This is a genomic window from Vibrio mangrovi, assembly GCF_024346955.1.
Classification (GTDB): Bacteria; Pseudomonadota; Gammaproteobacteria; order Enterobacterales; family Vibrionaceae; genus Vibrio; species Vibrio mangrovi.
Map to the genome: position 1 here is coordinate 2,018,502 of NZ_AP024883.1, position 57,671 is coordinate 2,076,172.

56 protein-coding genes (2 of these 56 cut by a window edge) are annotated in these 57,671 nt (G+C 45.9%); 37 read left to right on the forward strand and 19 right to left on the reverse strand.

The genetic code is table 11. The features are described from left to right. The 7 genes from sapA to OCU74_RS09060 form a co-directional block, all read left to right on the forward strand. On the forward strand, window positions 1-165 hold the end of the coding sequence (gene sapA / locus OCU74_RS09030; protein WP_087479413.1) for an ABC transporter substrate-binding protein SapA. It extends 1,458 nt beyond the left edge of the window; the window shows 165 of its 1,623 coding nt (coding positions 1,459-1,623); its start codon lies off the left edge, out of view; its stop codon occupies window positions 163-165. Then, complete coding sequence (locus OCU74_RS09035) at window positions 165-1,127, forward strand: ABC transporter permease (RefSeq protein ID WP_087479414.1); 963 nt, start codon at window positions 165-167, stop codon at window positions 1,125-1,127. The genes sapA and OCU74_RS09035 overlap by 1 nt, the downstream gene beginning before the upstream one ends. Then, complete coding sequence (locus OCU74_RS09040) at window positions 1,114-2,001, forward strand: ABC transporter permease subunit (protein WP_087479415.1); 888 nt, start codon at window positions 1,114-1,116, stop codon at window positions 1,999-2,001. Before OCU74_RS09035 ends, OCU74_RS09040 begins: the two co-directional genes overlap by 14 nt. Continuing rightward, window positions 2,001-2,996, forward strand: a complete 996-nt coding sequence (locus OCU74_RS09045) for a peptide ABC transporter ATP-binding protein (RefSeq protein ID WP_087479416.1) — start codon at window positions 2,001-2,003, stop codon at window positions 2,994-2,996. The genes OCU74_RS09040 and OCU74_RS09045 overlap by 1 nt, the downstream gene beginning before the upstream one ends. Beyond that, the gene (locus tag OCU74_RS09050; RefSeq protein WP_234993521.1) at window positions 2,993-3,790 is read left to right on the forward strand and encodes a peptide ABC transporter ATP-binding protein; all 798 of its coding nucleotides are present in this window, start codon (window positions 2,993-2,995) and stop codon (window positions 3,788-3,790) included. Before OCU74_RS09045 ends, OCU74_RS09050 begins: the two co-directional genes overlap by 4 nt. A gap of 1 nt (window position 3,791) precedes the next feature. Beyond that, window positions 3,792-4,580 carry a DUF2927 domain-containing protein gene (locus tag OCU74_RS09055; RefSeq protein ID WP_087479417.1) on the forward strand — a complete coding sequence of 263 codons (789 nt, stop codon included), beginning with the start codon at window positions 3,792-3,794 and terminating at the stop codon, window positions 4,578-4,580. 154 nt (window positions 4,581-4,734) lie between these two features. Further along, on the forward strand, window positions 4,735-5,535 hold the full coding sequence (locus OCU74_RS09060) for an ABC transporter permease (protein WP_087479418.1): 801 nt from the start codon (window positions 4,735-4,737) through the stop codon (window positions 5,533-5,535). Window positions 5,536-5,861: 326 nt separating this feature from the next. On the opposite strand, the gene pgsA is transcribed toward OCU74_RS09060, so the two are convergent. From pgsA to OCU74_RS09080, 4 genes are all read right to left on the reverse strand, one after another. Continuing rightward, the gene (gene pgsA / locus OCU74_RS09065; protein ID WP_087479419.1) at window positions 5,862-6,419 is read right to left on the reverse strand and encodes a CDP-diacylglycerol--glycerol-3-phosphate 3-phosphatidyltransferase; all 558 of its coding nucleotides are present in this window, start codon (window positions 6,417-6,419) and stop codon (window positions 5,862-5,864) included. 45 nt (window positions 6,420-6,464) lie between these two features. After that, window positions 6,465-8,297 carry an excinuclease ABC subunit UvrC gene (gene uvrC / locus OCU74_RS09070; RefSeq protein ID WP_087479420.1) on the reverse strand — a complete coding sequence of 611 codons (1,833 nt, stop codon included), beginning with the start codon at window positions 8,295-8,297 and terminating at the stop codon, window positions 6,465-6,467. Beyond that, window positions 8,297-8,941 (reverse strand): UvrY/SirA/GacA family response regulator transcription factor, encoded by a 645-nt coding sequence (gene uvrY / locus OCU74_RS09075; protein ID WP_087479421.1) that lies wholly within the window; start codon window positions 8,939-8,941, stop codon window positions 8,297-8,299. Before uvrY ends, uvrC begins: the two co-directional genes overlap by 1 nt. A gap of 547 nt (window positions 8,942-9,488) precedes the next feature. Then, the gene (locus tag OCU74_RS09080) at window positions 9,489-9,785 is read right to left on the reverse strand and encodes a hypothetical protein (protein WP_087479422.1); all 297 of its coding nucleotides are present in this window, start codon (window positions 9,783-9,785) and stop codon (window positions 9,489-9,491) included. Between the two features lie 150 nt (window positions 9,786-9,935). Between OCU74_RS09080 and OCU74_RS09085 the strand changes: the two genes are divergently transcribed. Next, a complete protein-coding gene (locus OCU74_RS09085; protein WP_087479423.1) occupies window positions 9,936-12,311 on the forward strand; it encodes a DNA polymerase II in 2,376 nt (791 codons plus the stop codon). 18 nt (window positions 12,312-12,329) lie between these two features. On the opposite strand, the gene OCU74_RS09090 is transcribed toward OCU74_RS09085, so the two are convergent. Next, window positions 12,330-13,100 carry a nucleotidyltransferase domain-containing protein gene (locus OCU74_RS09090; protein WP_087479424.1) on the reverse strand — a complete coding sequence of 257 codons (771 nt, stop codon included), beginning with the start codon at window positions 13,098-13,100 and terminating at the stop codon, window positions 12,330-12,332. 295 nt (window positions 13,101-13,395) lie between these two features. On the opposite strand from OCU74_RS09090, the gene efpL reads away from it, so the two are divergent. The 3 genes from efpL to OCU74_RS09105 all read left to right on the forward strand — a co-directional run bounded on the left by efpL (window position 13,396) and on the right by OCU74_RS09105 (window position 15,378). Then, the gene (gene efpL / locus OCU74_RS09095) at window positions 13,396-13,962 is read left to right on the forward strand and encodes an elongation factor P-like protein EfpL (RefSeq protein ID WP_087479425.1); all 567 of its coding nucleotides are present in this window, start codon (window positions 13,396-13,398) and stop codon (window positions 13,960-13,962) included. Window positions 13,963-13,967: 5 nt separating this feature from the next. Continuing rightward, window positions 13,968-14,288, forward strand: a complete 321-nt coding sequence (locus tag OCU74_RS09100) for an HI1450 family dsDNA-mimic protein (protein ID WP_087479426.1) — start codon at window positions 13,968-13,970, stop codon at window positions 14,286-14,288. A gap of 361 nt (window positions 14,289-14,649) precedes the next feature. Beyond that, a complete protein-coding gene (locus tag OCU74_RS09105; protein WP_087479427.1) occupies window positions 14,650-15,378 on the forward strand; it encodes a DUF3581 domain-containing protein in 729 nt (242 codons plus the stop codon). Window positions 15,379-15,472: 94 nt separating this feature from the next. Here the strand turns inward: OCU74_RS09105 and OCU74_RS09110 are convergent, their stop codons facing one another. Together OCU74_RS09110 and ydiJ are read right to left on the reverse strand one after the other, a co-directional pair. Then, window positions 15,473-15,937, reverse strand: coding sequence for a methyltransferase family protein (locus tag OCU74_RS09110; protein ID WP_087479428.1), 465 nt, complete (start codon window positions 15,935-15,937; stop codon window positions 15,473-15,475). A gap of 61 nt (window positions 15,938-15,998) precedes the next feature. After that, on the reverse strand, window positions 15,999-19,052 hold the full coding sequence (gene ydiJ, locus OCU74_RS09115) for a D-2-hydroxyglutarate dehydrogenase YdiJ (protein WP_087479429.1): 3,054 nt from the start codon (window positions 19,050-19,052) through the stop codon (window positions 15,999-16,001). A gap of 183 nt (window positions 19,053-19,235) precedes the next feature. On the opposite strand from ydiJ, the gene OCU74_RS09120 reads away from it, so the two are divergent. From OCU74_RS09120 to OCU74_RS09150, 7 genes are all read left to right on the forward strand, one after another. Continuing rightward, window positions 19,236-19,958: a DUF3334 family protein gene (locus tag OCU74_RS09120; protein WP_200807651.1), complete on the forward strand. Its 723-nt coding sequence runs from the start codon at window positions 19,236-19,238 to the stop codon at window positions 19,956-19,958. Window positions 19,959-20,135: 177 nt separating this feature from the next. After that, window positions 20,136-20,819, forward strand: coding sequence for a DUF2786 domain-containing protein (locus OCU74_RS09125; RefSeq protein ID WP_087479431.1), 684 nt, complete (start codon window positions 20,136-20,138; stop codon window positions 20,817-20,819). A gap of 96 nt (window positions 20,820-20,915) precedes the next feature. Next, window positions 20,916-21,566, forward strand: a complete 651-nt coding sequence (locus OCU74_RS09130; protein WP_087479432.1) for an OmpA family protein — start codon at window positions 20,916-20,918, stop codon at window positions 21,564-21,566. 70 nt (window positions 21,567-21,636) lie between these two features. After that, the gene (locus OCU74_RS09135) at window positions 21,637-22,701 is read left to right on the forward strand and encodes a J domain-containing protein (protein ID WP_087479433.1); all 1,065 of its coding nucleotides are present in this window, start codon (window positions 21,637-21,639) and stop codon (window positions 22,699-22,701) included. Window positions 22,702-22,827: 126 nt separating this feature from the next. Further along, window positions 22,828-23,055, forward strand: a complete 228-nt coding sequence (locus tag OCU74_RS09140) for a hypothetical protein (RefSeq protein WP_390623626.1) — start codon at window positions 22,828-22,830, stop codon at window positions 23,053-23,055. 295 nt (window positions 23,056-23,350) lie between these two features. Then, the gene (locus OCU74_RS09145) at window positions 23,351-23,749 is read left to right on the forward strand and encodes a SulA-like leucine-rich domain-containing protein (protein ID WP_087479434.1); all 399 of its coding nucleotides are present in this window, start codon (window positions 23,351-23,353) and stop codon (window positions 23,747-23,749) included. Window positions 23,750-23,999: 250 nt separating this feature from the next. Beyond that, window positions 24,000-25,109: a phosphoribosylaminoimidazolesuccinocarboxamide synthase gene (locus OCU74_RS09150; protein ID WP_087479435.1), complete on the forward strand. Its 1,110-nt coding sequence runs from the start codon at window positions 24,000-24,002 to the stop codon at window positions 25,107-25,109. A gap of 63 nt (window positions 25,110-25,172) precedes the next feature. Here the strand turns inward: OCU74_RS09150 and OCU74_RS09155 are convergent, their stop codons facing one another. Further along, window positions 25,173-25,550 carry a hypothetical protein gene (locus OCU74_RS09155; protein WP_087479436.1) on the reverse strand — a complete coding sequence of 126 codons (378 nt, stop codon included), beginning with the start codon at window positions 25,548-25,550 and terminating at the stop codon, window positions 25,173-25,175. Between the two features lie 367 nt (window positions 25,551-25,917). Here OCU74_RS09155 and OCU74_RS09160 point away from each other — a divergent pair, with 367 nt between their 5' ends. The 4 genes from OCU74_RS09160 (at window position 25,918) to OCU74_RS09175 (ending at window position 29,760) form a co-directional block, all read left to right on the forward strand. After that, a complete protein-coding gene (locus OCU74_RS09160) occupies window positions 25,918-27,606 on the forward strand; it encodes an NAD-dependent malic enzyme (RefSeq protein WP_087479437.1) in 1,689 nt (562 codons plus the stop codon). Window positions 27,607-27,682: 76 nt separating this feature from the next. Further along, a complete protein-coding gene (locus tag OCU74_RS09165) occupies window positions 27,683-28,006 on the forward strand; it encodes a DUF3392 domain-containing protein (RefSeq protein WP_087479438.1) in 324 nt (107 codons plus the stop codon). Window positions 28,007-28,116: 110 nt separating this feature from the next. Next, a complete protein-coding gene (locus tag OCU74_RS09170; protein ID WP_087479439.1) occupies window positions 28,117-28,797 on the forward strand; it encodes a SanA/YdcF family protein in 681 nt (226 codons plus the stop codon). A gap of 135 nt (window positions 28,798-28,932) precedes the next feature. After that, window positions 28,933-29,760: a DUF2797 domain-containing protein gene (locus OCU74_RS09175; protein WP_087479440.1), complete on the forward strand. Its 828-nt coding sequence runs from the start codon at window positions 28,933-28,935 to the stop codon at window positions 29,758-29,760. 77 nt (window positions 29,761-29,837) lie between these two features. On the opposite strand, the gene OCU74_RS09180 is transcribed toward OCU74_RS09175, so the two are convergent. After that, window positions 29,838-31,067: a cysteine desulfurase-like protein gene (locus OCU74_RS09180; RefSeq protein ID WP_200807653.1), complete on the reverse strand. Its 1,230-nt coding sequence runs from the start codon at window positions 31,065-31,067 to the stop codon at window positions 29,838-29,840. Continuing rightward, entirely contained in the window at window positions 31,051-31,707 is a 657-nt protein-coding gene (locus OCU74_RS09185; protein ID WP_087479442.1) for a 2OG-Fe dioxygenase family protein, read from the reverse strand. The genes OCU74_RS09180 and OCU74_RS09185 overlap by 17 nt, the downstream gene beginning before the upstream one ends. A gap of 469 nt (window positions 31,708-32,176) precedes the next feature. On the opposite strand from OCU74_RS09185, the gene trxB reads away from it, so the two are divergent. The 3 genes from trxB (at window position 32,177) to cydC (ending at window position 36,770) form a co-directional block, all read left to right on the forward strand. Then, on the forward strand, window positions 32,177-33,133 hold the full coding sequence (gene trxB, locus OCU74_RS09190; RefSeq protein ID WP_087479443.1) for a thioredoxin-disulfide reductase: 957 nt from the start codon (window positions 32,177-32,179) through the stop codon (window positions 33,131-33,133). A 132-nt stretch (window positions 33,134-33,265) separates the two neighbouring features. Continuing rightward, a complete protein-coding gene (gene cydD / locus OCU74_RS09195; RefSeq protein WP_087479444.1) occupies window positions 33,266-35,056 on the forward strand; it encodes a heme ABC transporter permease/ATP-binding protein CydD in 1,791 nt (596 codons plus the stop codon). Continuing rightward, window positions 35,049-36,770 carry a heme ABC transporter ATP-binding protein/permease CydC gene (gene cydC, locus OCU74_RS09200; protein WP_087479445.1) on the forward strand — a complete coding sequence of 574 codons (1,722 nt, stop codon included), beginning with the start codon at window positions 35,049-35,051 and terminating at the stop codon, window positions 36,768-36,770. Before cydD ends, cydC begins: the two co-directional genes overlap by 8 nt. A 71-nt stretch (window positions 36,771-36,841) precedes the next feature. Here cydC and rluB read toward each other — a convergent pair whose 3' ends face one another. From rluB to rnm, 3 genes are all read right to left on the reverse strand, one after another. After that, window positions 36,842-37,762: a 23S rRNA pseudouridine(2605) synthase RluB gene (rluB, locus tag OCU74_RS09205; protein ID WP_087479446.1), complete on the reverse strand. Its 921-nt coding sequence runs from the start codon at window positions 37,760-37,762 to the stop codon at window positions 36,842-36,844. A gap of 120 nt (window positions 37,763-37,882) precedes the next feature. After that, window positions 37,883-38,503, reverse strand: coding sequence for an L-threonylcarbamoyladenylate synthase (locus OCU74_RS09210; protein ID WP_087479447.1), 621 nt, complete (start codon window positions 38,501-38,503; stop codon window positions 37,883-37,885). A 31-nt stretch (window positions 38,504-38,534) separates the two neighbouring features. After that, entirely contained in the window at window positions 38,535-39,377 is an 843-nt protein-coding gene (gene rnm / locus OCU74_RS09215) for an RNase RNM (protein ID WP_087479448.1), read from the reverse strand. A 384-nt stretch (window positions 39,378-39,761) separates the two neighbouring features. Here rnm and OCU74_RS09220 point away from each other — a divergent pair, with 384 nt between their 5' ends. From OCU74_RS09220 to OCU74_RS09250, 7 genes are all read left to right on the forward strand, one after another. Next, window positions 39,762-41,336 carry an anthranilate synthase component 1 gene (locus OCU74_RS09220; protein WP_087479449.1) on the forward strand — a complete coding sequence of 525 codons (1,575 nt, stop codon included), beginning with the start codon at window positions 39,762-39,764 and terminating at the stop codon, window positions 41,334-41,336. A gap of 17 nt (window positions 41,337-41,353) precedes the next feature. After that, window positions 41,354-41,932, forward strand: coding sequence for an aminodeoxychorismate/anthranilate synthase component II (locus OCU74_RS09225; protein ID WP_087479450.1), 579 nt, complete (start codon window positions 41,354-41,356; stop codon window positions 41,930-41,932). A 105-nt stretch (window positions 41,933-42,037) separates the two neighbouring features. Continuing rightward, the gene (gene trpD, locus OCU74_RS09230) at window positions 42,038-43,036 is read left to right on the forward strand and encodes an anthranilate phosphoribosyltransferase (RefSeq protein WP_087479451.1); all 999 of its coding nucleotides are present in this window, start codon (window positions 42,038-42,040) and stop codon (window positions 43,034-43,036) included. 3 nt (window positions 43,037-43,039) lie between these two features. Then, window positions 43,040-44,500 carry a bifunctional indole-3-glycerol-phosphate synthase TrpC/phosphoribosylanthranilate isomerase TrpF gene (gene trpCF, locus OCU74_RS09235; RefSeq protein ID WP_087479452.1) on the forward strand — a complete coding sequence of 487 codons (1,461 nt, stop codon included), beginning with the start codon at window positions 43,040-43,042 and terminating at the stop codon, window positions 44,498-44,500. A 44-nt stretch (window positions 44,501-44,544) separates the two neighbouring features. Next, a complete protein-coding gene (trpB, locus tag OCU74_RS09240) occupies window positions 44,545-45,735 on the forward strand; it encodes a tryptophan synthase subunit beta (protein ID WP_087479453.1) in 1,191 nt (396 codons plus the stop codon). Beyond that, complete coding sequence (gene trpA, locus OCU74_RS09245; RefSeq protein ID WP_087479454.1) at window positions 45,735-46,541, forward strand: tryptophan synthase subunit alpha; 807 nt, start codon at window positions 45,735-45,737, stop codon at window positions 46,539-46,541. Before trpB ends, trpA begins: the two co-directional genes overlap by 1 nt. A gap of 238 nt (window positions 46,542-46,779) precedes the next feature. Then, window positions 46,780-48,096 carry a dicarboxylate/amino acid:cation symporter gene (locus OCU74_RS09250; protein ID WP_200807654.1) on the forward strand — a complete coding sequence of 439 codons (1,317 nt, stop codon included), beginning with the start codon at window positions 46,780-46,782 and terminating at the stop codon, window positions 48,094-48,096. Between the two features lie 189 nt (window positions 48,097-48,285). Here OCU74_RS09250 and OCU74_RS09255 read toward each other — a convergent pair whose 3' ends face one another. Further along, complete coding sequence (locus OCU74_RS09255) at window positions 48,286-48,744, reverse strand: DUF2846 domain-containing protein (protein ID WP_087479455.1); 459 nt, start codon at window positions 48,742-48,744, stop codon at window positions 48,286-48,288. A 464-nt stretch (window positions 48,745-49,208) separates the two neighbouring features. Here OCU74_RS09255 and OCU74_RS09260 point away from each other — a divergent pair, with 464 nt between their 5' ends. The 4 genes from OCU74_RS09260 to OCU74_RS09275 all read left to right on the forward strand — a co-directional run bounded on the left by OCU74_RS09260 (window position 49,209) and on the right by OCU74_RS09275 (window position 51,105). Next, window positions 49,209-49,754: a septation protein A gene (locus OCU74_RS09260; RefSeq protein ID WP_087479457.1), complete on the forward strand. Its 546-nt coding sequence runs from the start codon at window positions 49,209-49,211 to the stop codon at window positions 49,752-49,754. A 147-nt stretch (window positions 49,755-49,901) separates the two neighbouring features. Beyond that, complete coding sequence (gene yciA, locus OCU74_RS09265) at window positions 49,902-50,303, forward strand: acyl-CoA thioester hydrolase YciA (protein WP_087480089.1); 402 nt, start codon at window positions 49,902-49,904, stop codon at window positions 50,301-50,303. Between the two features lie 95 nt (window positions 50,304-50,398). Then, a complete protein-coding gene (locus OCU74_RS09270) occupies window positions 50,399-50,695 on the forward strand; it encodes a YciI family protein (RefSeq protein WP_087479458.1) in 297 nt (98 codons plus the stop codon). A gap of 20 nt (window positions 50,696-50,715) precedes the next feature. Further along, on the forward strand, window positions 50,716-51,105 hold the full coding sequence (locus OCU74_RS09275; protein ID WP_087479459.1) for a GspS/AspS pilotin family protein: 390 nt from the start codon (window positions 50,716-50,718) through the stop codon (window positions 51,103-51,105). Window positions 51,106-51,157: 52 nt separating this feature from the next. Here OCU74_RS09275 and metE read toward each other — a convergent pair whose 3' ends face one another. Then, a complete protein-coding gene (gene metE / locus OCU74_RS09280) occupies window positions 51,158-53,452 on the reverse strand; it encodes a 5-methyltetrahydropteroyltriglutamate--homocysteine S-methyltransferase (RefSeq protein WP_087479460.1) in 2,295 nt (764 codons plus the stop codon). 275 nt (window positions 53,453-53,727) lie between these two features. On the opposite strand from metE, the gene metR reads away from it, so the two are divergent. Beyond that, window positions 53,728-54,639, forward strand: a complete 912-nt coding sequence (gene metR, locus OCU74_RS09285) for an HTH-type transcriptional regulator MetR (RefSeq protein WP_087479461.1) — start codon at window positions 53,728-53,730, stop codon at window positions 54,637-54,639. 58 nt (window positions 54,640-54,697) lie between these two features. Here the strand turns inward: metR and OCU74_RS09290 are convergent, their stop codons facing one another. From OCU74_RS09290 to OCU74_RS09305, 4 genes are all read right to left on the reverse strand, one after another. Next, window positions 54,698-55,423, reverse strand: a complete 726-nt coding sequence (locus tag OCU74_RS09290; protein WP_087480091.1) for an amino acid ABC transporter ATP-binding protein — start codon at window positions 55,421-55,423, stop codon at window positions 54,698-54,700. 19 nt (window positions 55,424-55,442) lie between these two features. Next, window positions 55,443-56,387, reverse strand: a complete 945-nt coding sequence (locus tag OCU74_RS09295) for an amino acid ABC transporter permease (protein WP_087480090.1) — start codon at window positions 56,385-56,387, stop codon at window positions 55,443-55,445. A 101-nt stretch (window positions 56,388-56,488) separates the two neighbouring features. Then, the gene (locus tag OCU74_RS09300; protein ID WP_087479462.1) at window positions 56,489-57,298 is read right to left on the reverse strand and encodes a transporter substrate-binding domain-containing protein; all 810 of its coding nucleotides are present in this window, start codon (window positions 57,296-57,298) and stop codon (window positions 56,489-56,491) included. Between the two features lie 272 nt (window positions 57,299-57,570). Beyond that, window positions 57,571-57,671: the 3' portion of a trans-sulfuration enzyme family protein gene (locus OCU74_RS09305; protein ID WP_087479463.1), read on the reverse strand. Its footprint extends 1,111 nt past the window's final position; 101 of the gene's 1,212 nt are visible here — the last part of the coding sequence; its start codon lies off the right edge, out of view; the stop codon is at window positions 57,571-57,573.

Sequence of the window (57,671 nt, forward strand, 5' to 3'; positions counted from 1 at the left end):
CGTCTGAATCTTTATAAACAGGCACAGAATATTGTTAATCAAGAGTTTCCCGTGATTCCTATCGCCCATGGCATGCAATTTAAGGCTTATAATGACTCATTGACCGGCTTTCAGCTTAGCCCGTTCAACGTCCTGCCTTTTAATATGGTTGAGAGGATAAAATAATGCTTCTCTATGCAACCCGAAAATTTAATCTGTTTATGATCACTCTGCTGATTCTGACGCTGGTCGGGTACAGCATTCTCAGGTTTGATCCCTACTCTCACTGGGCACTGGAAAGCTTTTGGCAGGGATGGTTCACCTATGTTTCCGAAATCAGCCAACTCAACTTTGGTATCAATAAATCAGGAACTCCGGTCATAGATGAACTCGCTGTTGTATTTCCTGCAACACTGGAACTCTGCTTGTTTGCTTTTCTGATTTCATTAATTATCGGCATACCTATCGGGACTCTTGCAGGAATGAAACAAGGGAAATGGATTGATACAGTGATCTCTTTCTCTTCGATGTGCGGCTATTCTGCTCCTATTTATTGGATTGCCCTGATTCTGCTGTTAATTTTTTCTCTGAATTACGAAATTTTTCCGGTATCCGGACGATATGACCTTCTTTATAATATTCAGCATGTAACTGGTTTTGCACTGATTGATGCTTTCCTGTCTAAGAGTGTCTACCGTCCTCAAATCCTGCAAAGTGTTATCTCACATTTGATTTTGCCATGTACCGTTCTCGCTCTGGCGCCAACAACTCAGGTCATTCGTTTAATGCGGACATCTGTCGCAGATGTCATGAACCAGAACTATATCCGGGTTGCCAGAATCCGGGGATTATCACAGTACCAAATTATCAGAGAACATGTCCTGCGTAACGCTATTCCACCGATTATCCCAAAGTTCGGCGTACAATTATCAACTATGCTGACATTTGCCATTATCACCGAGTCCATCTTTAACTGGCCGGGTATTGGCCGATGGCTTCTGGATGCTTTAGCCAATGAAGACCTTGTTTCCATTCAGGCGGGTGTAATTGCTGTCTCGACTCTGGTTCTTACCGCAAACGTGTTATCTGACTTGCTCGGAGCACTAGTGAATCCGTTCGTAAGGAAAGCTTGGTATGCTAACAAATAATATCTATCAGGAAGAGCATATCCCGACACAGTTCGAACGGTTCTGGCGTAGTTTCCGTAACAATAATCTGGCGATGTTCGGACTCTGGTGTCTTCTGGCACTACTTATCATTACGCTTGTTTCTCCCTGGCTGGCACCGCATGACGCGCAGGAACATACCAGCCACTTACTGGCACCACCTTCCTGGGATCCGGCTGGTTCTGTCGAGTATTTCTTTGGTACCGACGATCTGGGACGGGATATTCTGTCCCGTTTGATTGAAGGCTCCCGGCACTCTTTCGGTAACGCTCTGCTAATTACTTTGCTGGCGACGTTTACAGGTTGTTCAATCGGCATTGCAGCAGGTATGACTTCAGGTCTGCTATCCAGTATTCTGAATCACCTGATGGATACAATTATGTCGATTCCGTCATTACTGCTGGCCATCATATTTGTTGCAGTGCTTGGTATCGGTGAATTCAATATCCTGCTGGCAATCGGTCTGGCACTGGTTCCCCGGTTTATCCGTGCTGCCTATACAGCGGTTCACAATGAAGTTGAGAAAGACTACATCATGGCCGCCAGACTCGACGGAGCCAAAGATATTTATCTGCTTTGGTACTCGATTCTGCCCAATATCCTCTCTACGATTGTGTCAGAGATAAACTTTGCCATGACAGTTGCCATCTTAGATATCACTTCTCTGGGCTTTCTGGGACTGGGAGCACAATCATCGACTTCCGAATGGGGAGCGATTCTGGGAGATTCCGTCGAGCTGCTTTATCTGGCTCCGTGGACCGTTGTTCTGCCCGGCCTGACAATTATGTTTACCATCATCATTGTTAACCTTGTCGGTGAAGGTGCACGTCAGTCACTCAATGAGGGAATCGAATAATGCCAATGCTGGATATTCGTCATCTGACGATTGAAATCGATACACCACAGGGATTAGTGAAAGCCGTTGATCGAATCAGCCTGACCATGAATGAAGGTGAAATCCGCGGTCTGGTTGGAGAATCAGGCTCAGGAAAAAGTCTGGTCGCCAAGGCCATTGTCGGCGTCTGTAAAGAGAACTGGCGTATTACGGCTGACCGGATGCGACTGGGCAATATCGATCTACTTCAACTCACTCCAAGAGAACGTCGCCGGGTCATTGCCCGGGATATTGCGATGATATTTCAGGAGCCTTCAACCTGCCTCGACCCATCGGATGAAGTAGGAAAGCAACTGATCGAAGCAATTCCTGCTCATGCTTTTAAAGGATCCTGGTGGCAGCGTTTCTCATGGCGAAAAAAACAAGCTATCGCTTTACTACATAAAGTCGGTATCAAAGACCACCAGCGTATTTTAAAAAGTTATCCATATGAAATTACAGATGGTGAATGTCAGAAAGTCATGATAGCGATGGCAATTGCTACCAAACCAAAATTGCTGATAGCTGATGAGCCAACCAATGACCTCGACCCGATTACACAATCGCAGATACTCCGGCTGCTGAGCCGGATGAATCAGGTCAATAATACAACCATTCTGCTCATCGGGCATGATCTGACGACCATCACCCAATGGGCACACCGTATCACCGTCATGTACTGCGGTCAGTCTATTGAGTCCGCAATGACAGAAAGCATCTTAGCCACACCAAAACACCCTTATACGGTTGCTTTGCTGACCGCAATGCCGGATTTCAGTTCATCCATTCCACATAAGCAGAAATTACACTCGCTGCCAGGTTCCATTCCACCGCTTCAGCATCTGCCAATTGGCTGCCGGCTTGGTCCAAGATGTCCTTATGCTCAGCGTCAGTGTGTTGAAATGCCCAAAAGCCGTTGGATCAAGAACCACAAATACTCATGTCACTATCCGCTGAATATGGAGGAAACGCAGTGAACATTCCTCTTCTGGAAGTTTCTGATTTATCAAAAACTTTTATTACCCGCTCCAATTTATTCAAAAAGAAAATCCATCACGCTGTGGAGTCGGTAAACTTTACTCTGGAAGTCGGTCAGACTATCGGTTTCATCGGACAGAATGGTTCGGGTAAATCTACACTTGCCCGTATGCTGTCAGGTATGATTGAACCAACGACCGGAGAAATCCGTGTGAATGGCGAGCGGCTGGCGCACAAAGATTACGCCACCCGATGCAAATTAATCCGGATGATTTTTCAGGATCCAAACACTTCCCTGAATCCCAGAATTCAGATTGGCCGTATTCTGGAAGGCCCCCTGAAAAGAAATACCGAGATGTCTCCGGAAGATAGACAGAAACGGGTCAAAGATACTTTACTGCGCGTCGGTCTTCTGCCTGAACATGCTTACTTTTATCCTCAAATGCTGGCAACTGGTCAAAAACAGCGGGTATGTCTTGCCAGGGCACTGATTTTGCAGCCTTCAATCATTGTTGCCGATGAAGCATTGAATGGTTTAGACATGGCAATGCGTTCACAAATCATCAACCTGCTTATGGAATTACAGGATGAAATGGGGGTTTCCTTCGTCTATGTTTCCCAGCATTTAGGTGTCATCAGACACATTACCGACAAAATCATCGTGATGCATGAAGGCCGGGTTGTCGAATCCGGTTATACCGAAGAAGTTCTTTGCAATCCTCAGCATATTGTGACTCAACGAATGATTGAGAGTCACTTCAGCAGAATTCCGGAATTCGGTTCGGAAGACTGAAATGTACCGGTGGCAGCAATTGTGCTTGATATTCATGACGGTGTTCTTCAGCCAGAAAACCATCGCAGAGCTGCCAACCTGGGAAAATCCCCGCTTTATTCAGAATGCTTTCTTTCATGTCGCCCTCAACCATGAGTTTGCATCTCACGGCAAGCATCGTTTAGCAAAATGGAATCAACCTCTCCGGATATGGTTTCAGCATGATGTCGGAGAGCAACCACTACACGAAAAGCTGGCCCGTCTCCATCTGACCCAGCTGGAACAGTTAACACATCTGCCATTCCACATCGTTTCCCAACGGGCAGATGCCAACTTCATTTGGTATTTCACACGTCAGTCACTATGGCAAAAGATTGTCCGTGAAGAATTAGGCGCTACCGCGCTAAAAAATACCCACGGTTCCGTCTGTATGTTTGGTGTGTCCGTCAATGCTGCCACTCAAGAGATTACCCATGCAACAGTGATTATTCCTGTCGATCAGGCCAGAGAACACGGTAAGCTACTTAGTTGTATTATTGAGGAATCGACACAGGCACTCGGATTGTTTAATGATTCGGAACAGGCTTATCCTTCAGTATTCAATGATCGGACCCCGGATGATTTCTTATCGCCGCTGGACATCATTCTGCTGGAATTACTCTATGAGCCATCTTTGCGTCCGGGAATGAATCAAAAGTCTCTCGAACCTTTGCTAAAACAGTTATTAGAGCAATATCAGCAGCAGGGAAAACTCAAACAAGCTTTATATCAGTCCAGACATGCACCTCTTGTCGAACAATTTGGAAATTAACGGCAAATATGCTTCAGTGGTTTCAAAATCCTGTCATCAGAGTGAATTGAGATTATGTGAATATATTATCTCCACAAACACAAGATTCCGGTTGTTGCAGTCCTGGGAATTCCGCTAGAGTAATCATGTCGATAACGAGAAACAGATAAATGTAATGAATAGTGTAATAGATGTTTCCTGGCTGCAGTTGGCGATGTTTAGCCTGACGCTGCTGATTCCTGTCGCAATGAGTGTTCAATACCGGCTCATGATTGGAAAAGATATTTTCATTTCCGTTCTTCGCATGGGAATCCAGCTTGGGTTGGTCGGTATCTATCTGGAGTATCTGTTTGCATTGAACAGCCTTGTGATTAATACCTGCTGGTTACTGGTTATTATCAGCGTCGGTGCCAGTTCAATCTTATCCAAGGCTAAGCTGCCGAAGACCCGTTTGCTTATTCCGCTCATGGCTGGTCTGACAATCGGTTTACTTCCTATATTGGTTATTCTGTGCGTTTTCATTGTCCAGCCTGTCCCCTTTTACAACACCCAGTATATGATTCCTCTGGCTGGAATGCTGATGGGAAATACACTCAGCGGTAACATTGTCGCACTACAAAATCTGTTTACCGCGTATCAGGAACGTAAAAGTGAGTATGAAGCAGCATTGTCTTTAGGAGCTTCACCACGCTATGCATCCAGGCCATTCATTCAGAATGCAATCCAAAAAGCCAACGCCCCTATTCTTGCCTCAATGGCAACTATCGGCTTAGTCACTTTGCCGGGGATGATGACTGGCCAAATTTTAGGCGGCTCATCCCCACTCATCGCCATCAAATATCAGTTTATGATCATGGTCGCTATTTTAGTGGTTCTGAATATCTCTCTGGCACTTTCAATTGAATATATTCTTAAAGCAGCCCTGACTAAAGAAGGAAAAGTTCTGGTTCAGTTCAGAAAAAACGGCAATAGTTAACGCGCCAAAATCGTGCAAAATTTGTTCTCTTTTTGTGCATCTTCAGTTTTGAAATCAAACTGTTAATCTTACTCACTGGCTTTAAAACATCTTATCCACAGAAAATGTGGATAACTGATATATATATTGATTAGCGTGATGTTTCTTTAATTCCACTCCTGGTAGAAGGAGAAAGTCTTCCTAAACATCTTCTCTTATCAATGAATACATTGCTGGCACACAAATTTATACAGACTCACCGAAAACAAATCATAAAAAAGCCCTGATATGAACAATTCATATCAGGGTTTTCTACAATTACTTTTTACATACCAAGCAACTACCGATCAGTGATTCTCTTCACTCAGCAAATCATCTTTCGCAGCCAGTAAGTACTGACACATAGACCAGTAAGTCAGAATCGTTGCGACATAGATTGAGATATATCCCAGCCAAATCATCCAGTTATCATAACGCCAGATTAACGCAAGCAACGCAAACATCTGAGTCATTGTTTTTACTTTTCCGACCCATGAAACCGCGACACTTGCCCGTTTCCCGATTTCCGCCATCCACTCCCGGAGTGCAGAAATGATAATCTCTCTGGCAATCATCGTTACAGCAGGAATCGTAATCCAGATATTGTGAAAGTGTTCGGTGATCAGGATTAGTGCTGTTGCAACCAGCACTTTGTCTGCCACAGGATCAATGAATGCACCGAAGCGGGATGTCTGTTGCAGTTTTCTTGCGAGCATACCATCGAGCCAATCGGTAATTCCCGCAATCCAGAATACAACTGCCGCGGCAAATGAAGACCAGCTATATGGCAGATAGAAAGCGATAACGAATACCGGAATCAGAAAAAGTCGGATAAGGGACAATATGTTAGGAATATTTAAACGCATATGCTTCGCTCTTATTGTTCGCGCTGTTATGTTGCGGTATTTTCGTTATTGTTTCAATGCCTGATATATATTTTCTGCCAGAGAACGACTGATCCCCGGCACTTTGGCGATTTCTTCAGCACTGGCCCGTTTCAGCTCCTGTAATCCTCCCATAAATTTCAGCAGAGCCTGACGACGTTTGGGACCGACACCTTCAATCCCTTCCAGTGCACTGGTTCGCCGGCTTTTCCCTCTCTTATTCCGGTGACCACTAATCGCATGATTATGACTTTCATCCCGGATATGCTGAATCAAATGCAATGCCGGCGCATCACTGGCAAGGTGAAACTCATCGCCATCAACGGTCAGTAAAGTTTCAAGCCCGGGCTTACGGGTCACACCTTTGGCAATTCCCATCAGTAGCGGACGCTTCGGCCAGTCATCCCAGTAACGGGAAACAATCTGATGAGCTCGTGATAATTGCCCTTTCCCACCATCAATAAAGATGATGTCCGGAATCTTATCAACATCAATCTGTTTCGAATAACGCCGCTCAAGGACTTGTCCCATTGCTGCGTAGTCGTCTCCGCCGGTAATTCCGGTAATATTATAACGGCGGTATTCCTGCTTGACCGGACCTTCCTGATTGAATACCACGCAGGATGCAATCGTGCTTTCCCCCATAGTATGGGAGATATCGAAGCATTCCATGCGTTGAATCAGCTCCATTCCCAGCTCATCCTGAAGAGCCTTCACCCGCTGTAATATCGTCATCCGGTGGTTTTGCCGGGTCGACATTGCAGTCTGAGCATTGGTATTTGCCAGTTTCAGATATCGTCCGCGCACACCGGCTGGTTCGGTAAAAAACTGAACTTTCCGTCCGGACATTTCGGTCAGCAAAGTCTGAAAGACCTGAATATCTTCCAGTAATCCCCGGTTTACGATCACTTTTGTCGGCAGCGTCCGGGATTCATTATGAGAGAGATAATACTGCTTCAGAAAACTTTCAAATACCTCTTCATGTGTAGTATTGCCAGGAATTTTCGGGAAAAAACTCCGGCTTCCCAAAATTTTCCCCTGCCGAATCATCAGAACATGAATACATGCCAACCCATTTTCCTGAGCAAAGCCCAGAACATCAATATCATCGAGACTATCTGCCGCAACAAACTGCTGTTCCTGAACCCGCCGGATCGCCTGAATCTGATCCCGGTATTTAGCAGCCTCTTCAAAGTGCAACGACTGACTGGCCGACTCCATTCGTTCAACCAGCATCGAAACAACCTGCTGATCTTTCCCGCGTAAAAACAGCCGGAGGTCATCAACCAGCTCCTGATAAGATTCATCTGAAACCAAGCCCGGAACACATGGACCGGCACAACGGCCAATCTGATACATCAGACAGGGACGGGTCCGGTGTCCATAAACTGAATCTTCACATTGCCGGATCGGAAATATCTTCTGAATCAGATGCAAAGTTTCACGTACAGCGCCAGCATCAGGATAAGGACCGAAATACTCTCCCTTTCTCTTTTTGGCACCACGGAATACTGACACTCTGGGGTGCTTATGAGCACTGACAAAGATATAGGGATAAGACTTATCATCACGTAATAATACGTTGTATTTAGGCAGATATTGCTTGATGTAATTGTGCTCCAGAATCAATGCTTCTGTCTCGGTATGTGTTACCGTGACATCGATTCTGGCAATGTGACTGACTAACGCTTTGGTCTTTTCATTATCCAGTGTTTTACGAAAATAACTGGATAACCGCTTTTTGAGGTCTTTTGCTTTACCGACATAAATGACTTCAGCCTCGGCGTTATACATTCGATAAACGCCGGGCTGAGTGGTGACTGTCGCTAAAAAAGAGGAGGAATCGAATGCCTGGGTCACTACAAAGTCTCAGTATCCAGCATTCCGTGTCGTATCGCTAGATGGGTCAACTCGACATCACCACTGATATCCAGCTTAGCAAATAGACGATAGCGATAACTGTTGACTGTTTTCGGACTCAAATTCAACTGCTCTGAAATATCAGTGACTTTCTGTCCTTTGGTGATCATCATCATGATCTGTAATTCCCGTTCCGATAAATCGGCAAACGGATTTTCAGACGCAGGCGAAAACTGGCTCAATGCCATTTGCTGAGCAATTTCAGGAGAGATATAGCGCTGACCGCTATGCACAACCCGAATTGCATTCACCATTTCATCCGGCCCTGCCCCTTTGGACAAATAACCGGCAGCACCTGCCTGCATCACTTTCGTCGGAAACGGATTTTCTGTATGCACAGTCAGAACAATGATACGAATATCCGGATTATAACGCAGTATCTTTTTCGTTGCTTCAAGGCCGCCGATTCCCGGCATATTCATATCCATCAAAACAACATCTGCATGATTACTACGGCACCATTTTACCGCTTGTTCACCGCTATCAGCTTCCCCTGCTACGCTCATGCCACGGACGTCTTCTATAATACGTCGAATCCCTGTGCGAACCAGCTCATGATCATCTACAAGGAATACGCTAATCAAACCTGTATCTCCACAATCAATTGGTTCAACACCATCGGGCTGACTTTATATCGTCACTACCCAAACCTTAACTATCCCCTGACTATGAGCCCAAACAGCCACTTTGGCAAGTATTTCTTTGCCTCTCCGGGCCCGATATCAAACCGATCCCAAGATCTTGTTTCTGCAATAATACCTGTCTCAAAGACAAGATCCGAATCACTAACTGTACGGTCATCGGTATCGTGATACTACCATTGGTAAAAACCCGGGTAACATGACCAATACTCAAAAAAATACGCCTTGAACGGGTAACTTTAACAGTCCCCCCTCCTGGCGCATAAATCCAATTCAATAACACCGAATTTTCAGGGAATATAATCCTTGTTTACGTTACTTACGGATCTAAATGTCGCATTAGGAGCCAGCAAATACACACTTGCCATGCATCAACACATGCGAAGCAGATTAATCTGCTTTCTTGTTGAACCGATGAATCACTCCAGCCACATTTACATTCCGTTTGTTTCGTATTCAATCCATATGCATCATGGTAAACTACACCCGACTACAGATCACGCATCAAAACCTCATAAACCTCATTAGCTTCTTCAATCAAATGATTCAGCTCTCTGGCATCATTGTCAGACAACATAATCTGCCATGGTGAAGATGAGTGATCGTTCCCGGTCAGTTTTGTAGTTCTACCAGTCTTCTCAAAATGGATATCTTCAAAGGCGGAATGATAACACGCTTGGCACGAGTTCAACTCGACATCGATATGACCGACCGGGTTGACCTGTACATGAGCGTGATCTCTGTTTCCGCGATGTACTAATAAGTAATCTCTGTGCACAGTGATCATGCGACCCTCCAGACATGCTTATACCAGACATCCTTATATAGTGTAGAATACGCTCTGGACTTTACCGATAAAACTATAATGAAGATTGATCTGGATTAGATTAATTGATGAAATTATCGTGAACATAAATAACAAAATGAGTAACCAAGCTTGACACTCCGGAAAGGTTTTCTGCTGACCCGCCATGCACGGGATATCAATGGCACAACACAGATTGAACTTTGGGCTTCAACCCCTGAAGGGCCAACCCAGATTTTAATCCATCATGAAAAGCCCGTCTGCTTTATCCCGACAGCTAAAACCAAATATATGACCCGGAAATTCAGTCAGATGGAAATGTCTGTCGACTTAAAGCCATTGCCCCTCAAAAGTTTTTTTCACGAACCCCTGACAGCCTGCTACTGTCAGACGCTACAGGAAAGCAAACATATTCATGAAGTCTGTCATCAGGAAGACGTAGAAGTTCTGGAAGGCGATATCAAACTAGCCGAACGTTACCTGATGGAGCGTTTTATCCGGGGGAGTTTTGAATTTACCGGCCACATGACAACTCAGGGCAATGTCACCATCGTTCAGGACGCAAAGTGTCGCCGGGGAGAATATTTACCTACACTCAAAGTTGTTTCCCTGGATTTGGAATGCTCTGAAAAGGGAGAACTTTACTCCGTCGGTCTGGACAGCAATATGGACTCCCGAGTCATTATGGTCGGTTCTCCCCAGCAGACAGACAATGAGCATGCCCCTGTCATCCAGTGGGTGGAAAACGAACGGGCACTTCTGCTGGCTCTGGTTTCCTGGTTCCACACTTATGATCCGGATATTATTATCGGCTGGAACGTCATTGATTTCGATTTTCGTCTGTTACACCGCAGGGCCGATAAACATCAACTCAGACTTATGCTGGGACGAAACAGCCAAAGCAGTTATTTCAGGACATCCAGCCAGTCTCAACAGGGATTTGTAACCATTCCCGGTCGTGTCGTCCTCAATGGTATCGATACATTAAAAACCGCGACTTATCAGTTTCCTTCCTGGTCACTGGAATCCGTTTCGCAAACCCTGCTTAATGAAGGAAAAGCCATCCATCAGGTTCACGATCGAATGGATGAAATCAATGCAATGTTTCATCACGATAAAGTCCGGCTGGCAATCTATAACCTCAAGGATTGCCAGCTAGTCAACCGAATTTTTGCTCATACTCACCTGCTCGATTTTGTCATTCAGCGTGCTCGGCTGACCGGGATTGAGCTGGATCGGCTCGGAGGTTCAGTGGCCTCATTCACCAATCTTTATCTGCCACAGCTACACCGCGCCGGTTATGTTGCCCCGAACCTGAGTTCAGCGCACTGGCAGGCCAGCCCGGGCGGATATGTAATGGATTCGATCCCGAATCTCTATGATTCAGTACTCGTTCTGGACTTTAAAAGTCTTTATCCCTCAATCATCCGCTCTTTTCTGATTGATCCGTTAGGGCTGATAGAAGGATTAAAGCAGGAAGTCGGCCCGGAAGCACATCAGGCCGTTCCCGGATTTCGTGGCGGTCAGTTCCACCGTACCAAACATTTTCTGCCCCAAATGATCGAAACACTTTGGGCTGCCAGAGATGAGGCCAAAAAAAATAACGAAAAAGCGTTTTCTCAGGCTATCAAAATTATCATGAATTCATTTTATGGCGTTCTGGGTTCAGCTGGCTGCCGTTTTTTTGATACCCGACTGGCATCCAGCATTACAATGCGTGGCCATGAGATTATGAAACAAACCAGAACGCTGATTGAAGAACAGGGCTATCAGGTAATTTACGGCGACACAGATTCAACATTTGTCTCATTAGGAAAATCTTATCAGGCCGATGAAGCCGACCACATTGGCCGTCAGTTAGTGGCGCAGATCAATCAATGGTGGGACAATCACCTGAGGGAAACTTATCACCTGAATAGCTTTCTCGAAATCGAATATGAGACACACTATACCAAGTTCTTCATGCCAACAATCCGGGGCGCCGATACCGGTTCGAAAAAACGTTATGCGGGCCTGATCCAGACTTCAGACGGAGAACAGCTTATCTTTAAAGGACTGGAAAGTGCCCGAACCGACTGGACCACTCTGGCACAACGCTTTCAACAGCAGCTCTATCTGCGAATCTTTCATGGAGAGAATCCCTGCGACTATATCCGGGAGTTTGTTGAAGCAACGCTTGACGGCCAATATGATCAGGAACTGATTTACCGGAAACGGCTCCGTCGAAAACTCCACGAGTATCAGAAAAATATACCACCTCAGGTCCGTGCAGCCCGGATGGCAGATGAAATCAATCAGAAACGGGGTAAACCACTGCAATATCAGAATAAAGGGACAATTGAATATGTGATCACGCTGAACGGCCCCGAACCGGTTGCTTATCAGGCCAGTAAACTGGACTATCAGCATTACATCGACAAACAACTCAGACCGATTGCCGATGCGATTCTTCCTTTTATCGGCTATCAGTTTGATGACCTGACAAAACCGCAGTTGGGGCTCTTCTGATCATACAGATTAGACTTGTTACCCGATACGGAACTCGGTTTTCTGATACTGTTTCACCAACCAGTGACCATAATCGTCTAACAAGCCGATGACTGAGCGTTTCGGGATAACCCGCCGGGTCTTCAGTAAAATACCCAACCGTTCAACATCGGTCTTCTTTTCCGGATGATACTGCAAAAACTGCTCACCGCACGTAAGCGGGTCATCAATCCACTGTTTATCTTTGTACATCACCAGAGAGTAGCTGGCCCGCAGTAGTTTTTTGGCAATATTCTGCTGAGCTTTCACCTGTTCATCCGGCGCTTTAGATTTAGCAATTTTATCCCGGTAGTAACTCACCCAGTCTGCAACATCCATATTCCAGAATTTGGCGATCTCCCAACTGGGTTCATAATAACCAAAACACTCCGCCAGATCCGGACCATAAATACAAACCGCACAGTGGCGGAGCAGAAATCCCCACGAGAAAAGACTGTCCAGAGAAGCCACCTCTTCTACCAAAGCAGTTTCAATCGAAACATCGGTAACAAAGGGGTAATCTTTTTTAAAACGCCAGCGTAATGTATTGAAAATCGTCGTTTTCTGACTATCGAAAGCACTGTGGGTCACCACAATAACATCCAGATTCGAATGCCCTGGACGAGCAGTTTTTCGTGCCACGCTGCCATACACATAAACGCTGTGTAAATTATCTTTCAGGCCAGCCTTCAGATAAGCAACGAGAGAACGGATAACCGGCTGATACTGCTGCTGAAAAGGAATGTTCGGATCAATCACTGGTAATTGCATAACCGGAATTTGTAAACATATAAGACTCAGAATAAATGCCTAAAACCCCGCTATCATACACGAACCAGTGCTGTAAAAGATACTGTCATTCAATCACTGGTTTACCCTCAGATCTTGCCATAAAATTCCCCCTTAATTATCAGTGACACATACAGCCACTCCTCTTCAGATAACCAGAGACTGACGTTTTCTGCCAAAAGAAGACAACAAGAGATGATCAACACGATTGAGTCGGTATATAATCGGCTTTTCTCAAAACAATCTATGTTCAAAACAATCCATGTAAGGAAAAGCAATGCCGAAGGCAAGTGATATTAAAAAAGGCTTTGTCGTCGATACCAATGGCAAAATGCTATTGGTTAAAGATATTGAAATTACCACACCCGGTGGCCGCGGGGGAGCAAAAATCTATAAGTTTCGCTGCACCGATTTAACAACCGGTGCCCGGGTCGATGAACGATTCAAATCTGATGATGTTATGGAAACCGTTGATATGACCAAACGTCCGGTCAGTTTCTCATACGTTGATGGTGACGAATATATCTTCATGGATACCGAAGACTTTACTCAGTACACCTTTAAACAAGCAGACATCGCTGACGAATTGTTATTCATTAATGAAGAAACTCAGGGAATATATGTAGTACTGGTCAATGGTAAAGTCGTTGCGTTAGATCTGCCTGCCTCAGTCGAGCTGGTAATTGAAGAAACGGATCCTTCGATAAAAGGAGCTTCAGCATCAGCAAGAACTAAGCCTGCCCGCTTTGCAACAGGTCTGGTTGTACAGGTACCTGAATATATCGCAACGGGTGATCGCGTCGTGGTAAACACGACTGAACGTAAATTCATGAACCGGGCATAATTCGGATGGACCAACTCATTTCTTACGATGACGCCATTGATACGGCATACGACATTTTTCTGGAAATGGCTCCGGATAACCTCGAACCTGCAGATATCATTCTGTTTACGACGCAGTTTGATGATCGTGGTGCAGCAGAGCTGGTTGACGTTGCGGATGACTGGGCCGGACAAGTCGGCTTCGATGTCGATAAAGAAACTTATGCAGAAGTTCATATCGGGCTGGTCAACGAAGAGAATGATACGTTGGACGACATTTTTGCCCGGATGCTGATTAGCCGTGATCCTCAACAGAAATTCTGTCATATATTCTGGAAAAGAGACTAGAACGAACTGACCGATCATTGCATTTCAGTAAACTGACCATGTAAAGTCACTGTTTTCTGGCTGAGAAACAGTGACTTCTTTTTTGAGTTCTGCTCGCCAGTCTTGTAATGCCACATAAACAACAGCACGAATATTGCGTAAATTAAACCGTAATAAGACTCAAACTCCCTAAACGTATCATTGCCTGAAAACTTATTGCAAAATCAGTAACATTGACAAAATATTGACACTTCTTCACTGACAAACTACACTACCTGCCGATAGATTCGTGTGGCCTGTATTCCAGCTTTTGACTGGATAGACCATTTATTGATTAATATCCTATATAATTCCTGCCAGTTTTGACTGTTTATTATAAAATATGTTTCTAACACCTTATTTCTCAAGCAATAACCATCAGTTTCAGTTTACACGCCAGCAAGCAAGCCACTTCGCCAAAAAGGTTGCCGGTGATTTTAATCCTATTCACAATGAGGACAGCAAGCGTTTTTGCGTTCCTGGTGACTTACTTTTTGCGGTACTTCTGAAAAAAGAAGGTATTAGTCAGAAAATGAGGTTTCAGTTTTCCGGAATGGTTGGCGATGGTACACCACTCCATATTGAAAATACGCAAGGCCAGGAAAGTGCCGTTGTTGACGAAAACGGCAAAGAATATCTCCATATGAACCGTGATGGAGACGTTAGTCATAACGAGGCATTTATCGAGCACTTTGTGACCAGCTATGCCCGTTTTTCCGGGATGAACTTCCCACATGTTCTTGTCCCTCTGATGAAAGACAAAGAGGTGATGATTAACTGTGAACGCCCACTGGTGATGTATGAGAGTATGGAAGTAGAATTTACTCATCTCGATCTGACTCATCCGGAAGTCGATCTCAGTCATACAACCTTTGATGTCGATGGAAAACGCGGTCAGGTTACTCTGTATTTTAATTTCAGAGATAACGATCAGATTGTTGGCCGTGGAACCAAACGATTGGTGGTCAGCGGATTACGCCCTTATGATAACAGCGCAATCGAAAATCTGGTTGACCGGTTCCATGAACTCAAAAATGCATTTCAGGAACAACTGGCTGGAGAAGCGGCCTGAGCCCATTTGTATAAAGTCTGAGTCGGCAACAACACTTATTCATAAAAAACCGCTGTTTATTTTATACAGCGGTTTTTATTTACTGGTCAGAACGTTATATCCAGCGTCGGACTTGTCTCTGATAATCCCGATATTGCTCCCCGAATCGAACAGACAATGCCCGTTCTTCGGGAATAATCTGAAAATAGGTCATATAGGCAACAAACCCCACAGCACACAGAATTCCAATCAGATTTCCAAGCCAGTACACATCAGCAATCAAAATAAGCAACAGTCCCAGATACATAGGATTGCGGGATACCCGGAACACACCATGCGTAACCATCCTTGCAGCCAGCTCCGGGTTCACCGGATTCACCGTGGTTTTCACACGATAAAATGTCAGTAAAGCAAACAATCCCAGATAGGCAGAAAACATCAGACAAACTGCGGCAACCAGCCATTTGAAAGGTAACTCAACCGATGTCCCGGGGAACAACCAGCTACATAAGTGGATCAGAATGATTGCAGCAATAAATACGAATACAGGCGGAACCTTCAATGCTAAACGGTATTTCATGATTATCTCCACACTACGGCAGAGGGCTCGCGATACAGACAGCGAGCCCATCAGAATGGCATTAACTTTCCAGAAGGTGTTCCAATAACGCCTGTAGCGGGTGTTTGGGTTTGAGATGTTCAAACCGCTTCACCTGACTCCGGCATGAATAACCAGTGACCAGACAACGATCGGTCGGTAATTGCTCCAGATTCGGTTTCCAGCTCAGCCCATAGATATCTTTCGACATTTCGAACTTGTCAGCCTCATGCCCGAAAGTTCCTGCCATACCACAGCATCCAACAGCAACAGACTCAAGTTTTGCACCAAAATGGCTGAAAATCATTTCCCACTCTTTCTCACTATTCGGTAATTTGGTTTTCTCTGTACAGTGAGAAAAAAGATACCATGGCTCTGATGCAGAAACCGCAGGGAGTCCGGTCTGAAATCCGGATAAGCGTGGGATCATCCATTCGTGAACGCTCAGAACCTGAAACTCTCCCCGTTTATCTCCCAGAACTTCCTGATATTCATCGCGGTAACACAGCACCGTCGCAGGATCGACGCCAACCATAGGAATGCCCAGCGCCGCGACTTCCCGCAAAAACGCGGCGGTTGAGGTTGCTGTCGCTGTAAACTGTTTAAGAAACCCTTTGATATGCTGTGCTTTACCATTCGGTTTAAACGGCAGCAGAACCGGATGTTTCCCCAGTTGAATCACCAGAGAAATAAAGTCATCCACAACGTCAGCATCGTAATAACTGGTAAACGGATCCTGAACGATGATGACATAATCCTGCCGCACAGACTCTGGAAGCTGTGACAGCCCTTCGGTGTGATAAGGAACCAATGCTTTATGACGAACCCGTTTCGCCAGTGTCGGAACCGTCAGTAAAGGCGCATCAATATAACCAACCGTAGAACGGGTTACATCCTTCACCCACTTCTGAGACAGCATACTATTGACCAGTGTCGGTGCTTTTGCCATCAGTGGTAACATTGTTTCAATATTTGCAACCAGATAATCCTTCACCGGCCGCTGATAGCGGGTATGGTAAAGATTCAGAAAACGGGCCCGGAAGCTGGGAACATCAACTTTAATCGGACACTGGCTGGCACAGGCTTTACAGGCCAGACATGCATTCATTGCTTCGTAGACTTCATGAGAAAAATCGTATTCTTTCTCTTTATTCCAGGAGTGACGTATCCGATCAATCAGTGTTTTCACTGACAAAGCCGAGTTTAACGTTTGTTTTTCTAAATCAAGAATATCCACGCCGTTTTCTGTCAACTGGCGCAGCCATTCACGAACGAGTCCGGCCCGGCCTTTCGGAGAATGACGTCGATCCGCAGTCACCTTCATTGAAGGACACATCGGAGAGCTGGTTTCATAGTTAAAACATAAACCGTTACCATTACATTCCATTGCCTGTTTGAAGCTATCACGAACCTGAACGTCAATCTGCCGGTCAAAATAACCCCGTTTGACATCCGACACTTTCACCAACTGCTGATCAGAGTCCAGTGGCGTGCAGATTTTTCCCGGATTCATTTTGTTGTGCGGGTCAAATGCACCTTTCACGCGCCGAAGCTCCTGAAACAGCTCTGCGCCGAAAAATTCCGGACCATATTCAGAACGATAGCCTTTACCGTGTTCCCCCCACATCAAGCCACCATATTTAGCAACCAGCTTCACCACTTCATCCGAAATGGTATGCATCATCGCTTCTTGCTGAGGATCACACATATCCAAAGCCGGGCGAACGTGAAGCACCCCGGCATCGACGTGACCAAACATACCGTAAGCCAGTGATTTAGAATCCAGTAAGGCACGGAATTCTGCAATGTAATCAGCCAGATTCTCAGGCGGGACACAAGTATCTTCTGCAAACGGAACCGGTTTTGCCCGCCCTTGTGCCGCCCCCAGCAAACCAACTGCTTTTTTTCTCATGTTGTAAATGCGGTTAATGCTGGCCAAATCCTGACAGACCTGATAGCCAATGATTCCGGCTTCCTCATTTTCCAGCATCTGATCCAATTGTGCTGTCAGAGCTGCAACCTGAGATTCAATTTCAGCCAGATCCTGTCCGGCATATTCAACCATGTTAATCCCCAGCATTTCTTTTCCGGGAACATCAGATAGCAGATCTTTTACGCTGTGCCAGACAATATCCTGCTTCGCCAGATTCAGTACCTTTGAATCAACGGTTTCAACAGATAACGCCTGAGCTTCAACCATAAACGGAGCATTTCTGAGGGCTGAATCAAAACTGTTATATTTTACATTTACCAGCATCCGGACCTTTGGTATCGGTGTCAGGTTCAGCTTAGCTTCGGTAATAAATGCCAGCGAACCTTCAGCACCACATAAAACCCGGGTCAGGCTAAATGTATCATTGGTATTATCCAGCGCGTTTTTCAGGTCATAACCGGTTAAGAAACGGTTCAGCGGTGGAAATTTTTCCAGAATCTGAGTGCGTTTTTCACGACAGACCGATTCGGTTACAGTCAGCGCTCTGGCTGCATAGGTATTACTCTCCGGCAAACCGGCAGACAAGTCAGTTTCCAGAATAGAGCCGTCAACAAACACTGCCTGCAGTGACAAAACATGATCAGAGGTTTTCCCGTATTTCAGCGACCCCTGCCCGGAAGCATCCGTGTTAATCATGCCTCCCAGTGTTGCCCGGTTACTGGTGGAAAGATCGGGAGAAAAGAAATAACCATAAGGTCTGACAGCATCATTCAGTTGATCTTTAATCACACCGGCCTGAACACGAACCCATCCTTCTTCCGGGTTAATTTCCAGTATCTTGTTCATATGGCGGGACAAATCAACAACGATACCTTTAGTCAGTGATTGTCCGTTAGTCCCGGTGCCACCGCCCCGGGCCGAAAAAGTAACACTCTCATAAACGGGTTTAGCACTAATCTGACCGATCAGCGCAACATCTTCAGTCGTCTTCGGGTGGATGACTGCTTGCGGTAACTGCTGATAAACACTATTGTCTGTAGATACAGCAAGACGGCTTGAATAGTGTGTTTCTATATCACCGGAAAAACCGTAAGTTTCGAGTTCTTGTAAAAATTGAGATATGACGGGATCGACATCGGATTGATGGTGAAGTCTCGGTAACATTTGCTTCCTGTCCGTACGACGCTGACTTCAGTGCAGCGCTGGGTTAATACTTTTTTGTTCTTGATCTTTGAGTCAGGTCACTTTACAACATTTATAGAGGTGATTAAAACAGAATCTCAGTGCAAGAATAGGAAAAGGCATGGTGTTGTGCCTTGTTGTTTAAATGTTTTGATGGACAATCATATGAAAAAAAGTCAAGTAGTCACCACAGAAGATATTCTGCTGATGCTGTGCCAGTCTGTTTCCAAGGTGCTTACGACAGCGACAGCCTCCCAGATCACTTACTCTGCCATGGTCCAGAAAATTAACAAAACTGCTTTAAAACCTGATTTCGGTTGTTTTGTTCTTTTTGACGGCGGTTTTACCGGACTGGTTGTGATTAATTTCAATGCAAAAGCTGCACTGGAAATCTACAGTAACTACATGCGTAATATGGGAATGCCGGAAGAAGAACTGGCTGTATTACATACTTCTGATGAAGTCGGTGATGTATTAGGTGAGCTGATGAACCAGCTTGTGGGCGACTTTACCAACAAAGTTCGTAAAGAACTACAAACCAACATTACCCAGAACCAGCCTAAAATGTTATCACTGAACAAACAGGTTCTTCTTTCCGTGGATACAAATCTGGATCGTCCTCAGGCACGCCGGGTCACATTCTCCACTGAGAAAAACAATATTTTCTATCTTGAACTGGCAATGGACAAAACTGAGTTTATTCAGTTAGAAGAATTTGAAGTCTCCGAAGATGAAAACCCGGATGACATTCTCGAATCAGCCTGGCAACAATCTGCGGCTTCCACAAAAACCAAGTCCTCTGACAACGGCACTCAGAACAAAAGTGATAATCAGCAGGATGTCAGTTCTAATGCAGCAGCAGACCTGCTGGACCAACTCGGTCTGTAAACCCTTCACATCCGAGTGTTGGCCGTTGAGCCAACACTCTTCCCGCTCAGTGTCTCCCTCTCAGAAACAATGAGAATTGGTTAGCCAGTTTCTGATGACCACCTTTTCATTTTCTGCAAGAAAAGTTAGAATAGCTGACTTTGCTTTACGCGCTCAACTCCCTACACTTTCAGGTCAATGAATAAACAAAAAGCCCTTAAAAAAATAGCCAAATGCCTGGAGCTTGGTAACTCAGCCAATGTGAACGAGGCAGCAAGTGCCATCAAAATGGCACATAGCCTGATGTTAAAATATGGTCTGCACAAAGACGATATTGAATTCATCAAAATGGGGAAAACCCAGTCCTCTCATTTGTTACCTGCTCAGATCAGCAGCAATCTGCTCCGGATTATCCGGGGGATTAATACCAAATTTGGTGTTGAAGCTGTTTTACTGAACCATAAGGGTCTGAAAAGAGCCGAATTTATCGGTGAGGCCGATCGCGCTATTTTTGCTGCTTTTGCTTTTGATGTGATCTACCGGGAAATGAATGAGCAAACAGGCCAGTTCCGCAACAGCTTTGCCGGTAGCGGCACTTCTACACAGGAAGTATCTCGTCGGGTGAATTCTTTCGTCTCCGGCTGGATCGAAGGCGCACTGGAAAAATTGCCGGATATTACCCCGGATCAGGACTCAGCGGACAAAATCAACAGCTATATTGACCGGGAATTCCAGAATATTGATCGGGAAACATTTAAGAAACAATTGAAGGAAGCGATGAAGAATTTGACGGAAGATTACGAAACCGGATTGAAAAAAGGCCGTAAAATTTCTGTCAATAGACCCATTGATGGTGCACAAGCACCAAAATTATTGAAATAATTTGGGCGAATTATTGTCTACAATTTTATAGATAATTTTGATTCATGATATGAGAATAACAATTAAGGGAGTATCTCAGTGAAACGATCCATCATCATGCTTTCTCTCCTCACCCTTCTGGCCGGATGTGAAGCAACACAAAGACAGAATGCAACCACAGGTGAAACCGAAACCAACTCAGCAACCAAAGGGGCAATTATCGGCGCGATTTCCGGCATAGCTGTCGGCCTTGCAACCGGTGATAACGCCAGAGAACGCCGACAACATGCATTAGTCGGTGCTGCCGGAGGTGCCGCTATCGGTGGCGGTGTTGGCTATTACTTTGACAAACAAGAAGCAGCTCTGCGTCGTTCACTGTTGAACTCCGGAGTTCAGGTCGAACGTGTCGGAGAACACCAGCTTCGTCTGCGAATGGAAAATGGTATCGGTTTTAACACCAATGACTATCATCTTAACTCATCGATTCACAACACTTTAAATGGCGTTGCTAAAATTCTGGTGGAATACCCGGAAACCAGTTTAGTCGTTGAAGGTCATACCGACAGCACCGGCAGCGATCGCACCAACCAGATTTTATCGGAAAAACGGGCTGAATCTGTACGTCAGTATCTGATATCTCAGGGCGTTGCCACCGGCAGAGCAATTGCACGGGGCATTGGCGAACGCCAGCCGCTGTGCTCTAATAGCACAGTGCAGGGAAGACAGTGCAACAGACGGGTTGAAATACAAATCCTGCCACTGAAATAACATCTATCATTCCGGATAACCGCATCTCTGTGTTGTCCGGAATGTTGCTTCTCAGGTATCAGGAGTCCGATTGAGATTATTGCTGACATGTCTGCTGTTTATCCTCACCTCTGCTCATGCAGCCGACATCAACACCCTACGGAAACAAGCCATTCAACGCGATAAAAACGCGCAATACGAACTTGCCTTGCGTTATCAGCAGGGTCAGGACGTTAAGTCCGATCCCAAACAATCCTTTTACTGGATGGAGCAAGCCGCAGAAAATGGTCATACTAAAGCACTCTCTGTAGTTGCAGACGCTTATCTGAACGGTACGAATGGTGTTACACCGGACACAACACAAGCCATCTACTGGCTGACCCGTCAGGCCACGCTCGGTGATACTGCAGCCCAGTTTAAACTGGGACAACTCTACGAAAAAGTCACTGACCTGCCGGGTGAAGAGCAGGCTCTGCTCTGGTACAGAATTGCTTCAGCGACCAACCCACAGGCAGAACAACGCTATAGCCTGTTACTCGAACAGCAATTCAACCGCCGCAGAGCCAGAGAAATTTCCCAGAGAAAAGCTCTCGAACAGGCGCAAACAGATCAGCCAGACGAGATTCAGGCAAATAGAAATTCCAGTGAAGATGTTTTTTCTCAGATCGAATATGTACTGAGCGGTGGTATTCTGATACTGGCTCTCGCTTTCCTCCTGACAGGTTCAACCTGTCTGAGACTCAGAAAACAACTCCGGGAAATGGAAAGTTTATCGACTCCCCAGCCTTCATCACCTCCGGAACCACTCACTTTTCAGCCCGGAACAACTCCAGGACAACAACAGAAGATCAAACAGCAGGAACAAACTATCCGTAAACAGAAACAACAGCTATCTGTGCTGTTTCAGGAGCTCAAACGTCTGCAACAGACAAAAGCCCAGCCTCAGCCAGTTCAGACACAAGGCATTGATTTGGCCTGTGCCCTGTTCGGCTTCTCTGCTACCGAAATACCTGATATCAGGCAGATCAAACTGCGTTATAAGCAACTGAGTAAAATCTATCATCCAGATATGAAAGGAAGTGAAGAGGAAATGAAACGTCTGAATCAGGCACTGAAACTACTGCTATCACATAGTAATCAGGCCAGGCCAGAATAATTTCTGAATACCATATTCTCACCAAAACCAACGAGTGACACATAGAGTTCATATAACATCAACCAATATGTCATTATTCAGCTTCATCATCGCTCCGGTAACTTGATGACAAAACCGGAGGACGGTATGTTAGAAGCAATCACTATCAATCCCCTGTGCACAACAGAAGGCATATGCGACTGGTGCAAGCGCTCAGCCCTGCTGACACCGCATCATTATCTGGATGGAAAAACCCATCACTCCTGTCAGGAATGTCATGCATTCGCAACGCTTGATGTCCGGCTTTATAATATCGGCGAAAAAGCCGAGCAGGAAAGACGTAATGCCCGACAACGGCTGGAAATCCAGCTCTGAATCACTCGCGTTGCATCATTTCCAAATCTTCTCCAGCCGGTATTTCACCAATTATTTTCCTCATGACTCAAGGCTTAGTGTCATAGCAAAGCCTGCTTTCACGTGCTTTTCTTCATCGTCTGATCCACATATTTTCTAATCCGTTTTCTGACTTATGTTCGCATCAGCGAACAAAAAATATTTAACAATGGGATCCATATAACAGAAAAGTACAAAATAACGACAATTTTTGCTTGATCAGTACCTGAACATAAAATACTGTATATATAAACAGTACGTATAAGAGGACAGTATTATGCGTTTAGCGAACGATTTCATCTACTCATCAGGGATTCATCACTACTCCGGTGACAACGCTGCACAACAGTATGCAATGAAAACGTCTCTTTATGATCGTCTGGCACTACTGTCCCAACAACAACAGTGGATTCTGGTCACTTCTGAGTCTCACCGTCCGGATTTGAGGTCGCTTGTCTCACATAAAATTCCGGGCCATAAAGTTGTACAACTCAGATCTTCCCGTACCATGGATGAATACCACGTAATTCGCAAAGCAATTCTGTCAGGAAATGCCAGTGCAATAGTGGCTTCTCAGCGACTCACTGAACAAGAACAAACATTGCTGACGCAACTGGGCAGGCAGAATCATTGTGAAGTTTTTTTCATTGCAGATCCCAGTCGTGACTACCACTGAAACTCACAATATTGCATAAAATACGAGCATTGCTCTATCAATTCCCCCTCTTCCCCCTGAGGGGATCTTTTATGGGTTTCCGAAAAATTATCCACCCTAAAAGCAAACGTTTGCTTTTTCTCTGGCAGTGAAAAATAGTTCTGGTATGATGCGCTCAGAAATCTGATATCCCGTAGTATCTGTCAATGTGTTTCTGGCAAGCGGGTATATCTGTCAGTTGAACCGATTATTTTTAGATAGGAATGTCTGAATGAGCCTCGCAGATCAAATTCTCGCCGTCAATGACGACCTCCCCATTCGTACCAGCAAACCTGTTCACAGTGGAAAAGTTCGTTCCGTTTACTGGTTAACCGAAGAAGACAGCCGTCGCCTGATTCAGGAAAAGGGTTACAATGTCGCAGCAGATGCCCCTCTGGCAATTATGGTAATCAGCGACCGGATATCCGCATTCGACTGTATCTGGCATGCTGAAGGTGGTGTCGGAGGTGTACCGGGGAAAGGTGCTGCACTCAACGCAATTTCCAATCACTGGTTCAGACTGTTCCGTCAGCATGGTCTGGCAGACAGCCATATTCTCGATATTCCTCATCCCTTTGTCTGGATCGTTCAGAAGGCCAGACCGGTAAAAATTGAAGCCATCTGCCGTAGTTATATTACTGGGTCGATGTGGCGAGCCTATGAAAAAGGTGAACGGGAATTTTGCGGTATTCAGCTTCCCGAAGGTCTGAAAAAAGACAAACAACTTCCAGAACTGCTGATCACACCATCAACGAAAGGAATACTGAAAGGAATTCCCGGTGTACCTGAAGCTGATGACGTCAATATCAGCCGGCAGAATATTGAAGACAACTATACCGCATTTAACTTCAGTGCCCCGGAAGATATCGGTTTATATGAGAAATTACTCAAAGAAGGATTTGATGTGATCAGTCAGGCTCTGGCTGATATTGGTCAGATCTTTGTCGATACTAAATTCGAATTTGGCTATGTCACCGATGCTCAGGGCAAAGAGAAGCTGATTTACATGGATGAAGTCGGCACACCTGATTCATCCAGAATCTGGGATGCACAACAATATGCCGCAGGAAATATTGTTGAAAACTCCAAAGAAGGTTTCCGCCAGTTTCTGCTCAATTACTTCCCTGACCCGGATATTCTGCTGAATAAAGAACGGATGCCAGAACGGGAAGCATTAGCCAGAGACAATGCTTTGCCTCTGAAAGCCTTACAGGATATTTCTGAAACTTACACTGGAATTGCCGAGAAAATTACCGGTCAGCCAGTGCACCTCAGTCAGAACCCGAAACAGGAAATCATGGATATCCTTGACCGGGAATATGGCCTGATTCAGAACTCATAATCACCTGACTTTAAGGCGGTTATTACAGAAATGTTCTAACCGCCAGTAGCAAAGAGCGGCGATTCACCATTCAATCAGAAGCTCATCTTCCTGAGTAACCTGTATCGTATGGCAACCGATCGATTCAATAGCCTCTAGCTGTTGGTAATCCAGCGGATAAGGCATCATCACTTTTAGAACATCAATCCCTTCAGCTTTTGCCAGCTTTGATAATATCATCAGATTTTCTTCATCACTGCGCCCCAGTGACAAATTTTGCAGTGCTTTCTTCCACAAACGTTCATCCGGTGCCAATCTCTGACACATCGTTTCTGACGATTCATCATGAGGGGAATGCTCTATATGAAAAAAGGCTTCAAACAAAGTCCATTTCTTATGACATGAGACATCCAGAAACGCCGTGTAGTCAAATACACCGCTGACTCGGGTTGGTTGATCCATTTCGTCCCCCACGAAAGTGAAAACAACATATGCACACTATTGTCTTACATTCCGGTTATAGCAACATAATATAAAAAAATGGTCTTTTATGACCGAAAATCCCCTCTCTATCGCTCTATCAGACTCAGAGTAATAACAAATATTGAACAAATATTTACCTTATTTATGTGAATAATTCATATTTCGTTTAACAAATAAACTTAAGTCCATTCAGTTAAAACCACATATCGGTAAATCAGCTTCAAAAAATTCCGTTATTGACCTTCGAGAATGCGGTAACCGTCAAATTGCCTCTATTTACAACTGACAGGAGTATCCGTAAAATTTGCTCCGGTTCCCTTCATCATCCTACATACATAGGCACACAATGAACAACGACAAACGCCCTTTATACATCTCTCACGCGGGCTCTATGCTTCTCAGTACACCACTACTCAACAAAGGTGCAGCTTTTTCAGCAGAAGAAAGGAGCTCGTTTAACCTTGCCGGTCTGCTTCCTGAAGCAACGGAAACCATTCAGGAACAAGTCGTCCGTGCGTATCAGCAATATTGTAGTTTCGAAAGTGACATGGATAAGCACATCTATCTTCGCAACATACAAGATACAAACGAGACCCTATTCTACCGGCTGGTTCAGAATCATATTTCTGAAATGATGCCCATTATCTATACACCGACTGTCGGTGCTGCATGTGAAAACTTTTCCAATATTTATCGCCGCGGACGTGGTTTGTTTATCTCCTACCCAAACCGTAACCAAATTGACGATATCCTGAACAACGCATCAAACCATCATGTCAAAGTCATCGTTGTAACTGACGGCGAGCGTATTCTCGGTCTGGGAGATCAGGGAATCGGTGGCATGGGCATCCCGATCGGAAAACTCGCCCTCTACACTGCATGTGGCGGGATTAGCCCTGCTTATACATTACCGATCGTATTAGACGTGGGTACGAACAACCCTCAACGTCTGGCGGACCCAATGTATATGGGATGGCGTCATCCACGGATCACCGGCGCAGAATACGATGCATTTGTTGAAGAATTCATTCAGGCGATACAACGCCGCTGGCCGGATGCACTGGTTCAGTTTGAAGACTTCGCTCAGAAAAATGCAATGCCATTGCTTGAACGTTACAAAGATCGGATTTGCTGCTTTAATGATGATATTCAGGGAACCGCAGCAGTAACCGTCGGCTCTTTGCTGGCAGCCTGTAAAGCCGCAGGCAGTAAGCTTTCAGAACAACGGATTACCTTCCTCGGTGCTGGTTCTGCCGGGTGTGGTATTGCCGAAGCAATTATTGCCCAAATGGTCTCAGAGGGAATTTCTGATCAGCAGGCCCGTTCTCAGGTCTATATGGTCGACCGTTGGGGATTATTACAGGAAGGTATGCCAAATCTGCTGGACTTCCAGCAACGTCTTGTTCAGAAGAAAAGCAATACCAAAAACTGGGTATCAGAAAGTACAGGTTTCTCACTCCATGATGTGGTCAGAGAAGCAAAACCAACCGTCATGATTGGCGTTTCCGGTGCACCGGGTCTGTTCAGCGAAGAGATCGTCCGTGAAATGCACCAGCACTGCCCGCGTCCGATCATCTTCCCACTGTCGAACCCAACCAGCCGGGTTGAAGCTCTGCCAAGCGACCTGATAGCATGGACCAATGGAGACGCGCTGGTTGCAACCGGTAGTCCGTTTGATCCGGTCATGTTTGAAGACAAACTCTACCCGATAGTCCAGTGTAACAACAGTTACATCTTCCCGGGGATTGGTCTTGGCGTTCTGGCTGCAAATGCAAAACGAGTCACCAGTGAAATGCTGATGGAGTCCAGCCGTGCACTGGCTGAGTGTTCTCCACTGGCCATCAACGGTCACGGGTCTCTGCTGCCGCCACTGGAAGCTATTCATTCAGTGTCGAAGAAAATTGCACTTGCCGTCGCAAAAAAAGCCATTGAACAAGGTGTAGCGGATAAAATTACTGACGAAGCACTTGAGCAGTCGATCGAACGTAATTTCTGGCAACCGGTCTATCGCCGCTATAAGCGGGTCGCATTCTAAAACCGGCAATACCGGATAAAAATTAACAGATAAGCCTCTTTGACAGAGGCTTTTTATTTGAAAGGATATCAACACAATGTTGCACTTTTTTAATCCCGCCGGACAGTATCTTGCCCCTTATCTGGGAGAGATCTCAATTGCTCTGATCGCATGCCTGTTGGTTATGCTGGGTGGTGAAATTAATGCGTTGTTACGCCGGTTACTGCGCAATCAGCACTTTGTCATTCGCACATTTACCTTTATATTACTCAATGCATTTGGCTATGGATTTATCATCGTCAAACTAAGCCCTGACCTAGCCCGGACACTCAGCCATTTAGAACGAGGCACCATGTTTGTCGTTGTGATTATCAGTTTTGTCGGTATCGGTCTCTGGGCACAGAAAAACCAACAAATATAACTTAAGTAAAAGGTACGGCTATCTACTCTTGTTTCAGCAAGTATTGCTTCAATAAATCTTGTATCAGCAAAATATTTCGTTTTTGCTTTCAGATCATCAGAGGGCTGACTATGGCACTGCTCATACTGGCAGCATCTCTGTACGCTATCGATCGCTGGGTCAGTTGGAAAACACAAAACCAAATTCTGAGTAGTGCAGAAGACATTGGTCACTATCAGGTTGCAGTCGTCTTGGGAACCAGCAAATATCTGGGCCGGATACTCAATGAATACTATTCCCACCGGATCGAAGCTGCGATTCAGCTTTATCGTTCGGGGAAAGTCAAACATTTCCTACTCAGCGGAGATAATGCTCATCGTTCTTATAATGAGCCATGGACAATGAAACGAGATCTCCTGAAAGCCGGAATTCCCGAGCAGGATATCGCTTTGGACTATGCCGGATTCAGAACACTGGACTCCATTATCCGGGCCAGAAAAATTTTTGATACCAATCACTTCCTGATTATTACCCAACGGTTTCATTGCGAGCGAGCTCTGTTCATTGCCAATTATCACAATATTGATGCAGCCTGTTTCGCCGTTCCGGGACCAACTCACGGCACAGATATGAAGATAAGAGTCAGAGAATTCTTTGCCCGGGCCAGAGCTATGCTTGATCTGTTTATCTTCGATGCCAAACCCAAATTTCTTGGCCCTAAAGAACCTATTTTTTCCGACGAAACTTCCGATATACAGCCTGGGAGCGAAAATGATCCGTCCGGAGAACAAAATAGTCATGTGATCGAGTAAAACCAACCAGCCAAAGCAAAATTCTGTTACCATACCGCCAGAGAAACATCCCGAAGCGGATTGGTTTACTGTGATAATACAGACTTCAGCCTTTCCCTGAACAATATACAAAATCAATATAAAAAGAGCATTGTCATGTCTTCAGTCACCAAAGGAACGCTCAGCAAACTACGCGCAACCATCAGTCCACAAGCCACATATACCCTTCCCATCGGAGAAACAGAGATCGCCCTGAATCCCTTAATCGGTCATTCAATATCTCTGACACATACAGGTCATATTTATTGTTGTTCCTGTGGGAAACGGACCAAAAAGAGCTACGCTCAGGGACACTGTTATGTCTGCATGCAGAAGCTCGCCAGCTGTGATATGTGCATTATGAAACCGGAAACCTGTCACTATGATCAGGGCACCTGTCGGGAACCGGAATGGGCGTTGTCACATTGTATGACCGACCACTATGTCTACCTCTCCAACACTTCCGGTCTGAAAGTCGGAATTACCCGCCATTCCCAAATTCCAACCCGGTGGATCGATCAGGGAGCAACTCAGGGATTACCGATTTTTAAAGTAAAAAACCGTTATATTTCCGGGTTAATCGAAGTCGAGCTGGCGAAACATATCGCCGATAAAACCAACTGGAGAACCCTGTTGAAAGAAGATCAGCCTCCTCTGGCACTTCACGAACAGGCAGAGAAACTCCGGCCACTGCTCCAGGATACGATCGCAGAGATCCGGCAAACCTATGGAGAAGATGCCGTCGTTCCCGTTAATCCGGAAATTACGGATATCCAGTTTCCGGTCCAGCAGCATCCAACCAAAATTGTGTCGCATAATTTTGATAAAAAACCTGAAGTTTCCGGCATATTGCTGGGCATTAAGGGACAATACCTGATTCTTGATACCGGCGTAATCAATATCCGTAAATTCACATCTTATGAAGTTGAATTTACTCATCTTTAACTGACACTGCATAGAAGAGAGGCATGATGCGTGAGAAACAAATACTCACGCATCATCGGTGGCTTCCTGATACAAGCCTAGAGATCAAAGCGACGCAAGTGCTCAAACAGATGATGAACTTCTGCCTCAGTATTATAATGCATCATCCCTATCCGCAGGACACCACCCTGATTTTCCAGTCCGAGACGCCGCACCAGTCCTAGTGCATAGAAATGACCATTCCATACATAAATATTCTCCTGTCCCAATACTTTGGCGATCTGCTCCGGTGTATCATGCACAAACCGAAGGGCAAATGTCGGTGTTCTCATAGACATATCAGCGACATCTATGCCATACAGCCGGACTGACGTCAGTGTTTGCAACATCGATAAAAACAGCTCACATAACTGTTGTTCGTGGCGCTGGTACTGGGTAAAGCTTTCTGCCAGCCTACTTCTGAGCGGGTCATCTTTCCTGCCCCACTGAGCCAGATATTCGATGGCACCAATCACACCGGCCAAACCTTCAAAATTGAGCGTGCCGGTTTCATATCGCCCCGGACCGAGATTCGGTGCCGGCTCAACCTTATAGGGCTCAAAGTGTTCCAGCCAGTGCGACGCAATATACAGGAGACCAACATGAGGACCATAAAATTTATAGGCTGAGCAAACCAGAAAATCACACTCTAAAGCCTGTACATCGATTAACTGATGTGGTGCAACATGTACCGCATCAACATAAACCAGAGCACCGACCTGATGTGCGGCTTCGATAATACGCCGGACATCAACAACAGAGCCGGTAGTATTGGAAGCATAAGTCACGGCAATCAGCTGAGTCCGCTCAGAAATCAGAGACAGTAAATGCTCGACATCCAGCGTACACTGCCTCTCATCCAGCCGGGCCTGATGGACAACGGCACCTTTTTCAGCAGCAGCCTGCTGCCAGCTCGATACGTTAGCATAATGATCCAGCTCGGTGACAATCACCTCATCTCCGGCCTGCCATGTACGGCTTAAAATACGGCTCATATGAAATGTCAGTGTGGTCATATTGGCACCAAACACAATATTCCGGGAATCCGGTGCATTCAAAAATGCCTGAACCGTCTCCCTCGCCTGCATAACCAGTTGACCGGTTTGCATACTGGTCGGGTAATGTCCGCCTAAATTTGCTGTTCCCCCGCTCAGATACCGATACATTTGGTCCATCACTGTCACAGGGACCTGGCTGCCACCAGGTCCGTCAAAGAACAGAGGTAATGGATGGTTTCTCTGCCGAAATACAGGAAACTGTTGGCGAACAGCCTCAGGAGTGAAGTTCATGATTGCCATCCCTTGCTGTCAGGACAAACACATCCATATGCCCTTCCTCTCCATGTTCAATAGAACGTATCGGCGTTGCGTTATGCCATAACGTACCGTCAGCCACCATTGCAACTTCTCCGTCTTCGAGCACTTTACGGAAAAACGGCGCTTCATGGTTATCCCGGTAGAGCATCAGTTCACCACCGACTATGTTATGCCGGTCGATACCTATCATCGCAATGTAGTCATAACCATCCTGATGGATTCCTTCAGGGGAAACCATAGTTTCATCGAAAACTGATGCAATTCGCATCTGATGGATATCAATGATCTGACCGTCTGGCAGGCCATTGGCTTCAACAAACAGCTCGCACATTTCCTGCAATCCACTGCTCGATAAAGTTTCTTCCAGCACGGGTTCGAACTGACGGACGATATCTCCCTGAAAATGGTTGTACTGACTGGATTGGGTAAAATCATGCTTATCAACTTCGATTACCTTCCCACCAATGAAACGAATAACCGAGTAGCGTCTTAACCGATATTGCCCGTCAGCATGGGCTGTATGTGGCAGCTTCCTGAAAGAAGGGGCCAGTTGGTGAATTGCTATATCACTGAGATGGGTGATATGTAGTGTATTCTCGTGTTCATGAAACATATTCAATTCCTCTAATAAAGAATTAGAACAATTTTACATTTTTATAACAAAATAATAGTCAATTACTTCGATTTTTCAATGAAACACCAGAATAAGTCTCGTAAAAATATACAGATAAAGAATTAAATTCTGATATAATAAAAATCCCAAATGATATATCTAAATCAAATCATCCATAAGCTACAGATTCGGAATATTCATCTGGCGATTTAGATATCAAAGCGGGATCGTTAATTTCAGTATTCAGAGCTCCTGATCGACTCTGTTTGGAGAAAAATACCACCAGAAATAGCATTCCCTTTCATACAATGCCGATCTTTCCTTCTGGCAAGATCAGCACAAATATTTTTACCTCAGTCATCTATAACCTTTTCTTTCATAATATGCTTTTTTTCATACTTTTATTGAATGAAGTAATCTCCTACAATCATTGCTCAGATAGAGTAAAACAGATTCCCCTGAGGATAAGATGAGCAACGTAAAGCATTCTAAACTGATGATTCTTGGTTCCGGACCTGCAGGTTATACTGCTGCTGTTTATGCAGCCCGCGCTAACCTGAATCCTGTACTGATTACCGGCATGCAACAAGGCGGACAGCTCACCACGACAACAGAAGTTGAAAACTGGCCCGGCGATCCGGAAGGACTGACCGGTCCGGGATTAATGGAGAGAATGAAAGAGCACGCAGAACGCTTTAGTACCGAAATCATTTTCGATCACATCAATGAAGTCGATTTCTCCCGGCGTCCCTTTACACTCAAGGGTGACAGCAACACATACACATGTGATGCTCTGATCATCTCAACCGGCGCTTCTGCAAAATACCTGGGGCTTCCGTCAGAAGAAGCATTTAAGGGACGTGGCGTCTCTGCCTGTGCAACCTGTGATGGTTTCTTCTACCGTAATCAGAAGGTTGCCGTTGTCGGTGGTGGTAATACAGCGGTGGAAGAAGCACTGTATTTATCTAATATTGCTTCTGAAGTTCACCTGATTCATCGTCGTGACAGCTTCCGATCTGAAAAAATTCTGATTGATCGCCTGATGGACAAAGTTGCCAACGGCAATATTGTTCTACATACCAATCGTACTCTGGAAGAAGTGACCGGAGATGAAATGGGTGTGACCGGTGTTCGTCTGAAAGATACTCAGTCGGATAATAGTGAGTCATTTGACGTTATGGGTGTTTTCATCGCGATAGGCCACCAGCCGAATACAGATATGTTCCAGGGACAACTGGAGATGAAAAACGGATATATCGTCGTCAACTCTGGTTTAGACGGAAATGCAACTCAAACCAGTATTGCCGGGATTTTCGCAGCCGGAGACGTAATGGATCATAACTATCGTCAGGCTATCACGTCTGCTGGAACTGGTTGCATGGCGGCACTTGATGCAGAGCGTTATCTCGATAGCCTGCCAGAATAAGTGTATTATTTTTCACCATTTTTGATGAAAAAGGCTTCAACCCGGCGGTGTCCCCGCCGGGTTTTATTTTGTATACTACCCACCAGCGGGTGAGCACACCTTAATCAATTCATTCCTATAAAAGCCTTTAAAATGGACAAGAATAAACAACGTAGCTTAAACCACTGGCTCCGCCAGCAAAGTAAGCTGGCAAAACGCTGGCTGATGCTGGCCGTCGGACTTGGTGTCCTATCCAGCATCTTCTTGCTGTTTCAAGCCGCTTTACTGGCCTCGATTTTACATCAACTAATCATTGAGCAGGTTGCCAAAACGGAGCTGCTCCCTCATTTCCTTGGTCTCGCTGCTATCATTGCCGTCCGGGCCGGACTGAGCTGGGGACGGGAAATCGCCGGATTCAAATGCGGGGAGCAAATCAGAATTTATATCAGGCAGCTTATTCTGGATAAACTCCGGGAAATGGGGCCTGCTTACATTAAAGGAAAACCGGCGGGTAGCTGGGCAACACTAGTACTTGAGCAGGTAGAAAACATGCATGATTTCTTTGCTCGTTATCTGCCACAAATGTCTCTGTCAGTTCTGATCCCATTTGTGATTCTTATCGTCGTCTTCCCGGTCAACTGGGCTGCCGGGCTGATTTTTCTGATTACAGCACCCTTGGTTCCGCTGTTTATGGCTCTTGTCGGTATCAAGGCGGCGGAAGCTGCACAGAAAAATTTCAAGGCACTGCAACGCCTTTCCGGACATTTTTACGACCGGCTTCAGGCCATGACAACGATCCGGATGTTTGATCAAACCAAGGCAGAAGCCGACCATTTGCGAGCTGCGTCTGAAGTTTTCCGCATGAGAACGATGGATGTTCTGAGAATTGCTTTTCTCTCTTCTGCGGTACTGGAGTTTTTCACTTCCGTTTCAATTGCCGTCACCGCAGTTTACTTTGGTTTCAGTTTTATCGGCGAACTGGATTTTGGTTATTACGGAACGGGAATTACCCTGTTTACCGGTTTGTTTGTGCTGATTCTTGCACCGGAGTTTTATCAGCCATTACGGGATCTGGGCACGTTTTATCATGCCAAACAACAAGCAGTCGGAGCAGCCGAAAGTATCGTGGATTTTCTTCAGATTGATGTGAATGAAATTAAATCCGGCACTCAGTCTCTGCCTGCTCCGGAACAGATATCTATTGAAGCGGAAAACCTGGAAGTGATCAGCCCGGAAGGTAAAAAGCTGGTCGGCCCGGTTTCTTTCCGGCTGAATCCACAGGAAACTACAGCTCTGGTTGGGCCAAGTGGTGCCGGAAAAACCTCACTGGTTCAGGCTATTTTAGGATTCATGCCTTATCGGGGTAAGCTTCTGATCAATGGTATCGATCTCCATGAACTCTCCCATGAAGACTGGCGGCAATATATCAGCTGGGTCGGGCAAAACCCTTTATTGGTCCACGGCACAATTCGTGACAATGTCACTCTTGGTAAGCAGCAAATCACGGATGAACAACTTAACAGTGCTCTCAAACATGCTTTTGCTGCTGATTTTGTAGAAAAACACGGTCTGGATTATCTGATAAGCGATCGGTCCGGCGGACTTTCTGTCGGTCAGGCTCAGCGCCTCGCGCTGGCCCGGGCGATGCTGCAGAATGGTTCATTCTGGCTACTGGATGAACCGACCGCCAGCCTTGACGCCAGAAGCGAACAACTGGTCATGCAGGGCTTAGCGAACCAGATACAACAGCACACCACTTTACTGGTAACTCATCAACTTGCTCCACTTCAGAGTGTTGATAATATTCTGGTAATGCAGGACGGTGAAATTGTCCAGTCAGGTCACTATCAGAAACTCAGCAGTGAAGAGGGATTATTCAAATCAATGCTGACAGCAAACCGGACCCTACAGTCCGAATATCAGAAGGGGAATCTTGATGCGTGAACTGATCCCATTTCTCAAACTTTATAAAAAACACTGGTTCGGTCTGACGCTGGGTATGTTGCTGGCTTTCCTGACCCTTTGCGCATCAATCGGACTACTGACCTTATCCGGCTGGTTTCTTTCAGCCGCCGCTGTTGCCGGCTTAGGTATTGCCAGACAGACCTTCAATTACATGTTGCCCAGTGCCTTTGTCCGTGGCTTTGCGATCGGCCGGACCGCCGGACGATGGGGAGAACGGGTTGTCAGCCACAACGCAACATTTAAGGTGCTGGCTGATTTACGAATTTTCTTTTTTGAAAAGCTCTCTCCGCTGATTCCGGGACGAATTGCCAACCTGCGCGATGCCGATCTGCTGAACCGTCTGGTCGCCGATGTCGATGCAATGGATCATGTTTATCTGCGTCTTATCAGTCCGGTTATCATCGGTACATTCGGTATTCTGGTCCTTGCTGCTTTTCTGTACTGGTTTGATCCCGCAGTCGGCCTTATGTTGGGCGGGATTCTTTTGGTCCTGCTGCTTTCCTGGCCGGTATTGTTCTACAAACTGGGAAAGCGTAACGGCGCAGCCCTTACCCAGAGTAAAGCCAATCTGCGTGTCACACTGCTGGACTGGATTCAGGGCTATAGTGAACTCACTATTTTTGGTGCAGAACCTGCCTACCGCAAAGCTATCCTGCAAGAACAGCAAGACCTAATTACCCGGCAATATATCAACACCCGATATAGCGGATTTGCCCAGGCACTGCTTATGCTGGCCAGCGGCTGGACTCTGGTATTTATGCTCTGGTTTGTCGGTAATGGTGTTGGTCAGGCTGCACCGGATCCAATGATTGCAATGGTCGTGTTTGCCACTATGGCAAGCTTTGAGCTATTAATGCCGATTGCTGGTGCATTTCAGCATTTAGGACAGACATTAACTTCAGCGCGACGTCTGAATGAAGTCTTGTCCTCCGAACCTGAAGTGACATTCCGGGCTGAACCGACGCAACACAGTGGAGCATTCGACATTCGGTTTGAAAATGTTCACTTTCACTATCCTGAACATCAGCAATCCGTTTTATCTGATATCCAGCTCCATATTCCGGCTGGACATAAAGTTGCCATTGTCGGCCAGACCGGTTCAGGTAAATCGACTCTGCTCCAGCTGATTTCCCGCTACTGGGATCCGCAACAAGGTAATGTCTCTATCGCCGGAACAGATCTGAAAAACTGGAATGAGCATGACCTCAGATCATGTATGAGTATTGTCAGCCAGCGGGTAGATATCTTAAACGGAACATTACGGGAAAATTTACAGATCGCTGCACCAGACGCCGACGATACGGCCTATACCAAGGTACTGAGTCAGGTCGGTCTGGACAAACTCCTTGACGAGCCGGGACTGGATGTCTGGCTGGGTGATGGAGGACGTCACCTCTCCGGCGGAGAGAGACGCCGTCTGGGAATTGCCCGCGCCCTGCTCCATCAGGGAGAAATTCTATTGCTGGATGAGCCAACTGAAGGGCTGGATAAACAGACAGAGCAGCAAATCATGACGCTATTGCGTACACATTACGCAGATAAGACCGTAATTTTCATCACTCACCGTTTAATTGAACTGGAACGAATGGATGCAATTTGTCTGATTGAACAGGGTCAGATCGTTGAATATGGTAATCATCAGGATCTGATAACCCGTCAGGGCCGCTATTATGCGTTGAATCAAACATTGTAGCTGAACTGTTCGATTTCTGAATGAAAAAAGGTGCTTTTGAAAAGCACCTTTTTATCTGACTCGGTATGATACTAGTGCGAGCGCCCTTTTGTTCGGGTTCCCGCTGGTTTCGAACTTTTCTGGCCTCTGCCTTTTGGCGTAGAAACCCGCTCTTCATGACGTTTAACAGCCCGGCGAATCTTCTGACTTCTGGCCCGCTCACGTTTCCGGGAAGTATTGTCCTTGGATACGTCAATCATAGTCCGTTGTTCCGGACGCAGTTCAACCAGTTTGCGCAGGTAATTTACTTCTGACAGGCTGAGCTCAACCCATCCGCCCCGGGGCAAGGCTTTATCCAAAAAGATGTCCCCATAACGAACCCGCTTCAGACGGCTGACAGTGGTATCCTGAGATTCCCATAACCGGCGAACTTCGCGATTACGGCCTTCATTGATGACCACATAAAAAGTGTGATTCATCCCTTCACCGCCTGCGTAAACAACGTCTTCAAAACGTGCAACACCATCTTCCAGCTCAACTCCGCTGACCAGATTCCTGATTTTCTGTTCGTTGATTTCACCAAATACACGAACCAGATATTCACGTTCAACCTGGCGGCTCGGATGCATCAGTCGATTGGCAAGTTCGCCATCAGTCGTAAACAGTAATAACCCGGAAGTATTTGCATCCAGACGGCCGACTGAAATCCAGCGCGAACCCCGGATCTTCGGCAATCGGTCAAATACGGTTCTCCGCCCTTCGGGATCGTGACGCGTACACAATTCCCCTTCAGGTTTGTAGTAGGCGAGCACCCGACAAACCACTTCTTCATCAGCTTTGATAGAGACTGTATGTCCGTCAATACGGACAACTGCATTTTCATCTTCTAAGCGCTCACCCAGAACAGCTACCTTGCCATTAACACTGACACGCCCGGCCCGAATCAAAGTTTCCAGCTCACGACGTGAACCGTGACCTGCGCGTGCTAAAACCTTTTGTAACTTTTCGCTCATTGACTTACCTTGCTTGTCGTCTTCTCAGACGTCGAATAAAAAATGCGACCTTGAAATCGCGGCCGCATATTATCTCAAATCAAAGTTAAAAAAGCATCTATTTTGATAACACTATTTATTCTACTCGAATGGTGTCGGATCACCGGCGCCCAGCCTTTGGACTACCATTTCATCTTCACTGAAGTCAATCACTGTCGTTGGCTGCTCTCCGAGGTATCCGCCGTTTAAGATGACATCAACAGCATGTTCCAGTGAATCCCGAATCTCATCAGGATCGGACTCCGTAGTTTCTTTGCCCGGCAGTATCAGCGAAGTCGACATCAACGGTTCACCGAGAGCTTCCAGCAGATCCAGCGCAATCTGATTATCCGGAACCCGGATACCAATCGTTTTTCGCTTCGGATTCATTAAACGTCTGGGGACTTCCTTGGTTCCCTTGAAAATAAAGGTATAAGGCCCGGGAGTATTATTTCTTAACAACCTGAAAGCCGTATTATCAACCCGGGCATAGAGCGACAATTCAGACAGATCTCTGCATAACAACGTAAAATTGTGTTTATCATCCAGGCGCCGGATCTGACAGATACGCTCCAGTGCCCCTTTATTTTCTAACTGGCATCCCAACGCATACCCAGAGTCCGTCGGATAAACCACAACGCCTCCGTTACGGATAATCGCTACAGCCTGATTAATCAACCGGGCCTGCGGATTTTCGGGATGAACATAAAAATACTGACTCATTATTACTCCTCACCATCGAGAGACTCGATGCTCACTCTACGGACAAGCTCCAAGCTTTCCATACAGGTTCAATATCAGAAGGCAACCAAAGGTTTCGACCTAACTCCATCCACGGAGAAGGATAATGGAAATCACTACCCTGAGAAGCTAGCAGTTTGTATTGTAACGCATAATTTGCCAGATTGCGCCTTTCCTGAGGTGCTTGTTGTGGCTGAGCAACTTCCATTGCATCTCCTCCGGCTTCGGCAAAAGCTTCAATCAGACGTTTCAGCCATTTCGTCGTCAACTGATATCGTCCCGGATGAGCTAGTACCGCCTGCCCTCCTGCTGTATGAATCGCTGCAATGGCTTCTTGCATCGAACACCAGTCTGGCGGCACATAACCCGGTTGATTCCGGGTCAGATATTTTTTAAAAACCTGCTGTATCGTTTTTGCATAGCCGTTTTCAACCAGCCACTGGGCAAAATGGGCACGGGTTATCGCTGCTTCCCCGGCAATAGCTCTGACCTCAGGAAGAATCCCCTCCCGGGTTACTTTTTCCAAACGTCCGGCAATCACTCCAGCCCGTTCATGACGACGCTGTTTTTGCTGAGAGATCAAATTATTCAACACAGGATCCGTCACATCAATATTCAGCCCAACAATATGAATATCTTTATTTTGCCAGACCGTTGAAAGTTCAATCCCGTCAATCAGGCAAATGGGTAACTGTTCCGCATCTATATACCGGTGAGCCAGCGCTAATGCATCAATACAATCATGATCTGTAATAGCCAGAACATCGATATCAAACGAAACCGCCCGAAGTAATAATTCTTCTGGTGACAGTTTTCCGTCCGAAGCAGTGGTATGGCTATGTAAATCTATTTTCATCATTTTTCTGATTTTTCACTAATAAAAGCTTGACTTTAACCTCGCGCACTAGTTTACTAGTACAAAGTCACATAACTAAGCGCAGACACCTATGTTACAAGAATTAAACATCAATCTGAAACCTCTCATGAGCATCTCTCTGCTAATTTCTGGTTGGTGGCGTTTATCCTTGTTTGGTGGGCGGGCGGCCTTATAACGGATTCAGACCAGATAAAGCCCGCTTGATGCGGGTTTTTTTATCCAGTTTTTTACGATACTTTTTGCGACACAGAACAAACACGAAATATTCACAATCTGTCAACGAATGAACGAGAAACCGACAAAACAAAATCATCATCGCGTTGACTATGTCGGTTGGCGACTACAGAATAAAAGGGTTAGTAAATGAATAACACCATTGATATCACTCAGCTCGGTACGCTTCGTCTCCTGTCAGAGACCTTACCATACTCAGCGGATCCGACAGCACTGTTTCATACACTGTGCAAGCACAAAACAGACTGTCTGTTACTTGAATCAGCCGAAATCGATTCCAAAGAAAACCTGAAAAGCCTGCTTCTTATTGATGCTGCTGTCCGGGTTGTCTGCTTTGGGCATGAAGTAACACTCCATGCACTAACCTCTAACGGGGAACATCTGATCCAGCATCTGGCGCAGAACATCAAGTCTGATATTTCCAGCACATTGACAAAGCAAACATTAACGCTCAGCTTCACTGCTCCAAGAACAACGCTGGATGAAGACAGTCGCTTGCGGGAGTCTTCTTCATTTGACGCGCTGCGTCTGATTCAACATAGCTTTGATTTAACCGGTCTTGATAAGCATGCAATTTTTCTCGGTGGCTTGTTTGCTTACGATCTGGTCGCAAATTTTGAGCCGCTTGGAGAAGCGAAAACAACAAACCAATGTCCTGACTATGTATTTTATGTTGCCGAATCACTGATGATTGTGGATCACCAGAGTGAAAGCTGTCACGTTCAGGGTTCCTTGTTTAATCCGGATGAAACTACAGCGGAACAGTTATCCCAGCGGCTGAAATCTATTGCCCGGCAGTGTCAGGATGCGCAGGCTCTGCCACCAGCTGTGGTATTAGACGATGTCAGCGTATCACCTTCGATCAGTGATGCCGAATACTGCGCCGTCGTAGAAAACCTCAAAGAATATATTGTGCAGGGTGATATCTTTCAGGTCGTCCCTTCCCGGCGTTTTATTCTGCCGTGCCCGTCACCACTGTCTGCCTATAAAAAGCTCAAGGAAAGTAACCCCAGTCCTTATATGTTTTATATGCAGGATGAGAAATTTACCCTGTTTGGCGCCTCTCCGGAAAGCGCTCTGAAATATGCCAGCGAAACCAACCAGATCGAAATCTACCCGATTGCCGGAACCCGCCCCCGGGGGAAAAACCCGGATGGTTCGATCAATCTTGATCTGGATGGCCGGTTGGAACTGGATCTCCGGAACGATAAAAAAGAGAATGCAGAGCACATGATGCTGGTCGATCTGGCCCGCAATGATGTTGCCAGGATTTCAGAAGCCGGCTCCCGCCATCTTGCTGATCTACTGAAAACCGATCGCTATAGCCATGTCATGCATCTGGTCTCGCGGGTTGTCGGCCAGCTCCGGCACGATCTGGATGCTTTACATGCTTATCAGGCCTGCATGAATATGGGAACACTGACCGGAGCTCCGAAAATCCGGGCAATGCAGTTAATCCGCTCTGTCGAACAGGAGCGCCGGGGAAGCTACGGTGGTGCGGTTGGTTATATGACTGGTGAAGGTGACCTTGATACCTGTATTGTGATTCGTTCCGCTTATATTGAAAATGGTATTGCCAGCGTTCAGGCCGGTGCCGGAATCGTTTATGACTCTGACCCTCAGGCTGAAGCCGATGAAACCAGAGGAAAAGCACAGGCAGTTATTTCTGCCATTCAAATGGCTCATCGTGCATCAGACAGCTAATTCAGGGAGAAAAATTCATGGCAAACCTCATTTTTATCGACAATTTCGATTCATTTACTTATAACCTGGTAGACCAGTTCCGCGCACTCGGACATCAGGTGACGATTTACCGGAACAATATCGAAGCGACTCAGATCATGACAACGATTAGTCAGACAGAGAATCCTGTCGTAGTGCTTTCTCCGGGGCCAGGAATCCCTTCAGAAGCCGGTTGCATGCCGGAACTGTTGCAAATGATCCGAGGTAAAGTCCCGGTTATCGGTATCTGTCTGGGTCATCAGGCCATTGTTGAAGCTTACGGCGGTCGGGTCGCCGGCGCCGGTGAAATCGTTCACGGCAAGATATCACTGATGGAACATCAGCAACACGCGGTCTATCGGGGTTTACCTTCGCCCATGACCATTGCAAGATATCACTCGCTGGTGGCTACAGAGACTCCGGATGTACTCACCGTCACCGCAGAGGTAAATGGCTTAGTCATGTCGGTAATTCACGAACAGGATAAAGTCTGTGGATTTCAGTTCCATCCTGAATCTATTATGACCACTTACGGCGCACAACTACTGGCGAATACTATTGAATGGGCACTTCAGTAAATACAGCATCACAATAATTTACTGAACTGAAGAATAATACCAATCAAAGTAATTAAATAATCAGATAATTACCGCGATTGGTATAACACAGGGAAAAAGGACAACATGCAACCAATCATTGATAAACTGTTCTCACAGGTTTCATTGTCGCAAGAAGAAGCCCATGCACTCTTTAATCACATCATTCAGGGTGAGATGGCACCGATTCTGATGGCTGCGGTGCTGACCGCACTGAAACTGAAAGGTGAGACACCCGAGGAAATCTCCGGCGCAGCGCAGGCGTTACTGGATAACGCAACGCCATTCCCCCGCCCTGACTACGATTTTGCCGACATTGTCGGCACCGGCGGAGACGGAGCAAATACATTCAATATTTCTACAACGGCTGCATTTGTCGCGGCAGCCTGTGGTGTCAAAGTTGCCAAGCATGGCAACCGGGGCGTTTCCAGTAAATCCGGTTCTTCTGACCTGCTGGATGCATTTGGTATCAATCTGGCAATGACTCCGGAAGATACCCGGGCTGCTTTGGATGAACTGGGCGTCGCCTTTCTGTTTGCACCTCAATACCATGGTGGTGTCCGGCACGCGATGCCAGTCCGGCAAACACTGAAAACCCGGACCATCTTCAATATTCTTGGTCCGCTGATTAATCCGGCACGCCCGAATATCGAGCTGATGGGAGTTTATGATCCGGATCTTATCCGGCCGATTGCCGAAACCATGCTCAAGATGGGAATGAAACGCGCAGCCGTTGTTCATGGCTCAGGACTGGATGAAGTCGCCATTCACGGACCAACCCTGGTCGCAGAGATCCGTGACCAGCAAATTACCGAATATCTCTTAACTCCTGAAGACTTCGGCCTGCAAACATATCCGTTATCAGCCATTCAGGGCGGAACTCCTGAAGAAAACCGCCAGCTCATTGAAAATCTGTTAACCGGAAAAGGAACGGAAGCACAAATGGCGGCTGTTGCGGTGAATGTAGCGCTGTTGCTTCGTCTCTTCGGTCAGGAAGATTTAAAAGCCAATGCACAGCAGGCAATTGATGTCATGAAATCAGGACAGGCATTTCAGCGCGTCCGTCAACTTGCACAGCGGAGCTAACGCATGACCGAACAGTTATCGGAACATATATCAAAGAAACATACGGACATGGCCGAAGTACTGGCAAAAATCGTCCGGGACAAATATATCTGGGTAGAACAGCGTCAACAGACACAGCCACTGGAAAGCTTTAAGAACTTGCTGAAGCCATCAGACAGAAGTTTTTACGATGCGCTTAGTTTTAAAAATACGAATAGCTCTGAAAATACGAATAGCTCTGAAAATATGAACGCAGGAAAAACGGCGTTTATTCTCGAATGCAAAAAGGCATCGCCGTCCAAAGGACTGATTCGGGAAGTTTTTGATCTGGACTATATCGCGTCAGTATATAACCAGTATGCCAATGCCATTTCCGTATTAACTGACGAGAAATATTTTCAGGGTAATTTTGAGTTTATCCCACAGGTACGTAAGCAGGTCAAACAGCCAGTCTTGTGTAAAGATTTCATGATCGACAGTTATCAGGTCTATCTTGCCAGACATTATGGTGCAGATGCGATTTTACTGATGCTCTCCGTATTGGATGATGAAACTTATCAGGCATTGGCTCAGGTTGCTCACCAACTGAATATGGGTGTATTGACTGAAGTCAGTAATGAGGCTGAACTGGAACGGGCTGTGGCACTCAAAGCGAAAGTTGTCGGGATTAATAACCGTAATCTGAGAGATTTATCGACGGACCTGAACCGCACCAAAGTACTGGCACCGAAGCTACCGGAAGGCACCACGATTATCTCCGAGTCCGGAATTTATACCCACCGTCAGGTCAGAGAGCTTTCCGCTTACGCTCAGGGATTCCTGATCGGTAGTTCTCTGATGGCAGAACAAAATCTGGAGCTGGCAGTCCGCCGTGTGATCCTCGGAGAAAACAAAGTCTGCGGCCTGACCCGACCGGATGATGCTGCAAAAGCTTACCGGGCCGGAGCTGTTTATGGCGGGCTGATTTTTGTTGAAGCTTCTCCCCGCTATGTCGATTCTGAATCCGCCCGTCTGACAATGTCCGGCGCACCACTTCGATATGTTGGCGTGTTCCAGAATCACCCGGTTCAACAGGTTGCCGAAATAGCCAATGAACTTCAGTTAAGTGCTGTCCAGCTTCATGGCAACGAAGATCAGGCATATGTGAATCAGCTCCGGGAGATTCTGGATGCTCATATCGCAATCTGGAAGGCTTACGGTGTTGCCGATCAACTCCCGGAGCCGCTGGCCCAAAATGTCGACCGTCATCTGTACGATGCCAAAGTCGGTCAGCAAAGTGGCGGAACAGGACAGACATTTGACTGGCAGCAACTAACACGTGTTGAAGGTGTCATGCTTGCCGGAGGTTTGTCTCCTGAAAATGCCGGAGAAGCAGCATCACTCGGGTGTGACGGACTGGATTTCAACTCAGGTGTTGAGTCTGCCCCCGGAGTAAAAGACGCCCGGAAGTTACAACAGGTATTTCAAAAAATCAGAAATTACTAGTCGTCGGAATACCGACGCCTGACAGAACAGATAAGGAATGAATCATGTCTAAACTTAACGCCTATTTCGGCGAGTACGGTGGTCAGTTCGTACCACAAATACTGGTTCCGGCACTGGATCAGTTGGAGCAGGCTTTCATCGATGCTCAGCAAGACCCTGAATTTCAGGCTGAATTTATGTCACTGTTACAGGAGTATGCGGGTCGTCCCACAGCACTGACTCTGACCAAAAACCTCACCATCGGTACCAAAACCAAACTTTACCTTAAGCGGGAAGATCTCCTGCACGGCGGCGCGCACAAAACCAATCAGGTTCTCGGACAGGCGCTTTTGGCAAAACGCATGGGTAAAAACGAAATCATTGCTGAAACCGGAGCCGGACAACACGGGGTAGCAACCGCGATTGCCTGCGCCCTGCTGGGATTAAAATGCCGGGTTTACATGGGCGCTAAAGATGTTGAACGCCAAAGCCCGAATGTTTTCCGGATGCGTCTGATGGGCGCAACTGTCATTCCCGTTCATTCCGGTTCTTCAACACTGAAAGATGCCTGTAATGAAGCGATGCGTGACTGGTCAGCAAGTTATGAGACATCCCATTACCTGTTAGGAACGGCCGCCGGTCCCCATCCTTTCCCGACCATTGTCCGGGAATTCCAGAAAATGATCGGTGAAGAAACAAAAAATCAGATTCTGGCCCGGGAAGGAAGACTGCCTGATGCAGTCATTGCCTGTGTCGGTGGTGGTTCCAACGCAATTGGGATGTTTGCCGACTTTATTGAAGAAGAGAACGTCCGCTTAATCGGTGTAGAGCCTGGCGGCAAAGGAATTGAAACACATCAACATGGTGCTCCGCTGAAACACGGAAAAACCGGTATCTATCTGGGAATGAAATCACCGCTGATGCAGGATGAGCATGGACAGATTGAAGAATCTTATTCAGTTTCTGCCGGTCTGGACTTCCCGTCAGTCGGCCCACAGCATGCCTATCTGAATTCAATCGGCAGAGCAGAATATGTCAACATCACGGATGACGAAGCCCTGGATGCATTTCAGGAGCTGGCCCGCAATGAAGGTATCATTCCGGCCCTTGAGTCTTCCCATGCATTAGCTCATGCCCTGAAAATGGCCCGTAGTGAACCGGAAAAAGAGCAGACACTGGTTGTCAACCTATCCGGACGTGGTGACAAAGATATCTTCACCGTCCATAAAATCTTAGAAGAAAAAGGAGTGCTGTAATGAATCGCTACCAAATGCTCTTCCAACAGCTTGCGGAAAAAAATCAGGGTGCATTCGTCCCTTTCGTAACCATCGGCGATCCAAATCCTGCACTCTCTTCAGAGATCATCAACACGCTGGTTGAAGCCGGAGCAGATGCACTTGAACTGGGAATCCCATTTTCCGATCCGCTGGCAGATGGACCGACGATTCAGGGAGCCAATATGCGGGCTTTGGATGCGGGAACGACCCCGGACATCTGCTTTGAGCTAATTGCCCAGGTACGGCAGCAATATCCGTCGTTACCGATCGGACTGTTGGTGTACGCCAACCTTGTTTATGCCCGGGGAATCGATAACTTTTATCACCGTTGCCAGCAGGCCGGAGTCGATTCAGTTCTGATTGCCGATGTCCCGACCAATGAAAGTGAAGTTTTTATTCAGTCCGCTGAAAAACATGGTATTGAGCCCATTTTCATCGCACCGCCAACCGCAGATAAAGAAACTTTAAAAACTGTCGCATCACTGAGCAAAGGATACACTTATCTTCTTTCCCGTGCCGGAGTGACCGGTGTTGAAACTAAAGCGGGAATGCCGGTCGACACTCTGCTGGAAACATTGAAAGAGTTTCAGGCTCCGCCAGCATTGCTCGGATTCGGAATTTCAGAACCGGCTCAGGTGAAACAAGCTCTGACCGCCGGAGCAGCAGGTGCAATTTCCGGCTCTGCAATTGTTAAAATCATTGAATCCAACCAGAATGATTCATCCATCCTACTGACACAACTGAAACAGTTTGTGACAGCTATGAAAGCAGCGACACAGCAATAACCAACCTTCAATGCGGTTTCCCCCCGGAAACCGCAAATCGTTCCATATACTATTATTCAAACTCATTCATGCAAACAATGATTTTGCAATTGCAATCTTCCCTAGCATAATTATCTGGTACAAATATCTTTTGCCAAACGTTTGCGCAAATTTGCTGACTATTGAGGATTTTCACAACACATACCTTGATCATGCAGAAATATCAGTGTAAAAACCTACCCGGAATATTTATCCACAAATGTTAACAATGTTGGTGGGTAATCCTAGGAAATTGCAAATTCATAACACAAGGGTTACGGAAGTGTTAAAAGAAAAGAGTTTATTATCAAATATTGGTTTTCAGGTTGTCATTGCGATGATTCTGGGTTCTGTCGTTGGAGCCACGATGGGGCACGATGCCGCAATGTTCTCACCATTGGGTGCGATCTTTATCAATCTGATCAAGATGCTGGTTATCCCACTGGTCGCAGTTGCACTGATTTCTGGTTCAGCAGGTCTGGGTAACAGCCACTCGGCAGGAAAAGTAGGTGCTGTTACACTCGGTTATTTTGCTGTGACCTCTGCTCTGGCTGTGGCTTTAGCGCTGTTGATGGGTGAAGTATTCCAGCCAGGTATCGGTATCGATGTCTCTGGTGTAGAAGGGATGTTCTCTTCTGAATACGCGTCAAAAGGTGAACTTCCTACTTTCTGGGCAACCATCATCGGTATGATCCCAACCAACGTTTTCCAGTCACTGAATAACGCAAACATTCTCCAAATTCTGGTTTTCTGTCTGTTTTTCGGGATTGCAATCGCAAAACAGAGCGAAGAGAAACGTACACCGATCATCAATGGTGTCAATACTATCGTTGATGCGATGGTCTGGATGATTAACAAAGTCATGGTCATTGCTCCTATCGGTGTTTTCGGCCTGATGGCAGAAGCTGTCGGTACGTTTGGTTTTAGTGCCCTGACCGTTGTTTTGAAACTCTTTGTTGTCTACGTTGCTGCCATTCTGATTTTCGGTTTCGTTGCTTACCCACTGATGATTCAGATTTTTACTAAAACTTCAGCCCGGAAGTTCATTGGTGCCATGAAAAAGCCTCAGGCTGTTGCCCTGTCAACTGCATCTTCGATGGCAACACTGCCTGTCACCATGGATACGGTTGAGAATGATCTCGGCGTAAGAAACTCAACTGCCTCTTTTGTGCTACCTCTGGGTGCAACAATCAATATGTCCGGTAATGCAATTTACTACGGACTGGTTGCCATCTTCTTCGCCCAGTTGTTCAACATCGATCTGAGTATGGGTTCTTACATCGCAATTATTGTGACTGCGACACTGGGTGCTGTTGGTCAGGCTGGCGTTCCTGGGCCTTCCTTCCTAGTGGTAGCCGTTCTTCTGGCCGCAGGAATTCCAATTGAAGGCCTACCATTGCTGTTTGCCCTGGATCGTATTTTCGATATGATTCGAACTGCTCTGAACATCACCGGCGATGCTGCATGTGCTGTCATTGTAGATTCTCTAATCGAAGAGCCAGCAACAGAAGGAAATACAGCAGAGCAAGAAGCCTGATTCTGGTTTGCTCTCGCTTGATTGATAAAGCCACTCATTTTATGAGTGGCTTTTTTATGATCAATGAATAGGGTTCACTGCCAATTTTTCATCAGCTATAAAAAACAGATTCTGTTATTTGTGACAGAACCTGTTTCAGTACATATATAAAGAAGATAAAAATATTAAATGATCCAAAAGGTCAAAATGTTATTTACTACAATGACCCTGCTTCGCCATTTTTAGCTTTTCTATCACTTTTTTTCCTTCTTCTGAGCTGACTTCTTCTAAACCAGCACCACCGACAAATACACCAAGTTTGATATACTGTTTAATGAAGTAGTTTTCACCGCTTTTAGTCGATACGGACAAAATGTTTGGCGAGAATTCTGATTCAGTCGAAACCTGATGTTCTTTATCTCCGGCAACTTCTTTATAGAAGAAAACATCCGGTGCAGTTTCTCCGACACAATCACCGTCAACCCACACATCTTTTTTCAGTGCGCCACCCAGAGCTCCGGAACGGTAAATATACAATCCTGCATGACCTTCAGACGGAGGATTAAATGCCTTGGCCTGAGTGGTCGTAGCATCATCTTCCAGAGGAACAGTTGCACAGCCCGCAAATAAAACAGAAACACAAGCAATAGTAACTAGCCTTTTGTACATTATGAGTTTCCTTTTTAATAAAAATACATATACCCGTACTGATTCGATGATGTTTCTGTACCAGTTCTATGTAGCTAAGAGAACAGTCATCTTCATATTCAGATCTACCTCAGAGAAGGTCAAAACATTATAAATATATACATTACTTATGAAACTAATATTTAAGTCATTATCAGATCTACATCTTAAATAAAAGCCAAATAATAAATTACATGCACATCATTCGGATGTATAAAATATGAACAATCATAAGATAATTCTCTTATCCTATGGTTTGGTTCATTCATTCCAGATCATAAAAGTGACTTTCTCTAAAGCAATTCAGCAGAATCCCGAAGTACTGAGTTATTTGCACAGAAATCCCTTCCGACCGGCAGAAATCGTGACAAAAAGTTATCTGACTATTCAGATAGCCGTCAATTTTGGTTAGACTGTGTCGATCTCTAGTGAAGGACTGAATACTAATGAAACAACTGATCGACTTTATCCCACTTATTGTGTTTTTCGTACTGTTCAAGCTGTACGACATTTATGTGGCGACCGGTGCACTGATTATTGCCAGTGCAATACAGATTGCCATCACCTACTTCTGGTATAAAAAAGTCGAAAAAATGCAGGTCATTACCTTTGTGTTAGTCGCCGTATTCGGTGGCATGACTATCTTCCTGCACGATGACAACTTCATTAAATGGAAAGTCACAATTGTCTATCTTGTCTTTGCCGTCGGCCTGACGATCAGCCATCTTATTGGTAAATCTGCGATCAAAGGGATGCTGGGAAAAGAGCTTCAGCTTCCGGACTATGTCTGGTCAAAAATCAACTGGGCCTGGGTACTATTTTTTGTTGCCTGCGCCATCATTAATGTCTATATCGCATTCAAGCTTCCTTTAGATGTTTGGGTCAGCTTCAAAGTTTTTGGCCTGCTGGTTGCGACTCTGGTTTACACCCTGCTTACCGGAGCATATATCTATACCCAGTTACCCAAAGATGAAGATGACAATCAGTCATAGAAAGTGTGAATTGCATCGGTTCTTTCTTGCATCTGTGTGAAATCCGATGCACCATTTGTTATTGTTCCGGCATGGTATGAATTCATTGTATTTTATTGATGAATTTAAACATATCCGGACAGCGTTCAAGTTATGCAGTACGAAGTGATGAACTCTGAAGTAAATACCCCGAAAGGCCAGCTCCTTTCACGAACGCTTGCGATGCCAGCAGACACCAATGCCAACGGCGATATTTTTGGTGGCTGGATTATGTCGCAGCTTGATTTAGCCGGAGGAATTCTGGCGAAAGAAATCTCACATGGAAGAATAGTTACCGTTTCCGTGTCGAGTATTACATTTAAGAAACCGGTCAGCGTTGGAGACGTGGTCTGCTGTTATGGTGAATGTGTCCGAATCGGCCGAAGCTCAATGTCAATTGAGCTCGAAGTCTGGGTAAAACCGGTCCATGCACATGGTATTGGTGAACGCTTCCAGGTATGTGAAGCAACGTTCAATTATGTTGCGGTCGACAGTGACGGACGCCCCAGAGCGATTGAACTTCATCAGTAAGATGAAACTATTATTTTCTCCCGGGAAAATCACATTCCGGAGAGTGAACCAAAGTCAGGGTCATATCACCCTGCTTTTGTTATAAGGATATCAATATGTGGTATGTCATATTTTCTCAAGACGTTGAAAATTCTTTGGAAAAACGGATGAGTGTCCGGCCGAAACATCTGGAAAGATTGCAACAACTACAAAATGAAGGACGCTTGCTGACAGCAGGCCCATTGCCTGCCATCGACTCCGAAAACCCGGGAGAAGCCGGATTTACCGGTTCAACAGTCATCGCTGAGTTTGCGTCTCTGACCGAGGCCAAAGCATGGGCAGATGCCGATCCTTATGTCGAAGCCGGTGTTTACCAGTCTGTTATCGTCAAACCCTATAAACAAGTTTTTTAACGATTTGAGAATAACCTTTCATGATAAGAAAAATATGTATTACAGTTGGGCTAGTTGCTGTCTTAATGGGTTGTAGTAATCAGGGTAATCAAAAACAATTGGAACTGCTTGCTGCCAACAGAGCAAGCGTACTCCAGGCTGAATTACCGATTAAATCCGGGCCACTGTCCATCATGCGGGCTACGGCCAAAAAGAATGTGATTGAGATCATGATGATCTATAACAGTGACGCTCCGAAGGCCAAATCGACTCAGTCACTCTTAGAGCACAGTATCAAGAGCTACTGTACTGATACATCAACCAAGTCCAATCTGGAAGCGGGTCTGGCGTACCGGATTAAAATCCGTAATACCCGGGGACAATTGTTGATTGATCAACTCATCGATCAGGCAACCTGTAAAAAATATTAACCGGATAAACTACAAGAGCCCCGATTCCGGGGCTCTTTTTCTTTCAGATAGATTATGCTGCCTGTTCTTCCCAGTTTGCACGAAGTGTTTTGGCCGCGGCAACCATATTACGCAGTGCTGCTTCCGTTTCCGGCCAGCCTCTGGTTTTCAGGCCACAATCAGGATTCACCCATAGTCTTTCCGCCGGAATAGCCTGAGATGCTTTCTTCAGCAATTCAACAATCCATTCCTGAGACGGAACATTCGGTGAATGGATATCATAAACACCCGGACCGATTTCATTCGGATAATTGAAGGCTTCAAATGCATTGAGTAACTCCATATTCGAGCGGGAAGTCTCAATCGTGATCACGTCAGCATCCAGAGCCGCGACAGATTCAATGATTTCATTAAACTCGCTATAACACATATGCGTATGTATCTGGGTCTGCGATGCTGCACTGGAAGCTGCAATACGGAAAGACTGTACAGCCCAGTCCAGATAGGTCTGATGATCGCGTTTCTTCAGCGGTAATCCTTCCCGGATAGCCGGTTCATCAATCTGAATAATGTTGATCCCTGCGTTTTGCAGATCTGCGACTTCATCCCGGAGTGCCAGAGCCAGTTGCTGGGTAATTGTCTTACGGGAAATATCTTCCCGCGGGAAGGTCCAGCACAAAATAGTCACCGGTCCGGTCAGCATCCCTTTCATCTGCTTTGAAGTCAGAGACTGGGCATACTCAGACCATTCAACTGTCATTGGTTTTTCCCGCTCAATATCGGCGACGACAATCGCAGGCTTCACACAACGTGAACCGTAGCTCTGTACCCATCCAAAACGTGTAGTCTGAAATCCGGATAAATTCTCAGCGAAATATTCCACCATATCATTTCGCTCAGCTTCACCATGAACCAGCACATCCAGCCCTAAAGCTTCCTGACGCTCGACAGCTTCCTGAATATGAGATTTTAAAGCACTCTTATAGTCATTTTCTGACAAACGCCCCTGTTTGAAATCATTACGCACTTTTCTGATTTCGCTGGTTTGGGGAAAAGAACCAATTGTCGTGGTCGGTAAGAATGGTAAACCTAAGGCTTCTTTCTGATATTCAGCACGCGCCTCATAAGGTAAATCCCGGGCCGCCAGAGCATCAGTAATGGCTTCGACCCGTTCACGAACATGCGGTTTATTCACTTGCTGGGATGCACGACGTTGTTCAATCGGGCGACTGTAGTTCTGACATGCTTCAATAGCAGCAACATCACCATCTAACGCCGCACCGAGCAGACCCAGTTCTTCAACTTTCTGACGGGCAAAAGCAAACCAGCTCCGGGTTTCTTCACTCAGTTCGCTCTCCAGAGATAAATCCACGGGACTATGTAATAACGAACACGAACTTGCAATCCACAAACGATCACCCAATTGCTCATGCAGTGGTTGTAACTGCTGTAGTAATGCTGCCAAATCAGCCCGCCAGACATTACGTCCATTAATCACCCCAACAGACAGTACCCAATGCTCAGGTAATTTCCCGGCAACGCTATCCAACTGTTCCGGAGATGAGACCAGATCTATATGCAGCCCGTCGACTGAAAGTTCTGTCACCTGATCCAATACATCGGTAATCGAATCAAAATAGGTTGTCAGCAAAAGTTTGGTTTTTCCCTGCAACTGCTGATAGGTGGATTTCAGAGCACCCAGCCAGGACGCATCTAATTCCAGAGCCAGAATCGGCTCATCGATCTGAACCCACGACACCCCCTGTTCTGCCAGCTTCGCCAGAATTTCCTGATAAGCAGTAATTAACTGAGGCAGCAGCGACAAGCGTTCAAAGCCATCTTCAACAGATTTACCCAGGTACAGGTAACTCAATGGCCCCAGTAATACAGGTTTCACCTGATGTCCTTGTTGAATAGCTTCATTCACTTCATCAAACAGTTGCGGCCAGCTCACTTCAAATGAATCCTGGGCCGAAAATTCCGGCACAATATAGTGATAGTTGGTGTTAAACCATTTGGTCATATCGGATGCAGCACTTCCCTGACAGTCACATCCTTGCTGAGACTGACCTCTGGCAATCTTGAACAGCGTATCAATGTCGATATCACCATTCCGGTGACGCTGTGGAACATGCCCCAATAGCAGAGAGGTTGCCAGCACATGATCATACCAGGCAAAATCTCCGGCAGTGACAAACCCAAGCTGATGCTTCGCCTGCAATGTCCAGTTCTCCTGGCGAATCGATGCACCTACGGCTTCAAGCTGAGCCTGATCCAGTTCCCCACGCCAGTATCCTTCTAATGCAAACTTAAGTTCTCTTTTTTCGCCGATACGGGGAAAACCTAAGATATGTGTTGTTATTGCCATGAGTACCATCCTTTTGATTGATTATTTTTGTCTTTAAGACTTGGTTGCTGATTTATTTATCGACATTCAAAGATGTCTGGATGGCTAAAATATCCTGCTAAATGGCATGTGTGACAATCTCCAATTATTCAACTGGTACATTAATAAAATTCATGACCAGAAAATAAAGTTGAATTTAATTAACTGGAATAGACGTCCAGATGTTTACATGCCATAAATTTCAGCGTAATTTAGTAAAAATATTCAACTTAATTTATTAAAAATGAGGAAAACTCATGTTAGAAATCAAACATCTGAAGACGTTGATTTCACTACGGGATACCGGTTCTCTCACAGCAACGGCAACAGCACTACATCTGACTCAATCGGCACTGTCCCATCAGATTAAAGATCTGGAATCCCGGATTGGCAGCCAGCTTTTTCTCAGAAAAACACGCCCGGTCAGATTTACATCCGAAGGCGAAATTCTGCTGCGGTTGGCAGAAGATGTTTTACCCCGAATGGCTCAGGCCGAACATGAGATTGCCAGTATCAAAGAAGATGTGAATGGTCGGCTGCACATGGCGATTGACTGCCACTCCTGCTTTCAGTGGCTTATGCCGGCGTTAAAGGAATACCAGCTTAGCTGGCCGGATGTAAGTCTGGATTTTTCTTCCGGATTTGGTTTCGAGCCTCTGCCGGCTCTGTTGGCCGGAGAGCTGGATCTGTTGATTACATCAGATATTATGCCGCGCTCAGAGATTCACTATGAGCCATTGTTTGATTTTGAAATGCGTCTGGTCACTGCGATTAATCATCCGCTGGCGGAATCTGACTGTATTCAGCCGGAAGATTTAGCCGGGCAGACGATGCTGACTTATCCGGTTCCGAAACAACGCCTTGACGTTTATAAACATTTTCTTCATCCGGCGGGAATAGAGCCGCAAAAGTGGAAACAGGCTGATAATACACTGATGCTGGTTCAGATGGTTTCAGCCGGCTTGGGTGTCGCTGCGCTTCCCAACTGGGCCATTAGTGAATTTTCCCGTCAGCGTCTGATCACCAGTAAACCATTGGGACAAGGGTTATGGCGACGCTTGTTTGCTGCAGTCCGTAACGGAGAAAAAGAAAAACGCTACCTACAGGCCTTCTTCGCCACGGCACGCCAGCAGTGTAAAACTCATTTAGAAGGGATAAAAATAGCCTGATACTCTCATGTCCTGATACAAAAAACATCCGCCAGTAAAACTGGCGGAGTATGATGAATCACAGGACTTTAGCAAGAAATTGCTGTAGCCGGGGATGTGGCGGACGTTCAAATACAACCTGGGGAGTGTCATCAACCAATAGTGCACCATCTTCCATAAATAGCACCCGATCGGCAACTTCCTTGGCAAACCCCATTTCATGGGTCACAATAACCATGGTCATCCCTTCTGCTGCCAGTCCTTTGATAACATCCAGAACTTCCCCGACCATTTCCGGATCAAGCGCTGAAGTTGGTTCATCGAACAACATCAGATCAGGTTCCATCGCCAGAGCCCGGGCAATCGCAACCCGTTGCTGCTGCCCACCGGACAGATGGGACGGATAATTATTCATCCGTTCAGCAAGACCGACCCGTTGCATCAGTGCTTTTGCTGCGACCTCAACTTCTTTGGCCGGACGCTTGGCAACCTTTAATGGTGCCAGCATCACATTCTCCAGAGCTGTCTTATGCGGAAACAGATTAAAGCTTTGGAATACCATGCCGACATTTTGCCGTAACTGATTGATATTAGTTGATTTAGCGTACATATCAACGCCATCGACTACAATTGAGCCTTCATTAATCGCTTCAAGCTGGTTCAATGTACGCAGAAAAGTGGATTTGCCCGAGCCGGATGGTCCGATAATCGCGACCACTTCTCCTCTCCTGACGGTTGCACTGACGGCTTTCAGTGCATGACAACCATTGGGATAAAATTTTTCAATCCCTTTGGCAACAATCATGTCTTCACCGGTATACTGACTAGTCACTGGCCGATAACCTCTTTTCTAACACTTGGATTGCCCACGACAGTGAACCGGTTACAAGCAGATAAAGTGCTGCTACGGTAAACCACACTTCAAATGGTGCAAAACTTCCGGCAACAACTTCCCGCCCGGCTTTGGTCAAATCGGTAATCGAAATCACCGAAACCAAAGACGAGTCCTTGATCAGATTAATAAATTGCCCTGCCAATGGAGGTAGCGTCCGCTTAAATGCCTGAGGCAATACGACATAGCGCATCGCTTGCGGATAGGTCATCCCTAAAGAGCGTGCGGCTTCCATCTGACCGGTCGCAATAGACTGGATACCTGCCCGGATAATTTCTGCAACATATGCGCCGGTAAACACGGATAATGCCACAACACCGGCGGTAAACCGATCCAGATCCAAAACGGTACCGATGAAGAAATAAACGATAAAAATCTGCACCAGTAATGGCGTACCGCGAATAATTTCAACATAAGTCAGGGAGAGATCCCGGGCGGTATGATTTTTAGAAACCCGCATCAGGCCAAAAATCAGCCCCAGCAGAATCGCAAAAAACAATGAGATAAAAGAGATTTTAACCGTGACCCAAAGCCCCATGGCTATCGGTCCGAATTTCCAGTCTTTGACTTGGGCAAGCGTGTCCCCTTCAAAGACCAAATCTCCATTACCAATAACCCGCCGATCATATTTTTTGATGACCTGATCCGGGTTTCCGTTATCGAATTTCACGATAATCTGGTCGCCTTCGATCACCGAGGTTCCGTCACCCTGAGCACGAATATCCTGCATCTCAGTATTGACGATATAGGGCCACAGGCGATCCCAATGCCAGTTATAATTAATCGTCTTGCCGGAGAAATAGATGGCACCTACCAGCAGAACCATAATCACGGCATAAATTCCATGGCCTATCCAGCGTCTGGATTTTGACTGCATTACAATGATTCTCTTCTGTTTACTGATCATCCGGACAAGGGGAAAACCCCCGGTCCGGTACTTCATATCAATTCAATATAGCTAAAAAAGTATTCAGAGGATTACTGAACGTCTTTCAGCCAACTGTCAGATTTGAACCATTTGTCATAAATGCGCTGATAAGTACCATCGCCTTTCACCTGGCGCAGGTAATTATTCAGGAAATTAAGGAAATTAGGATCATCCTGGCGAATTGCCCATCCCAGAGGTTCATAAGTAAACGGTGTATCCAGATGGGTCACCTGCTGAGGATGCTGAGCGGCATAAATTGCATTGTATGGCAGGTCATAAACGTAGGCATCAGCCTTACCATTCGAAACCTGAAGAACGGCATCAGCTTCTGTATCATAAAGATCCAGTTTCGCTTTCGGGATATAACGTTTGGCAGCTTCTGCTCCAGTGGTTCCCAGCTTACTGGTCAGTGTATATTTCGGATCATTCAGATCCTTATAACTTTCAATCTTGCCAGCCAGTTTCGGAGAAATCAGCACAGACTGTCCGATGACAATATACGGGTCGGCAAAGTTAACTTTCAGGTTACGTTCCGGTGTAATAGTCATTCCGGAGATAATAATATCGCACTTATCGGTCTGAAGTGCCGGAATAATACCATCCCATGCCGTATTGACCGGAACGAACTTCACTCCGATAGATCGTGCCATATGTTTTGCCATGTCTAAGTCGAAACCGACAAAACGACCATCTTTGGTTTTCATCTCGAATGGCACATAACCAGCGTCAAAACAAGCTCTGAGCTCCCCTTTGTTAAGGATGTTCTCCAGTGCAGATTGCGGTGCTGCATTAACCTGAGTCGTCAACGCGGAACACGCAAGTACCGCGCCAGCAATTGCTGATTTTAATAATTTATTCATACTGTCCCTTTATGATTTTTATATCTATCTGCGACCATTTCCATCAAGAAATGCGATGTTGTGTTGTGATCTGCGCTGAATGATTCAGCCCAGTTATCTGTAACATAGTGCGACAGAACGGTAGCACTTTTCAATACTTTCTTCACAATTAATAACAACATTATCTACAAAGTATCTACCTATACGGACAGTTGCTTATCTCCTGTAATCTTCGCTTAAAATGCAGGTTTTTGAGCGTGTTCAATAAGATCCATTGAACGAGAGATGACAAATCAACCCAGTAATCTATCCAGTTCCGCGATAAGATCTTGTGGGTTTTCTAGACCAATTGAAAGTCGGAATAATCCATCTCCGGCGTAATCCCGGTACTCTT

Bases quoted from the DNA above. Each gene is read 5' to 3' on its own strand.
- OCU74_RS09090 (WP_087479424.1), bottom strand. From the start codon at position 13,100: ATGCAATTACCAGTGATTGATCCGAACATTCCTTTTCAGCAGCAGTAT.
- OCU74_RS09250 (WP_200807654.1), top strand. From the start codon at position 46,780: ATGTTAACAATGTTGGTGGGTAATCCTAGGAAATTGCAAATTCATAAC.
- OCU74_RS09055 (WP_087479417.1), top strand. From the start codon at position 3,792: ATGTACCGGTGGCAGCAATTGTGCTTGATATTCATGACGGTGTTCTTC.
- OCU74_RS09260 (WP_087479457.1), top strand. From the start codon at position 49,209: ATGAAACAACTGATCGACTTTATCCCACTTATTGTGTTTTTCGTACTG.
- yciA (WP_087480089.1), top strand. From the start codon at position 49,902: ATGAACTCTGAAGTAAATACCCCGAAAGGCCAGCTCCTTTCACGAACG.
- OCU74_RS09185 (WP_087479442.1), bottom strand. From the start codon at position 31,707: ATGTTTCATGAACACGAGAATACACTACATATCACCCATCTCAGTGAT.
- OCU74_RS09155 (WP_087479436.1), bottom strand. From the start codon at position 25,550: ATGGATCAACCAACCCGAGTCAGCGGTGTATTTGACTACACGGCGTTT.
- efpL (WP_087479425.1), top strand. From the start codon at position 13,396: ATGCCGAAGGCAAGTGATATTAAAAAAGGCTTTGTCGTCGATACCAAT.
- OCU74_RS09210 (WP_087479447.1), bottom strand. From the start codon at position 38,503: ATGAGTCAGTATTTTTATGTTCATCCCGAAAATCCGCAGGCCCGGTTG.
- trpB (WP_087479453.1), top strand. From the start codon at position 44,545: ATGTCTAAACTTAACGCCTATTTCGGCGAGTACGGTGGTCAGTTCGTA.
- OCU74_RS09180 (WP_200807653.1), bottom strand. From the start codon at position 31,067: ATGAACTTCACTCCTGAGGCTGTTCGCCAACAGTTTCCTGTATTTCGG.
- cydC (WP_087479445.1), top strand. From the start codon at position 35,049: ATGCGTGAACTGATCCCATTTCTCAAACTTTATAAAAAACACTGGTTC.
- pgsA (WP_087479419.1), bottom strand. From the start codon at position 6,419: ATGCGTTTAAATATTCCTAACATATTGTCCCTTATCCGACTTTTTCTG.
- OCU74_RS09275 (WP_087479459.1), top strand. From the start codon at position 50,716: ATGATAAGAAAAATATGTATTACAGTTGGGCTAGTTGCTGTCTTAATG.
- metE (WP_087479460.1), bottom strand. From the start codon at position 53,452: ATGGCAATAACAACACATATCTTAGGTTTTCCCCGTATCGGCGAAAAA.
- OCU74_RS09175 (WP_087479440.1), top strand. From the start codon at position 28,933: ATGTCTTCAGTCACCAAAGGAACGCTCAGCAAACTACGCGCAACCATC.
- OCU74_RS09300 (WP_087479462.1), bottom strand. From the start codon at position 57,298: ATGAATAAATTATTAAAATCAGCAATTGCTGGCGCGGTACTTGCGTGT.
- rnm (WP_087479448.1), bottom strand. From the start codon at position 39,377: ATGAAAATAGATTTACATAGCCATACCACTGCTTCGGACGGAAAACTG.
- OCU74_RS09225 (WP_087479450.1), top strand. From the start codon at position 41,354: ATGGCAAACCTCATTTTTATCGACAATTTCGATTCATTTACTTATAAC.
- OCU74_RS09040 (WP_087479415.1), top strand. From the start codon at position 1,114: ATGCTAACAAATAATATCTATCAGGAAGAGCATATCCCGACACAGTTC.
- OCU74_RS09160 (WP_087479437.1), top strand. From the start codon at position 25,918: ATGAACAACGACAAACGCCCTTTATACATCTCTCACGCGGGCTCTATG.
- OCU74_RS09220 (WP_087479449.1), top strand. From the start codon at position 39,762: ATGAATAACACCATTGATATCACTCAGCTCGGTACGCTTCGTCTCCTG.
- trxB (WP_087479443.1), top strand. From the start codon at position 32,177: ATGAGCAACGTAAAGCATTCTAAACTGATGATTCTTGGTTCCGGACCT.
- OCU74_RS09110 (WP_087479428.1), bottom strand. From the start codon at position 15,937: ATGAAATACCGTTTAGCATTGAAGGTTCCGCCTGTATTCGTATTTATT.
- rluB (WP_087479446.1), bottom strand. From the start codon at position 37,762: ATGAGCGAAAAGTTACAAAAGGTTTTAGCACGCGCAGGTCACGGTTCA.
- OCU74_RS09060 (WP_087479418.1), top strand. From the start codon at position 4,735: ATGAATAGTGTAATAGATGTTTCCTGGCTGCAGTTGGCGATGTTTAGC.
- OCU74_RS09035 (WP_087479414.1), top strand. From the start codon at position 165: ATGCTTCTCTATGCAACCCGAAAATTTAATCTGTTTATGATCACTCTG.
- OCU74_RS09270 (WP_087479458.1), top strand. From the start codon at position 50,399: ATGTGGTATGTCATATTTTCTCAAGACGTTGAAAATTCTTTGGAAAAA.
- OCU74_RS09125 (WP_087479431.1), top strand. From the start codon at position 20,136: ATGAATAAACAAAAAGCCCTTAAAAAAATAGCCAAATGCCTGGAGCTT.
- cydD (WP_087479444.1), top strand. From the start codon at position 33,266: ATGGACAAGAATAAACAACGTAGCTTAAACCACTGGCTCCGCCAGCAA.
- metR (WP_087479461.1), top strand. From the start codon at position 53,728: ATGTTAGAAATCAAACATCTGAAGACGTTGATTTCACTACGGGATACC.
- OCU74_RS09140 (WP_390623626.1), top strand. From the start codon at position 22,828: ATGTTAGAAGCAATCACTATCAATCCCCTGTGCACAACAGAAGGCATA.
- OCU74_RS09120 (WP_200807651.1), top strand. From the start codon at position 19,236: ATGAAAAAAAGTCAAGTAGTCACCACAGAAGATATTCTGCTGATGCTG.
- OCU74_RS09080 (WP_087479422.1), bottom strand. From the start codon at position 9,785: ATGATCACTGTGCACAGAGATTACTTATTAGTACATCGCGGAAACAGA.
- OCU74_RS09105 (WP_087479427.1), top strand. From the start codon at position 14,650: ATGTTTCTAACACCTTATTTCTCAAGCAATAACCATCAGTTTCAGTTT.
- ydiJ (WP_087479429.1), bottom strand. From the start codon at position 19,052: ATGTTACCGAGACTTCACCATCAATCCGATGTCGATCCCGTCATATCT.
- OCU74_RS09295 (WP_087480090.1), bottom strand. From the start codon at position 56,387: ATGCAGTCAAAATCCAGACGCTGGATAGGCCATGGAATTTATGCCGTG.
- OCU74_RS09145 (WP_087479434.1), top strand. From the start codon at position 23,351: ATGCGTTTAGCGAACGATTTCATCTACTCATCAGGGATTCATCACTAC.
- trpCF (WP_087479452.1), top strand. From the start codon at position 43,040: ATGACCGAACAGTTATCGGAACATATATCAAAGAAACATACGGACATG.
- OCU74_RS09130 (WP_087479432.1), top strand. From the start codon at position 20,916: ATGCTTTCTCTCCTCACCCTTCTGGCCGGATGTGAAGCAACACAAAGA.
- trpD (WP_087479451.1), top strand. From the start codon at position 42,038: ATGCAACCAATCATTGATAAACTGTTCTCACAGGTTTCATTGTCGCAA.
- OCU74_RS09170 (WP_087479439.1), top strand. From the start codon at position 28,117: ATGGCACTGCTCATACTGGCAGCATCTCTGTACGCTATCGATCGCTGG.
- OCU74_RS09165 (WP_087479438.1), top strand. From the start codon at position 27,683: ATGTTGCACTTTTTTAATCCCGCCGGACAGTATCTTGCCCCTTATCTG.
- trpA (WP_087479454.1), top strand. From the start codon at position 45,735: ATGAATCGCTACCAAATGCTCTTCCAACAGCTTGCGGAAAAAAATCAG.
- OCU74_RS09045 (WP_087479416.1), top strand. From the start codon at position 2,001: ATGCCAATGCTGGATATTCGTCATCTGACGATTGAAATCGATACACCA.
- OCU74_RS09150 (WP_087479435.1), top strand. From the start codon at position 24,000: ATGAGCCTCGCAGATCAAATTCTCGCCGTCAATGACGACCTCCCCATT.
- OCU74_RS09290 (WP_087480091.1), bottom strand. From the start codon at position 55,423: ATGATTGTTGCCAAAGGGATTGAAAAATTTTATCCCAATGGTTGTCAT.
- OCU74_RS09100 (WP_087479426.1), top strand. From the start codon at position 13,968: ATGGACCAACTCATTTCTTACGATGACGCCATTGATACGGCATACGAC.
- OCU74_RS09255 (WP_087479455.1), bottom strand. From the start codon at position 48,744: ATGTACAAAAGGCTAGTTACTATTGCTTGTGTTTCTGTTTTATTTGCG.